This window comes from Allorhizobium sp. NPDC080224 (genome assembly GCF_050281005.1).
Lineage (GTDB): Bacteria > Pseudomonadota > Alphaproteobacteria > Rhizobiales > Rhizobiaceae > Allorhizobium.
Genome location: NZ_JBNNWJ010000001.1, coordinates 1 through 57,671, shown reverse-complemented (window position 1 = coordinate 57,671; position 57,671 = coordinate 1). Strand labels below are relative to the sequence as shown.

The 57,671-nt window shown below is 61.4% G+C and carries 48 protein-coding genes and 1 riboswitch (1 of these 49 running past the window's edge); of the genes, 26 read left to right on the top strand and 22 right to left on the bottom strand.

What is annotated here, in order from left to right:
• Positions 1-1,274, top strand: partial view of a cisplatin damage response ATP-dependent DNA ligase gene (locus ACQKP1_RS00240; RefSeq protein ID WP_427273761.1) — the 3' portion only. 340 nt of this gene lie to the left of the window's left edge; only the last 1,274 of its 1,614 coding nucleotides appear in the window; the start codon falls outside the window, past its left edge; its stop codon occupies positions 1,272-1,274.
• A gap of 18 nt (positions 1,275-1,292) precedes the next feature.
• Here ACQKP1_RS00240 and glpK read toward each other — a convergent pair whose 3' ends face one another.
• The 14 genes from glpK to ACQKP1_RS00170 form a co-directional block, all read right to left on the bottom strand.
• Positions 1,293-2,786, bottom strand: a complete 1,494-nt coding sequence (gene glpK, locus ACQKP1_RS00235; protein WP_427273760.1) for a glycerol kinase GlpK — start codon at positions 2,784-2,786, stop codon at positions 1,293-1,295.
• An 81-nt stretch (positions 2,787-2,867) separates the two neighbouring features.
• Positions 2,868-4,586 carry an ABC transporter substrate-binding protein gene (locus ACQKP1_RS00230; RefSeq protein ID WP_203018951.1) on the bottom strand — a complete coding sequence of 573 codons (1,719 nt, stop codon included), beginning with the start codon at positions 4,584-4,586 and terminating at the stop codon, positions 2,868-2,870.
• Between the two features lie 83 nt (positions 4,587-4,669).
• A complete protein-coding gene (locus ACQKP1_RS00225; protein ID WP_203018949.1) occupies positions 4,670-4,951 on the bottom strand; it encodes a DUF2160 domain-containing protein in 282 nt (93 codons plus the stop codon).
• 10 nt (positions 4,952-4,961) lie between these two features.
• Positions 4,962-5,780, bottom strand: coding sequence for a carbohydrate ABC transporter permease (locus tag ACQKP1_RS00220; RefSeq protein ID WP_203018948.1), 819 nt, complete (start codon positions 5,778-5,780; stop codon positions 4,962-4,964).
• Between the two features lie 12 nt (positions 5,781-5,792).
• A complete protein-coding gene (locus ACQKP1_RS00215) occupies positions 5,793-6,659 on the bottom strand; it encodes a carbohydrate ABC transporter permease (RefSeq protein ID WP_006725294.1) in 867 nt (288 codons plus the stop codon).
• A 3-nt stretch (positions 6,660-6,662) separates the two neighbouring features.
• Positions 6,663-7,733, bottom strand: a complete 1,071-nt coding sequence (locus ACQKP1_RS00210) for an ABC transporter ATP-binding protein (protein ID WP_427273759.1) — start codon at positions 7,731-7,733, stop codon at positions 6,663-6,665.
• A gap of 11 nt (positions 7,734-7,744) precedes the next feature.
• Positions 7,745-8,824, bottom strand: a complete 1,080-nt coding sequence (locus ACQKP1_RS00205; RefSeq protein WP_427273758.1) for an ABC transporter ATP-binding protein — start codon at positions 8,822-8,824, stop codon at positions 7,745-7,747.
• Positions 8,825-8,876: 52 nt separating this feature from the next.
• A complete protein-coding gene (glpD, locus tag ACQKP1_RS00200; RefSeq protein WP_427273757.1) occupies positions 8,877-10,388 on the bottom strand; it encodes a glycerol-3-phosphate dehydrogenase in 1,512 nt (503 codons plus the stop codon).
• A 91-nt stretch (positions 10,389-10,479) separates the two neighbouring features.
• The gene (locus ACQKP1_RS00195) at positions 10,480-11,268 is read right to left on the bottom strand and encodes a DeoR/GlpR family DNA-binding transcription regulator (RefSeq protein ID WP_006725298.1); all 789 of its coding nucleotides are present in this window, start codon (positions 11,266-11,268) and stop codon (positions 10,480-10,482) included.
• 74 nt (positions 11,269-11,342) lie between these two features.
• A complete protein-coding gene (locus ACQKP1_RS00190; RefSeq protein WP_246754040.1) occupies positions 11,343-12,338 on the bottom strand; it encodes a FecCD family ABC transporter permease in 996 nt (331 codons plus the stop codon).
• 68 nt (positions 12,339-12,406) lie between these two features.
• Positions 12,407-13,363 carry an ABC transporter substrate-binding protein gene (locus ACQKP1_RS00185; protein ID WP_427273756.1) on the bottom strand — a complete coding sequence of 319 codons (957 nt, stop codon included), beginning with the start codon at positions 13,361-13,363 and terminating at the stop codon, positions 12,407-12,409.
• Positions 13,364-13,383: 20 nt separating this feature from the next.
• Positions 13,384-14,178, bottom strand: coding sequence for an ABC transporter ATP-binding protein (locus ACQKP1_RS00180; protein ID WP_246754038.1), 795 nt, complete (start codon positions 14,176-14,178; stop codon positions 13,384-13,386).
• Between the two features lie 202 nt (positions 14,179-14,380).
• Positions 14,381-14,611, bottom strand: a riboswitch (cobalamin riboswitch).
• 123 nt (positions 14,612-14,734) lie between these two features.
• Positions 14,735-16,021, bottom strand: coding sequence for an NAD(P)/FAD-dependent oxidoreductase (locus ACQKP1_RS00175; RefSeq protein ID WP_427273755.1), 1,287 nt, complete (start codon positions 16,019-16,021; stop codon positions 14,735-14,737).
• A gap of 391 nt (positions 16,022-16,412) precedes the next feature.
• Complete coding sequence (locus ACQKP1_RS00170) at positions 16,413-16,958, bottom strand: DUF4142 domain-containing protein (protein WP_427273754.1); 546 nt, start codon at positions 16,956-16,958, stop codon at positions 16,413-16,415.
• A gap of 139 nt (positions 16,959-17,097) precedes the next feature.
• On the opposite strand from ACQKP1_RS00170, the gene ACQKP1_RS00165 reads away from it, so the two are divergent.
• The 17 genes from ACQKP1_RS00165 to hutC all read left to right on the top strand — a co-directional run bounded on the left by ACQKP1_RS00165 (position 17,098) and on the right by hutC (position 36,906).
• Positions 17,098-18,051: a sugar-binding transcriptional regulator gene (locus tag ACQKP1_RS00165; RefSeq protein WP_427273753.1), complete on the top strand. Its 954-nt coding sequence runs from the start codon at positions 17,098-17,100 to the stop codon at positions 18,049-18,051.
• Positions 18,052-18,198: 147 nt separating this feature from the next.
• Complete coding sequence (locus ACQKP1_RS00160; protein WP_427273752.1) at positions 18,199-19,512, top strand: ABC transporter substrate-binding protein; 1,314 nt, start codon at positions 18,199-18,201, stop codon at positions 19,510-19,512.
• 144 nt (positions 19,513-19,656) lie between these two features.
• A complete protein-coding gene (locus ACQKP1_RS00155; protein WP_203018939.1) occupies positions 19,657-20,529 on the top strand; it encodes a carbohydrate ABC transporter permease in 873 nt (290 codons plus the stop codon).
• 10 nt (positions 20,530-20,539) lie between these two features.
• Positions 20,540-21,364, top strand: a complete 825-nt coding sequence (locus ACQKP1_RS00150; protein WP_427273751.1) for a carbohydrate ABC transporter permease — start codon at positions 20,540-20,542, stop codon at positions 21,362-21,364.
• A gap of 12 nt (positions 21,365-21,376) precedes the next feature.
• Complete coding sequence (locus ACQKP1_RS00145; RefSeq protein ID WP_427273750.1) at positions 21,377-22,375, top strand: ABC transporter ATP-binding protein; 999 nt, start codon at positions 21,377-21,379, stop codon at positions 22,373-22,375.
• The gene (locus ACQKP1_RS00140) at positions 22,372-23,151 is read left to right on the top strand and encodes an L-iditol 2-dehydrogenase (protein WP_427273749.1); all 780 of its coding nucleotides are present in this window, start codon (positions 22,372-22,374) and stop codon (positions 23,149-23,151) included. The genes ACQKP1_RS00145 and ACQKP1_RS00140 overlap by 4 nt, the downstream gene beginning before the upstream one ends.
• Before the next feature lie 34 nt (positions 23,152-23,185).
• Entirely contained in the window at positions 23,186-24,670 is a 1,485-nt protein-coding gene (locus tag ACQKP1_RS00135; RefSeq protein WP_427273748.1) for a mannitol dehydrogenase family protein, read from the top strand.
• 6 nt (positions 24,671-24,676) lie between these two features.
• Complete coding sequence (locus ACQKP1_RS00130; RefSeq protein ID WP_427273747.1) at positions 24,677-25,384, top strand: HAD family hydrolase; 708 nt, start codon at positions 24,677-24,679, stop codon at positions 25,382-25,384.
• Positions 25,377-27,002 (top strand): FGGY family pentulose kinase, encoded by a 1,626-nt coding sequence (locus ACQKP1_RS00125; protein WP_427273746.1) that lies wholly within the window; start codon positions 25,377-25,379, stop codon positions 27,000-27,002. The genes ACQKP1_RS00130 and ACQKP1_RS00125 overlap by 8 nt, the downstream gene beginning before the upstream one ends.
• Positions 27,003-27,138: 136 nt before the next feature.
• A complete protein-coding gene (hutF, locus tag ACQKP1_RS00120; RefSeq protein WP_427273745.1) occupies positions 27,139-28,512 on the top strand; it encodes a formimidoylglutamate deiminase in 1,374 nt (457 codons plus the stop codon).
• A 43-nt stretch (positions 28,513-28,555) separates the two neighbouring features.
• Positions 28,556-30,064, top strand: coding sequence for an HAL/PAL/TAL family ammonia-lyase (locus ACQKP1_RS00115; RefSeq protein WP_427273744.1), 1,509 nt, complete (start codon positions 28,556-28,558; stop codon positions 30,062-30,064).
• Positions 30,061-31,281 (top strand): imidazolonepropionase, encoded by a 1,221-nt coding sequence (gene hutI, locus ACQKP1_RS00110; protein WP_427273743.1) that lies wholly within the window; start codon positions 30,061-30,063, stop codon positions 31,279-31,281. Before ACQKP1_RS00115 ends, hutI begins: the two co-directional genes overlap by 4 nt.
• The gene (hutH, locus tag ACQKP1_RS00105) at positions 31,278-32,813 is read left to right on the top strand and encodes a histidine ammonia-lyase (RefSeq protein WP_427273742.1); all 1,536 of its coding nucleotides are present in this window, start codon (positions 31,278-31,280) and stop codon (positions 32,811-32,813) included. Before hutI ends, hutH begins: the two co-directional genes overlap by 4 nt.
• 1 nt (position 32,814) lies before the next feature.
• A complete protein-coding gene (gene hutG / locus ACQKP1_RS00100; protein ID WP_427273741.1) occupies positions 32,815-33,654 on the top strand; it encodes an N-formylglutamate deformylase in 840 nt (279 codons plus the stop codon).
• 118 nt (positions 33,655-33,772) lie between these two features.
• A complete protein-coding gene (gene hutU, locus ACQKP1_RS00095; protein ID WP_203018923.1) occupies positions 33,773-35,446 on the top strand; it encodes a urocanate hydratase in 1,674 nt (557 codons plus the stop codon).
• 17 nt (positions 35,447-35,463) lie between these two features.
• Entirely contained in the window at positions 35,464-36,081 is a 618-nt protein-coding gene (locus ACQKP1_RS00090) for a HutD/Ves family protein (RefSeq protein ID WP_427273740.1), read from the top strand.
• An 87-nt stretch (positions 36,082-36,168) separates the two neighbouring features.
• Positions 36,169-36,906, top strand: a complete 738-nt coding sequence (hutC, locus tag ACQKP1_RS00085; RefSeq protein WP_427273739.1) for a histidine utilization repressor — start codon at positions 36,169-36,171, stop codon at positions 36,904-36,906.
• Positions 36,907-36,963: 57 nt separating this feature from the next.
• Here hutC and ACQKP1_RS00080 read toward each other — a convergent pair whose 3' ends face one another.
• Genes ACQKP1_RS00080 through ACQKP1_RS00070 form a run of 3 tightly spaced genes read right to left on the bottom strand, consistent with a single transcriptional unit; the run spans position 36,964 to position 42,223 of the window.
• Positions 36,964-40,017 (bottom strand): efflux RND transporter permease subunit, encoded by a 3,054-nt coding sequence (locus ACQKP1_RS00080; RefSeq protein ID WP_427273738.1) that lies wholly within the window; start codon positions 40,015-40,017, stop codon positions 36,964-36,966.
• Positions 40,014-41,099, bottom strand: a complete 1,086-nt coding sequence (locus tag ACQKP1_RS00075; protein WP_427273737.1) for an efflux RND transporter periplasmic adaptor subunit — start codon at positions 41,097-41,099, stop codon at positions 40,014-40,016. Before ACQKP1_RS00075 ends, ACQKP1_RS00080 begins: the two co-directional genes overlap by 4 nt.
• Positions 41,096-42,223: an efflux RND transporter periplasmic adaptor subunit gene (locus tag ACQKP1_RS00070; protein WP_427273736.1), complete on the bottom strand. Its 1,128-nt coding sequence runs from the start codon at positions 42,221-42,223 to the stop codon at positions 41,096-41,098. Before ACQKP1_RS00070 ends, ACQKP1_RS00075 begins: the two co-directional genes overlap by 4 nt.
• Before the next feature lie 57 nt (positions 42,224-42,280).
• Between ACQKP1_RS00070 and ACQKP1_RS00065 the strand changes: the two genes are divergently transcribed.
• Positions 42,281-43,021 carry a TetR/AcrR family transcriptional regulator gene (locus ACQKP1_RS00065; protein WP_281435262.1) on the top strand — a complete coding sequence of 247 codons (741 nt, stop codon included), beginning with the start codon at positions 42,281-42,283 and terminating at the stop codon, positions 43,019-43,021.
• 23 nt (positions 43,022-43,044) lie between these two features.
• Here the strand turns inward: ACQKP1_RS00065 and ACQKP1_RS00060 are convergent, their stop codons facing one another.
• From ACQKP1_RS00060 to cyoA, 5 genes are read right to left on the bottom strand one after another with little or no spacing between them, the layout of a single operon-like run.
• Positions 43,045-43,749, bottom strand: coding sequence for an SURF1 family protein (locus tag ACQKP1_RS00060; protein ID WP_427273735.1), 705 nt, complete (start codon positions 43,747-43,749; stop codon positions 43,045-43,047).
• A 14-nt stretch (positions 43,750-43,763) separates the two neighbouring features.
• The gene (cyoD, locus tag ACQKP1_RS00055) at positions 43,764-44,162 is read right to left on the bottom strand and encodes a cytochrome o ubiquinol oxidase subunit IV (RefSeq protein ID WP_203018914.1); all 399 of its coding nucleotides are present in this window, start codon (positions 44,160-44,162) and stop codon (positions 43,764-43,766) included.
• Positions 44,162-44,785, bottom strand: a complete 624-nt coding sequence (cyoC, locus tag ACQKP1_RS00050) for a cytochrome o ubiquinol oxidase subunit III (RefSeq protein ID WP_100220855.1) — start codon at positions 44,783-44,785, stop codon at positions 44,162-44,164. Before cyoC ends, cyoD begins: the two co-directional genes overlap by 1 nt.
• Before the next feature lie 2 nt (positions 44,786-44,787).
• Positions 44,788-46,791, bottom strand: a complete 2,004-nt coding sequence (gene cyoB, locus ACQKP1_RS00045) for a cytochrome o ubiquinol oxidase subunit I (protein WP_427273734.1) — start codon at positions 46,789-46,791, stop codon at positions 44,788-44,790.
• Positions 46,792-46,803: 12 nt separating this feature from the next.
• Positions 46,804-48,009 (bottom strand): ubiquinol oxidase subunit II, encoded by a 1,206-nt coding sequence (gene cyoA, locus ACQKP1_RS00040; protein WP_427273733.1) that lies wholly within the window; start codon positions 48,007-48,009, stop codon positions 46,804-46,806.
• Between the two features lie 237 nt (positions 48,010-48,246).
• Here cyoA and ACQKP1_RS00035 point away from each other — a divergent pair, with 237 nt between their 5' ends.
• The 7 genes from ACQKP1_RS00035 to nirB all read left to right on the top strand — a co-directional run bounded on the left by ACQKP1_RS00035 (position 48,247) and on the right by nirB (position 57,561).
• Positions 48,247-49,581: an MFS transporter gene (locus ACQKP1_RS00035; RefSeq protein WP_006725333.1), complete on the top strand. Its 1,335-nt coding sequence runs from the start codon at positions 48,247-48,249 to the stop codon at positions 49,579-49,581.
• A gap of 192 nt (positions 49,582-49,773) precedes the next feature.
• Complete coding sequence (locus tag ACQKP1_RS00030) at positions 49,774-50,361, top strand: ANTAR domain-containing response regulator (protein ID WP_076391149.1); 588 nt, start codon at positions 49,774-49,776, stop codon at positions 50,359-50,361.
• 33 nt (positions 50,362-50,394) lie between these two features.
• Positions 50,395-51,669: a CmpA/NrtA family ABC transporter substrate-binding protein gene (locus ACQKP1_RS00025; protein WP_427276365.1), complete on the top strand. Its 1,275-nt coding sequence runs from the start codon at positions 50,395-50,397 to the stop codon at positions 51,667-51,669.
• Between the two features lie 344 nt (positions 51,670-52,013).
• On the top strand, positions 52,014-53,312 hold the full coding sequence (locus ACQKP1_RS00020; protein WP_427273732.1) for a CmpA/NrtA family ABC transporter substrate-binding protein: 1,299 nt from the start codon (positions 52,014-52,016) through the stop codon (positions 53,310-53,312).
• 88 nt (positions 53,313-53,400) lie between these two features.
• On the top strand, positions 53,401-54,297 hold the full coding sequence (ntrB, locus tag ACQKP1_RS00015) for a nitrate ABC transporter permease (RefSeq protein ID WP_427273731.1): 897 nt from the start codon (positions 53,401-53,403) through the stop codon (positions 54,295-54,297).
• Positions 54,298-54,310: 13 nt separating this feature from the next.
• Positions 54,311-55,108 carry an ABC transporter ATP-binding protein gene (locus ACQKP1_RS00010; protein WP_427273730.1) on the top strand — a complete coding sequence of 266 codons (798 nt, stop codon included), beginning with the start codon at positions 54,311-54,313 and terminating at the stop codon, positions 55,106-55,108.
• Positions 55,109-55,113: 5 nt separating this feature from the next.
• Positions 55,114-57,561, top strand: coding sequence for a nitrite reductase large subunit NirB (gene nirB, locus ACQKP1_RS00005; RefSeq protein WP_203018903.1), 2,448 nt, complete (start codon positions 55,114-55,116; stop codon positions 57,559-57,561).
• The last annotated feature ends 110 nt before the right edge of the window (positions 57,562-57,671 follow it).

Here is a 57,671-nt window from a genome sequence, read left to right as displayed (position 1 = left end):
TGGGGCGCAACGAGACGCGCGCTGTCATGCGCGACCTCTTCGACAGGCTCGATACGTCGGAGCGGTTCGCCCTGATCAAGCTCGTCACAGGGGGTCTCCGGATCGGGGTCTCGGCGCGGCTGACGAAACAGGCGCTGGCACTCTATGGCGACAAGGACATCGTCGATATCGAGGGCCTCTGGCACGGGCTGAAGCCGCCATATACGGAACTGTTTGCGTGGCTGGAGGATCGGATCGAGAAGCCTATTCTGTCGACGCCGGCAATCTTCCATTCGGTGATGCTGTCCACGCCGATCGAGGACAGGGATCTGCCGAATCTGGATCCAAACGACTTCGCGGCCGAATGGAAATGGGATGGAATCCGGGTGCAGTTGTCCTGCTCCGGAGGCAGGAGCCGGCTCTATTCGCGCTCGGGGGACGACATCTCCGGCGCCTTCCCCGATATCGTCGAGGCGGCCCAGTTCGAGGGCGTGATCGACGGCGAACTGCTCGTCGGCGGGACGTCGCGGACCAATGCGCCGACACGCACCTTTTCGGACCTGCAGCAGAGGCTCAATCGCAAGACGGTGACCGCCAAGATGCTGGAAGATTATCCGGTCTTCATCCGCGCCTATGACATTCTCTTCGATGGCGAAGCCGATGTGCGGCCCGAGACTTTCCTCACACGCCGCGAACGTTTGAGCGCGCTGGTCGAGCGACAGCCGCCGCGGCGGTTCGATCTCTCGCCGCTTGTCCCCTTCTCCACTTGGGAGGAGCTGGAGCAGTTGCGCGCCGTGCCACCCGATCCTGTGATCGAAGGGGTGATGCTAAAGCGGCTGGACAGCAGCTATCAGGCCGGACGCGCCAAGGGGCCGTGGTTCAAGTGGAAACGCGACCCGATGAATGCTGATGCCGTCCTGATGTATGCGCAGCGCGGCCATGGCAAACGCTCCAGCTACTATTCCGACTTCACCTTCGGTGTCTGGACGGCGATCCCCGGCGAAGGGGATGTGCTGGTGCCCGTCGGAAAGGCTTATTTCGGCTTCACCGATGAGGAACTCGAAGTGCTCGACCGCTTCGTACGCAACAATACGGTGGAGCGCTTCGGCCCGGTCCGGAGTCTTCGGGCAGAACCCGAGCATGGCTTTGTCGTCGAGGTGGCCTTTGAGGGGCTGGCGCGGTCGACCCGGCATAAATCCGGGATCGCGATGCGGTTTCCCCGCATCGCGCGGCTCAGGCAGGACAAGCTGCCGAAGGATGCCGATCGCCTGGAGACGCTGGTCGCGATGCTCTGACGGCTAGCGTCTCCGGGGCTAGCGCGTGGTCAGGCAGCGGGAGACGCTATCCTGCCAGCCGGCAATCGCGGCCTCCCGTTCGCTGACATCCATGCCGGGCTCGAAGCGGCGGTCACGCTTCCAGGTCGCGGCAAAGCCCTTCTGGTCAGGCCAGAGGCCGGCGCGGGAGCCGGCAAGCCAGGCGGCTCCGAGAACCGTTGTTTCCAGCACGACAGGACGATCGACGGGGGCGGCCAGGATGTCGGCGAGGCGTTGCATCGTCCAGTCCGACGCCACCATGCCGCCATCGACGCGGAGCACCGTCTTCGACGCGCTGCCGTTCCAATCTTTCTTCATCGCCTCCAGCAGGTCGTGGGTCTGGTAGGCGACGCTTTCGAGCACGGCGCGGGCAAATTCGGCTGGACCCGTGCCACGCGTCAGTCCAAAGATCGCACCGCGGGCATCGGCATCCCAATGGGGTGCGCCGAGACCGGTGAAGGCCGGCACGAGATAGACGCGCTGATGCGGATCGGCCTGGCTGGCCAGCGCATCCGTTTCCGAAGCGACCTTCACGAAGCCCATCTGGTCGCGCAACCACTGGACGGCCGCACCGGCGATGAAGATCGAGCCTTCAAGGGCGTAAGTTGTCTCGCCATTCAGGCGATAGGCGATGGTGGTGAGCAAGCGGTTCGACGAGGCGACACGATCGCGGCCGGTGTTCAGCAGCGCAAAGCAGCCTGTGCCATAGGTGGACTTCATCATGCCGGGCTCGAAGCAGGCATTGCCGATGACGGCGGCCTGCTGGTCTCCGGCGACGCCGAGGATCGGGATTTCAGCGCCGAGCACGGCAGCATCCGTAATGCCGAAGTCATCGGCGCAGTCCTTGACCTCCGGCAGCATGGCGCGCGGGATTTCCAGAATAGAGAGGAGTTCGTCGTCAAAACGGTTTTCGCCGATGTCATAGATCAGGGTGCGCGAGGCATTCGTCGCGTCGGTCGCGTGAACCTTGCCGCCGGTCAACTTGTAGATAAGCCAGCTATCGACCGTGCCGAAGCAGATCTCGCCTTTCTCGGCGCGGGCCTTCAGACCGTCGGTATTCTTCAAGAGCCAGGAGAGCTTGGTGCCGGAGAAATAGGGATCCAGCAGCAAACCGGTCTTTTCGGTGAAGAGCGGCTCGAGGCCCTTGTGCTTGAGTTCGTCGCAGAAGCGAGCCGTGCGGCGGTCCTGCCAGACAATCGCACGGTGTACCGGCTGACCGGTCTCTCGGTCCCAGACGACGACGGTTTCGCGCTGGTTGGTGATGCCGATCGCGGTCACATCGCCGATCTTGATCTTGGCGGTGGCAACCGCCTTTTCGATGGTGGCAAGCACAGTCTGCCAGATCTCGTCCGCATCATGCTCGACCCAGCCGGAATCCGGGAAATGCTGGGTGAACTCCTGCTGGGCGACGCCGACGATATGCATCTCGTGATCGAAGATCATCGAGCGCGTCGAGGTCGTTCCTTGGTCGATGGCCAGAATGTAACCGCTCATTACGGCGAAACTCCTTAAGTGAAGAAGCCGGGGCGTAGTTGGCGCCCCGGCAATTGTCAATTCAGCGGCGATCGCCGGTTCTTACTGCCAGCTCTTGACGAGCTCGTCGTAGTTGACCGTCATCGGCTGTTCTTTTTCGTTCTCGATCTTCAGCTGCGGGGCGATATTGCCCTTGGCAACAGCATCGGCATTCCACTCTTCGAGGGTCTTTTCCTCGGCGAGCTTCGGACCGATATCGCCCTGGACGCCAGCGCGTTCGAGACGCTCGAGCACCTTTTCCTGCTCGGCGCAGAGCGAGTCCATGGCTTCCTGGGCAGTCTTGGCGCCCGAAGAAGCGTCACCGATCGCCTGCCACCAGAGCTGAGCCAGCTTCGGATAGTCAGGAACGTTGGTGCCGGTCGGCGACCACTGCAGACGAGCCGGCGAGCGGTAGAATTCGACCAGACCGCCAAGCTTCGGAGCGCGCTCTGTGAAGGAGGCGTGATCCAGGGTCGACTGACGGATGAAGGTGAGACCGACATGGCTCTTCTTCACGTCGATGGTCTTCGAGGTGACGAACTGTGCGTAGAGCCAGGCGGCCTTGGCACGATCTTCCGGGGTGGACTTCATCAGCGTCCAGGAACCGGCGTCCTGATAGCCGAGCTTCATGCCGTCCTTCCAGTAGACGCCATGCGGGCTCGGAGCGAAGCGCCACTTCGGCGTGCCGTCCTCGTTAACGACCGGCAGGCCTTCCTTGACGAAGTCGGCGGTGAAGGCGGTGTAGGTGAACATCTGCTGGGCGATTTCACCCTGAGACGGTACCGGACCGGATTCCGAGAAGGTCATGCCCTGAGCAGCCGGAGGGGCATACTTCTTCATCCATTCGAGATATTTCTCGATGGCGTAGACGGAGGCCGGACCGTTGGTGTCACCGCCGCGGGCGACGCAGGAGCCGACCGGGCGGGAGTTTTCGTCGACCTTGATGCCCCATTCGTCGACCGGAAGGCCGTTCGGGATGCCCTTGTCGCCGTTGCCGGCCATGGAGAGCCAGGCATCGGTGAAGCGCCAGCCGAGCGACGGGTCCTTCTTGCCGTAGTCCATATGGCCGAAGACCTTCTTGCCGTCGATTTCGCGACCGGTGAAGAATTCGGCGATGTCTTCATAAGCCGACCAGTTGACCGGAACCCCGAGGTCGTAGCCGTATTTTTCCTTGAAGTCGGCCTTGTTCTTCTCGTCGTTGAACCAGTCGTAGCGGAAGAAGTAGAGGTTGGCGAACTGCTGGGTCGGCAGCTGGTAGAGCTTGCCATCCGGAGCGGTCGTGAAGGACTTGCCGATGAAGTCTTCAATGTCGAGGGTCGGGCTGGTGACGTCCTTGCCTTCGTTCGCCATCCAGTCGGTCAGGTTGCGAACCTGCTGATAACGCCAGTGGGTGCCGATCAGGTCAGAGTCGTTGATGTAGGCGTCATAAATGTTTTCGCCCGACTGCATCTGCGTCTGCAGCTTTTCGACGACGTCACCTTCACCGATCAGGTCATGGGTGATCTTGATGCCGGTGATGGCGGTGAAGGCCGGAGCGAGGACCTTCGATTCATATTCATGCGTGGTGATGGTCTCAGAAACGACCTTGATCTCCATGCCGGCGAACGGCTTCGCGGCATCGATGAACCACTGCATTTCGGCTTCCTGGCCGGCACGGTCGAGTGCCGACATGTCGCCGACTTCGGCGTCCAGGAACTTCTTCGCCGCTTCCATGTCGGCGAAGGCTGCGCCCGTCATAGCCAGAAGCATGGCGGCCGTCGTCGTCAAAAGGTGCTTTCGCATTATGTCCTCCCTAAGGTTGCGATTGCATTCGGTTTGCAGTCTCGAGAATGGCGACCTCCCGCCGCCACCCCGTCTTGTCTGCTCTAGACGTAGCGGAAAACGCCGATGGCGTAGACTACGGAGAGAGCAAGAGCCCACCACAGGTTCGGTCCAACAAGACCGAGCCAAGCGAGATTGATAAAAGCCGACCCGAGCAGCGACACGAAAAGACGGTCGCCACGGGTGGTTTCGAAGCGCAGGATGCCGGTCCGCGGATTGCCGCCCGGGGACAGATACTCCCAGACCGCCATCGACAGAATCAGGCTAAAGATCACGACGAAGAAAATCGTCGTCGGCATCGTCCAGGCCATCCATGTAAAGTCCATCGGAACCTCCTCAGACGCGGCCCAGGGCAAAGCCCTTGGCGATATAGTTGCGGACGAAATAGATGACGAGCGCCCCGGGTATGATCGTCAGCACGCCGGCGGCTGCGAGCACGCCCCAGTCCATGCCCGAGGCCGAGACCGTACGCGTCATGATGGCAGCGATCGGCTTGGCATCCGTCGTGGTCAGCGTGCGGGCGATCAGCAGTTCGACCCAGGAGAACATGAAGCAGAAGAAGGCAGCGACACCGATGCCGGACGCAATCAGCGGCATGAAGATCTTCACGAAGAACTTCGGGAAGGAATAGCCGTCGATATAGGCCGTCTCGTCGATCTCCTTCGGCACGCCCGACATGAAGCCTTCGAGGATCCAGACGGCGAGCGGCACGTTGAACAGGCAGTGCGCGATCGCGACCGCGATATGCGTGTCGATCAGGCCGAAGGCGGAATAGAGCTGGAAGAAGGGTAGCGCAAAGACGGCTGGCGGTGCCATGCGGTTGGTCAGCAGCCAAAAGAACAGATGCTTGTCACCGAGGAACCTGTAGCGCGAGAAGGCGTAGGCTGCCGGCAGGGCAACGGCAACCGCGATCACGGTGTTCATGCACACATAGATGATCGAGTTGATATAGCCCTTGTACCACGAGGGATCGGTGAAGATCACCGCATAGTTGGCAAGTGTCGGGTTGACGGGCCAGAGCGAGAAGGCGCCAGTGATCTCCGCATTCGTCTTGAAGCTCATGTTGACGAGCCAGTAGATCGGCAGCAGCAGAAAGATGATGTAGATCGTTGGGACCAGAAAGCCGAGATTGGTGCGGTTGTCAGTGCTTTTCATCGGTATCTCCCCTCAGCCCTTCGCGTCACTGTTGGTCATGACGGTGTAGAAAACCCAGGACAGCGCCAGGATGATCAGGAAGTAGATGATCGACATTGCCGCCGCTGGGCCAAGGTCGAACTGGCCAACCGCCATCTTGACGAGGTCGATCGACAGAAAGGTGGTCGAGTTGCCCGGACCGCCGCCAGTCAGGACGAAAGGCTCGGTGTAAATCATGAAGCTATCCATGAAGCGCAGAAGGACTGCGATCAGAAGCACGCGCTTCATCTTCGGCAGCTGGATGAAGCGGAACACGGACCAGCGCGATGCGCCGTCAATCTTTGCGGCCTGGTAATAGGCATCCGGGATGGAGACGAGACCGGCATAGCAGAGCAGCACGACAAGGCTCGTCCAGTGCCAGACATCCATCACGATGATGGTGACCCAGGCATGCATCGGGTTCTGCGTGTAATTGTAGTCGAAGCCGAGCGCGTTGAGCGAATAGCCGAGAAGACCGATGTCGACGCGACCGAAGACCTGCCAGATGGTGCCGACGACGTTCCACGGAATGAGCAGTGGCAAGGCCATCAGAACGAGGCAGACAGGAACCCCCAATCCCGTTTTCGGCATGTTGAGCGCGATGAAGATGCCAAGTGGCACCTGGATCGCCAGAATGATCATGGAGAAGATCAGGTTGCGGCCGAGTGCGTTCCAGAAACGGTCGGACGACAGGATGTCGGCAAACCAGTCGGTGCCGGCCCAGAAGAACTGGTTGTTACCGAAGGTATCCTGGACGGAATAGTTGACGACGGTCATCAGCGGGATGACGGCCGAAAAGGCCACCAGCACCAGGACCGGGACGACCATGAACCAAGCCTTGTTGTTCCAGGTTTTTTCCATCGATCAGCCCTCCATGCCTACGCGCCAGGAATCGGCAAAGATGCCGAGACCTTCGGGGACGAATGTGATGCGGGGATCGGCGGGAATGTCTGCATCTTCGGGCACGACAACGGACAGCGACTGGTCGGCAAAGCGGGCGCGCACGATCTTCTGTCGACCGATGTCCTCGACCTTGGCGATAGAGACCGGCATGCCTTCCCGCCCGAGGCGGATGAATTCGGGGCGGACACCGAGCTCGATCTTGCTCTGGCCCGAAAGCTTCGGGGCGCCCGGCAGGTTGATCGTCTGGTCGCCGATCACGGCGGTTGCGCCGCTCACCTTGGCCGGCATGACATTCATGCCCGGGGAGCCGATGAAATAGCCGACGAAGGTGTGGCTGGGACGCTCGAAGAGTTCGGCGGGCGTCCCGATCTGCACGATCTGGCCGTCATACATGACCACGACCTTGTCGGCGAAGGTGAGCGCTTCGGTCTGGTCATGGGTGACATAGACCATGGTGAAACCGGACTGGCGGTGCAGGCGCTTGAGCTGCGAACGCAAGACCCACTTCATATGCGGATCGATCACGGTCAGCGGCTCGTCGAAGAGGATCGCATTGACGTCGGAGCGGACGAGGCCGCGACCGAGCGAGATCTTCTGCTTCTGGTCTGCCGTCAGGCCCTGCGCCTGCTTGCGGGCCATGGGCTGCAGGTCGATCATGTCGAGGATCTCGTTGACCCGCTTGTTCACCTGATCTTCCGGGACATGGCGGTTGCGCAGTGGAAAGGCCAGATTGTCGTAGACGGTCATCGTGTCGTAGACGACCGGGAACTGGAAGACCTGGGCAATGTTGCGGGCGGCCGTCGGCAGGTTGGTGACGTCGACGCCGTCGAACTCGATGCGGCCGTCGGACGGGTGCAGTAGGCCCGAGATGATGTTGAGCAGGGTGGTTTTGCCGCAGCCCGAGGGCCCAAGCAGCGCATAGGCGCCGCCATCGTCCCATTCGTGATGGACTTCTTTCAGGGCGTAATCGCCGGCCGCGCGGGCTGCGGGGGAGTAGGCGTGGCGGATATGATCGAGGTTGATGCGAGCCATGACGTTCCTCCTCACGCAGCCAGTTCGGCGGGGGCGCCGAGCGCTCCGCCATCGGCGCCGAACGCCATCAGGTGACGGGTGTCGATGAAGACATCGATGTCGCGATCGGGATCGATGTCGTGGATGCCATGGGCCAGGCACACCCAGCGGGCGGTGCCGTATTCGACGTGGATGAAGCTTTCGGAGCCTGCGATTTCGGAGACCAGCGTCCGCGAGCGCATGGGTGTGGCGCCCGGCAGTGCGGCGAGCGACAGGTGATGCGGGTGGAAGGCGACCGTGACCGGACCGTCTGCGATCGTGGCCAGATGAGCCGGCACCGTCAGAACGGGCTGACCGTTCAGCTCGAAACTTGCGCCCCGCTTGACGAGCGCGATGGTGTTGAGCGGCGGATCGGCGAAGGTTTTGGCGGTCAGGAGATCCAGCGGGCGGCGATAGACGTCGATCGTCCGACCAAACTGGGTGATCCGGCCTTCGGACAGCGTCGCGGTATTGCCGCCGAGCAGCAGAGCTTCCGAGGGTTCGGTTGTCGCGTAGACGAAAATTGCGCCGGATTCGGCGAAGATCTTCGGGAGTTCTTCGCGCAGTTCCTCGCGCAGCTTGTAGTCGAGGTTGGCAAGCGGCTCGTCGAGCAGGACAAGGGTCGCATTCTTGACGATAGCGCGAGCGAGCGCCGTGCGCTGCTGCTGTCCACCGGACAGGTTCAGCGGGGTGCGATCGAGATAGGGCGTCAGGCGCAAGAGGTCGGCCGCCTTGCGGACCTCGCGATCGATGGTGGCCGCATCCTTGCCGGCAACCCGCATCGGCGAGGCGATGTTTTCGTAGACGGTCAGTGCCGGGTAGTTGATGAACTGCTGGTAGACCATCGCGACATTGCGCTTCTGGACCGGCACGCCGGTGACGTCCTGCCCGTCGAAATGCACGGTACCGGAGGTCGGCTTGTCGAGGCCTGCCATCAGGCGCATCAGGGACGTCTTGCCCGAAAGAGTGGGCCCGAGCAGGACGTTCAGCGTACCCCGCTGCAACGTCAGGTCGGTTGGATGGATATGATATCCACCGCCCGCCATCTTCGAGACTTTACGCAGTTCCAACATATGTCCTCGGGCCTCCTCCAAACCGTCGGTCTTTTATCCGTGAGATGGGCGATCAGGCCGCCGCCAGCATTCCCAAATAGGCATCCAGCCCCTTCGCCTCCTCCGGCGTCAGGAACAGACCCTGTTTCGTTCGGCGCCACAGCACGTCTTCGGCCGTAACCGCCCATTCCATTTCGACCAGCCAGCGAACCTCCGCCTCGTATAGCGTGCCGCCAAAGTGGCGACCGAGATCTGCTGCCGACCGGGCCTTGCCCAGAATCGATTTCGTATCCGTTCCGTAGCAGCGGATCAAACGCTCGGCGTGTCCACGCTCCAGGAAGGGATAGGCCTTCATGAGATCGGCGACCGTTGGTTCAAATGCCGTCGCGGCGAAGTCGCCGCCAGGCAGGCGACTGCCCGCCGTCCAAGGCGCTCCCTTCTCACCAATCACTTCACCGATTTTTTCAAGCGCATGTTCGGCCAGACGGCGATAGGTCGTCAGCTTGCCGCCGAAGACGTTGAGCAACGGGGCCTCTTCACTCGTCCCTTCGATCTTGAGCACGTAGTCGCGGGTCGCTTCCTGGGCCTTTGATGCACCGTCGTCGAAAAGCGGCCGGACGGCGGAATAGCTCCAGACGATATCCTCGGGGCGGATCGGTTCCTGGAAATACTCGCTCGCGGCACCGCAGAGGTAGTTCACTTCCTCGGGGCTGATCCGGACGTCCTTGGGATCTTCGGTGAAGTCCCGATCCGTCGTGCCGATCAGGGTGAACTCACCCTCGTATGGGATGGCGAAAATGATCCGGTTGTCGGGGTTCTGGAAGAAGTAGGCGCGCGGGTCGGTGAACTTCTTGCGCACCACGATATGGCTGCCCTGCACAAGGCGCACATTGTGAACATTGTTGCGGCCGAAGGCTCCAGCAAGCACCTGGTCGACCCAGGGGCCGGCCGCGTTGACCAGCATGCGGGCCTTGTGGATGACTGTCGAGCCGTCGCGCTGCGACTTCGTCGTGACGACCCAATGGCCATCTTCGCGATGAGCGGAGACAACGCGGTTGCGGCTCAGGATCGTTGCGCCGCGGATCTGTGCATCGCGGGCATTGAGAACCACCATGCGCGCGTCATCGACCCAGCCATCCGAATATTCAAAGGCCTTGGAGAAGACCGGCTTCAAAGGCTTTCCGGCCGGATCACGGCGCAGATCGAGCGTCTTGGTCGGCGGAAGCAGCTTTCGGCCACCGAGATTGTCGTAAAGGAAAAGGCCGAGGCGAATGAGCCAGGCCGGACGGATGCCGCCCTTCTGGAAGGGCAGGACAAATCGCAGAGGCCAGATGACATGCGGGGCCATGGCCCAGAGGACTTCGCGCTCCATCAGCGCTTCGCGCACCAGGCGAAATTCGTAGTGCTCCAGATAACGAAGGCCGCCGTGGATGAGCTTGGTTGCGCCCGACGACGTACCGGAGGCGAAATCGTTCATTTCAGCCAAGGCGACCGAGTAACCACGGCCGGCCGCGTCGCGCGCGATCCCAGTCCCGTTGATCCCGCCGCCGATCACAAACAGATCGTAAATTGGCTGCCCCGACATCGTTCCTCCGTATGTTCGCACCTGCAGCATTTGCTGCTATTGCGAAAGTAGGATTATCTTTTTCGAAATTTAAACGAATGTCAAACGAAAGTTATTCCGCGGCTACATCGCGGTCGACCGGCGCCGTTTCGATGATCCTGACATCGCGCTCGGCGCAGATGTCGCGGATGCTGCTCGAAGGACAGTGATCGGTGATAAAGGTCTGAACCTGCGAGATATGTCCGATACGGACCGGCGCGGTGCGCTCGAATTTCGAAGCGTCGGAAACAAGGATCACATGCCGGGCATTCGCGATGATGGCCTGGGCGACTTTCACTTCGCGAAAATCGAAATCGAGCAGTGCACCATCCTCATCGATCGCGGAGACGCCGATAACAGCGAAATCCACCTTGAACTGACGGATGAAATCCACGGCTGCCTCGCCGACGATCCCGCCGTCAGAACCACGCACCACACCGCCGGCGATGACCACCTCGATCGAGGGATAGACGCGCAAGCGATTGGCAACGTTGATGTTGTTGGTGATGACCATCAATTCCCTGTGGTCAACAAGCGCTTCGCCCACAGCTTCCGTCGTGGTGCCGATGTTGATGAAGAGGGAGGAATTGTCCGGGATCAGGTTGGCTGCAGCGCGGCCGATCGCCTGCTTTTCGCCGGCCGCCATCGAACGGCGTGCTTCGTATTTGACGTTTTCGTTTCCGCTCGGAAAGACGGCACCGCCGTGGATACGGTTGAGGGCGCGTGCGTCGCACAGGTCGTTGAGGTCCTTGCGAATCGTTTGCGGTGTGACTGCGAAGCGCGCGGCGAGCTCGTCCACCAGAACGCGGCCCTGCTCCTTGGCCAGAGTCATGATCTCGGCCTGTCTCGCGGAGAACATCATGCCGCCCCCTCCCCTTATTTCGTTTTTTCTTCAGTCTAGGCAAAAACGAAACAGGGGCAATAGGCAGGCTCCAACTATCGCCGTCGCAGGAGAAGAATGAAAGCAAGCCCGCCCACAAGCCCGGTAATTACCCCGATCGGGACATCCTCAGGCGCCATGATCGTGCGCGACACGATATCGGCCAGAATGAGGATGACGGCGCCGGCCAATGCCGAAAGGGGAATGACCCTGATATTGTCGCTGCCGGCGGTCAGGCGGACGAAATGCGGAACCAGAAGGCCCACAAAGCCGATGGCACCCGAAAAGGCGACCATCACACCTGTCAGCAGCGCGGTGATCACAAAGAGCTCCGCGCGGAATCGGGCGACGGGAATACCAAGCGTTGCTGCCGTTTCGTCGCCCATGGCCATGGCGTTGATTTCCCGGGCGCGAACGACAAGGAAGACGAGGCAAACTGAAAGCACCGCCACCGGATAGAGAAGATGCGACCATTGGGCGAGGCCAAGCCCTCCCAGCATCCAGAAGACCACCGTATGAGCGGCGCGTGGATCTCCGAGGAAGATCGCGAGATTGCCAAGCGAGGTCGCCACGAAAGCGATGGCCACACCGGTCAATACGAGGCGATCGGCACCTGCGCCGGTGAAGCGCGTAACAGTGACGACCGCGAGCGTCGCCATCAGGGAACCCACGAAGGCAAAGAGCGGCACCGTGACCAGGCCGAAGATCAGACCGGTATGGAGAAGCGCGATTATCGCACCGAGGGCACCGCCGGAGGAGACGCCGAGCAGATGCGGATCGGCCAGTGGATTGCGCGTCACCGCTTGCAGGACAGCCCCCACCGTTGCGAGGCCGGCACCCACGAGGCCAGCCAGGATGACGCGCGGGAAGCGAACGTCCCACACGATGCTCTCGCGACCGGGCGACCATGTCACTTCAAATGTACCGGGTGCGAGTTTGCTGGCCACGATCGACCAGACAGTGCTGACCGGAATGGGAGCCGAACCCAGGGACACGCCAGCGGTGAGGCAGAGGGCCAGCAGCACGATAGCCAGACCCATCCAGAGAAACATGCGACCGTGCATCATTCTGCCTCGAATTTTGTGCCGGGCGGGACCGGTTCGCGGTCCCGCCTTGCGGATTACATGTTGCGCGGATGGAAGGTGTTTGCGAGCCGCTCGATTGCCTGGACATTGCGCGGCCCCGGTGTTGCCTCAACATATTCCAGCACCACGAAGCGATCCTGCTTGACGGCATCGAGATTCTTGAAGGCCGGGTTTTCCTTCATGAAAGCGATCTTCTGTTCGGCCGTGACATCGCCGTAGTTGACGATGACGACGACTTCCGGATTGCGCTCGATGACCGGCTCCCAGGACACTTCCGTCCAGCTCTTTTCGACGTCTTCCATGATGTTCACGCCGCCTGCGGCTTCGATCATTGCGGTCGGAATGCCGAAGCGACCCGAGGTGAAGGGCTTCTCGGTGCCGGAATCATAGACAAAGACGCGGACCGGCTTTTCGATGCCGCCGATGCGGGTGGTGATGTCGTCCAGTTGCTTGCGGTAGCCAGCAACCAGGGCCTCGGCGCGGTCCTCGACGCCAAAGATCTTGCCGAGGTTCAGCAGGTCGACGAACATGTCGTCCATCGTCGGCTTGTTCTTCGCCATGATATGGATGCAGGACTCCGTCAGCTCGTAGACCTTGATCTTGAAGGGCTCGAGCGTTTCGGGCGTCACCTCGCCGCCAACCTTCATGCCGTAGTTCCAGCCGGCGAAGTAGAAATCGGCATCGGCGTTCAGCAGCACTTCCTTCGTCGGGTATTTCGGCGAAAGCTCCGGCAACTCCTTCACACCTTCCCGCAGCCCCTCATCCAGCGTCTTCCAACCGGAGATCCCGGTGTAACCGACCATGCGGTCCTGCAGTTTCAGGGCCAGCATCATCTCGGTCAGGTTGACGTCATTGGAGATCGCACGTGCCGGAGGGGCATCGAACGTGACCTCGCGATCGCAGCTCTTGACCGTGACAGGATAGGCGAAGGCCGAGGAGGCGGCGAAGACCGAGGCAAAGAGCGTAGCAGACAATAGAAGACGGGAAGCCATATGGGCGGATCCTTTCAAAATCAGGTCAAGGCAAGGGAAAAGGAAAAACGATGGGATCGAGCGCCCTCCGCCTGTTGACGGGCGGCGAGGACACCGAAGGTTCCGGACAGGGCCTGTTCGGTCAAAACAGCTTCCGGTGGGCCGAACGCATTCATCCGGCCGCCATGCATCAGGGCAATATGCGTTGCAAACTCGGCGGCGAGGTTAATGTCGTGCAGGGTCGTGATGATCGTCAGGTTCAAAGCGCCGAGCAGATCGAGGATCTCGAGCTGGTGGCGGATATCCAGATGGTTGGTCGGCTCGTCGAGTATGAGGATTTCAGGCTTCTGCGCCAGCGCACGTGCCACCAGGACACGCTGCTTCTCACCTCCCGACAAGGTCGAAAACTGCCGGTTCGCCAGCCGCAGCAGATCGAGATGGTCGAGCGCGTGCTCTGCTTCGGCTCGGTCTTCTTCGCTCCAGCCCGCAAGGCCTTCGCGCCAGGGAACGCGCCCCATCATCACCACGTCGCGGACGGTGAACGGGAAGTCGCCGGGCATTTCCTGCAGAACGACCGCCACCCGACGGGCAAGCTGGCGGGCACTCATCTGCCAGATATCCTGACCGTCGACCTCGACGCGCCCCTCCAGCGGGCTAACACCGCGATAGAGGCAGCGCAGAAGCGTGGTCTTGCCAGCCCCGTTCGGCCCGACGATTGCCAGCCGGTCGCCGGCATCGAGGGAGAAGGAAACGCCTCGGACCAAAAACTGGGATGACTTCGGCCCCCAACCGATATCGGTGACCCGGATCGGGCAGCCCTTGCTGGTACAGCTCATGGGCGGACCTCATCGAACGACGAAACGCCGAGCGTTACGCCATGGCCAAGGCCGATCGCCCGTCCCTGCGCGTCATGATCTGGAAGGTAATGCATGCCGTTCCTCCGCAGGATTTCTCCGGAGGCAAAATGGCATGTGGTCGGCGCGCCAGGAGGCGCGGCGCAAAAGCCAGTTCGTATCCATCGGAACACCCCGTCCGCTTCGTTCTCTTCACTTGACGGCAGGTCTCCTGGCTCACGGATATGCGCTCTCCATTTGCCTTCCCACGGTGACCCGCAGTGGCCCGGCGCTTTCACGCCGCGAGAATGGACAGCAATCCGCTTACAGTTGCGGGGGCAGCCACGGTCTTGGTCCCTATTGGGTCGTCCTCACCGTGTTCCCTATTAATCCCCTCGGAGTCATCCGGCGGGGAACCGTCACTGCTTGCATAGGACCTGTAGCCCCTGGCGGTCAAGCCTCGATCTTTTAGGTTATGTAATATCGTAACGTCTATAGATCTCAGATTGGGTTGTCTACTGTGAAACAGCGTCTACCCTCAGCTCGTCAATGAAAGCCGCTATTTGTCAGGGGCGATGAAGTTTTCGTCGATCAGGCGCGCGCCTCTCTGTCGAGTGGTGTAGCGCCAGATCCACTGAACGCTGACAAGCAGGCGTTTCTCGAAATTGACCAGCAGATAGACATGGACGATCGCCCAGAGCAGCCAGGCAAAGCGGCCTTTGAGCTGCCAGGTGCCAAAATCGAAGATGGCTGCGTTTCTGCCGATGACCGCCGTATTGCCGCGGTTGCGGAAGCGGAAGTTCGGCACTGCCGCGCCCTTTAGGAGGCTGGCCTTGAGCGCTTTGCCGAGGAAAGTGCCCTGCTGTTTGGCCACCTGAGCGAGGGCGGGCAATGCTTCGCCATCCTCGTCCAAAGCCAGCGCGGTATCGCCGATGGCGTAGACCCCGTCTAAGCCATCCACCGACAGGTCCCGCGCCACAGGTAGGCGCCCGCCCGGGCCCGGCGAGATGCCAAGCCAGTGAGCGGCCGGTGATGCCTTCACGCCGGCTCCCCAGACGATGCAGCTCGCCGGCAGGAATCCGTCCTTCACCTGCACGCCCTCGGCGGTCACGTCTTCGACGGGTGTGTTCAGCCTGATATCCACGCCGATGTTCCGGAGATAGTCGGCCGCGTAATCCGAGAGGTTCTCGGGGAAAGTTGCCAAAATGCGCGGCCCGGCCTCGACCAGAACGACATGATGTTGCTCCGGCCGCAGACTGCGGAAATCGCGCTCGATCATAAAGCGGCCGAGTTCTGCAATGGCGCCGGCCATCTCGACCCCTGTCGGGCCGCCACCGATGACCACGCTGGTCAAGAGGCGGCGTTGCTCTGCCTCGTCCTGGCTTCGCTCGGCCTGTTCGAAGGCGAGGAGGAGGCGGTGACGGATCTGCCGGGCTTCGTGGATCGATTTCAGCCCCGGCGCATGTTTCTGCCAGTCCTCATTGCCGAAATAGTTGTATTTCGAGCCCGTCGCGAGGACGAGGCGATCGTAGGGAATTGCCGCCCCATCGGCGAGGGAGACCGTCCGGGCGGTCGGATCGATCGACACCACCTCTCCCATCAGCACATGAATGTTATCCGACCGTCCCAATGTGCGGCGAATCGGCTCCGAGATATCCGCAGGCGAAAGCGCCGCGGTTGCGACCTGATAGAGCAATGGTTGAAACAGATTGTGATTGCGCCGGTCGATCACCGTCACATCGACCTCGGTATCGGCCAGAGCCTTTGCGCAGGCGAGACCTCCGAAACCTGCGCCGACGATCACGACGCGTGGCCGGCTCCCGACATTGGATAGTTCTTCCATCATCACCTCACTGTCTGCTCGCATTGTTCCGGGACAACCGGAAGGCGTCAAGAAATGTTCCGGGGGAACGGCTCGGAGGCGGGACGGTTGGTCAAGGGCAGTCGGTCGATGGAAGGAACACTTCGTCTCCCAGTCCATGCGGCGCTCAGGCGAAACAGCTGGTCACGAGAATTGCAGGGCAAATATTTCTTTGTTCCAGCGTTGGAACAAAGCTTCGCCTTACCGGTTCATGAGAGAGATCATTGTTCCCTCCCCCGAACCTCCCCCGGCCGCCCCAAGGGCGCCTACCTGAACCCCGCTTCGGCGGGGTTCTTTTTCGTGAGTCCCGGCTTACTGTTGCATACCGTACCGAGGGATATCCTTGTTGTCTTCGTTGTTGCTGCGCCAAAGACCTTCAAGGATTGGTTTGTGATTGCGCTCTCACCTTGTGCATCCGGACGAGCGGGTAATTGGCAATCGCGTAGGTTTTCAGGCTTCCGGCCGGTCCATGATCGGCATAGGCGCCCAGCAGCCTGATCGCCTGATCATGAGCCTTCATCTGGGAGGACATATAGGCCGCGTCGAACTGGCTCTGCTGTGCCTGTTCCAGCGCGGTGAGCGTTTGCTTCTGTTCCATCGACAGTTCCATGACCATCGCGATTGAATCGGCCTCGGCGGCGTCGGTCAACTGTCCCTGCGCACGCTTGTAGTCGTCCAGCATGGTACGGGCGAAAGCCGTTACCTGCTCGTCCTCGCTACGCTTCAGAGCAAGTTCTGCAGACAGTATTTCGAACTCATTGGTCGCGGCAGCCTGCTTTACGAACTCAGCCGGACCCAATGCCTTGGTTTCGGCCGAAGCCTCTGGGGTCGGCAATTGCTGGATTGGCGCTGTCTGCTGGGCTATCGCCGTGGCGCCAAGGCAGAGGGCAGTTGCGGCTGCGAGCGAAATGGCGCGTATCATGATGGTTCTCCTTGAATAACGGGTTGTTGGTTCAACCCGTCAGCCCTCGAACCGTTCCAATAGAGGGACGAGCGCAGAACCCGGATTTGACAGGAGAGGGCAAAATTGGCAGCAGTGTTCCAGACGGAGAGGAGACTGCATGGCACGGCGTGGCGAGGGGCAGACGAGACTGGACGACGCGGCGCGGGCCGGATGGCTCTACTATGTCGCCGGCAAAACCCAGGACGAGATCGCGGCTGCCATGGGCATATCCCGGCAGAGCGCCCAGCGCCTCGTTTCCCTGTCGGTCGCGGAAAAGCTGATCAAGGTGCGGCTCGATCATCCCATCGCGGCATGTCTGGAGCTTGCCGAAGCCGTGAAGCACAAGTTCGACCTGAAGGCGGTGGAGATCGTTCCCACCGATCCGGGATCCGAGTCCGCGACAGTGGGAGTTGCGGAAGCCGGCGCAGCTCAGCTGGAGCGCTGGCTGAAGCAGTCCGAGCCGCTGGTCATTGCGATGGGAACGGGTCGAACGCTGCGCTCGATGATCGATCAGCTGTCTCCGATGGAATGTCCGCAGCACAAGATCGTCTCGCTCACGGGCAATATCAGCCCTGACGGATCGGCAGCCTATTTCAACGTCATCTTCTCCATGGCCGATGCGGTCAAGGCACCGCACTTCCCTATGCCGCTGCCGGTTATCGTCTCGTCGCCCGCCGAGCGGCAGTTGCTCCACGACCAGCCTCTGGTGGCGCCGACAATCGCGCTCGCGCAGCGGTCGGACGTCACCTTTGTCGGCATCGGCGAGATGAACATGCGTGCTCCGCTTCTCGTCGATGGCTTTTTGAACGCCGACGAGATGGAAGGTCTCCTGCAGGCCGGCGCGGTTGGAGAGATCTGCGGCTGGATCTTTGGGGACGACGGAAAGTTGCTGAGCCATCCGGTCAATGAGCGGGTCGCCAGCCTGCAAATACCTTCCCGGGAAACCTCGACCGTAATCGGTCTCGCACGGGGTCGGCGCAAGCATCCGGCCATCCTGGCTGCCGTCCGGGGCGGGCATATCAATGGCCTGATCACGGATGAAGACGCTGCGCGCCATCTTCTGGCGAGCTAGACTTCTATAAAATTTCAATTTCAGAACAGGCGTTTAGTCATTTCATGCGGCAGCGCAGCATGAAATGCGGATTGACATTTTTTGCTCTGCGATTGAGTAATTGCCCATGAGCAAAGCGAATGCTCATTTTTCTTCTGGGAGGAAGACATGACATTGAAGACGATTTTGCTGGGCGCCTGCTCAGCGCTGGCACTTGCCGGCATGGCCTCGGCTGAAACCCTCACGATCGCGACCGTCAACAACGGCGACATGATCCGCATGCAGGGCCTGACCTCGGAATTCACCACCGCTAACCCGGATATCCAGGTCGAATGGGTGACGCTCGAGGAAAACGTCCTGCGCGAACGCGTGACGACTGATATCGCCACCAAGGGCGGCCAGTACGACATCATGACGATCGGCACCTATGAAGTTCCGATCTGGTCCAAGCAGGGCTGGCTGCTGCCGCTCGAAAACCTCGGCGCGGACTATGATGTCGACGATCTGCTGCCGGCGATCCGTTCGGGTCTGACCGGCGAAGACGGCAAGCTGTATGCCGCGCCGTTCTACGGCGAGTCCTCCTTCATCATGTACCGCAAGGACCTGATGGAGAAGGCAGGGCTTACCATGCCCGACGCTCCGACCTGGGAGTTCGTCGCGGATGCCGCCCGCAAGATGACCGACCGTGCCAACGACATCAACGGCATCTGCCTGCGCGGCAAGGCCGGCTGGGGCGAAAACATGGCCTTCCTGACGGCCACCTCCAATGCCTTCGGCGCCCGCTGGTTCGACGAAAACTGGAAGCCCCAGTTCGACCAGCCGGAATGGAAGAACACGCTCGACTTCTACGTCACGCTGATGAATGACGCCGGCCCGCAGGGTGCGTCTTCCAACGGCTTCAACGAAAACCTGGCACTGTTCCAGCAGGGCAAGTGCGGCATGTGGATCGACGCCACGGTTGCTGCCTCCTTCGTCACCAATCCGACCGACTCGACGGTTGCCGACAAGGTCGGTTTCGCGCTCGCGCCTGACACCGGTCTCGGCAAGCGCGGCAACTGGCTCTGGGCCTGGAACCTCGCGATCCCGGCTGGCTCGCAGAAGGCGGAATCGGCCGAGAAGTTTATCTCCTGGGCAACCAGCAAGGCCTATGCCGAGCTCGTCGCATCCAAGGAAGGCTGGGCCAATGTTCCTCCGGGCACGCGGACCTCTCTCTATGAGAACCCGGAATACCAGAAGGCAGCGCCGTTTGCGAAAATGACGATCCACTCGATCAACGCGGCCGACCCGAAGGCCCCGACGGTCAAGCCGGTGCCCTATGTCGGCGTGCAGTTCGTGGCGATCCCCGAGTTCCAGAGCCTCGGCACCTCCGTCGGTCAGCTCTTCTCGGCAGCGCTTGCAGGCCAGATGTCGGTTGATGACGCACTGGCCCAGGCCCAGAGCCTGACCGAGCGTGAAATGACCCGCGGCGGCTACATCAAGTAATCCACCCTCCCGAACCACCTGCCCGGATTGCGATCCGGGCAGGACAGGCTTCGACCGTTTGCGGCCAATGCCGGTCGTCGTCACCCAGCCTCCAACGGGCCTGCGGACCTCGTTTCCGACATGGCCATCAGGGCGAGCTTCATCATGGCTACTCAAAACACACGCACCCTGGCCCGTCTGATGATGGCGCCGTCTGTCGGGCTCCTGCTGATCTGGATGATCGTGCCACTGTCGATGACTCTGTGGTTCTCGTTCCAGAACTACAATCTGCTCAATCCTGCCAATGTCAGCTTCGCCGGCCTGTTCAACTACCGCTATTTCTACACGGATCCGGCCTTCTTCCAGTCGATCTGGAACACGATGCTGATCGTCGGTGGCGTGCTGTTCATCACAATTTTCGGCGGCACGCTGCTGGCGCTGCTGCTCGACCAGCCGATCTTCGGCCAGGGAATTGTACGCATACTCATTATCTCGCCCTTCTTCGTCATGCCGCCGGTCGCTGCATTGATCTGGAAAAACATGATCATGCACCCGGGCTATGGCGTTTTGGCCGACATCAACCGGGCGCTCGGCTTGAGGCCCGTCGACTGGTTTGCGCAATATCCGCTTTTGTCGATCATCATCATCGTCGCCTGGCAGTGGCTGCCGTTTGCGACGCTCATCCTGCTCACCGCGTTGCAGTCACTGGATGTCGAGCAGAAGGAAGCCGCCGAGATGGACGGGGCGAACTTCATCAACCAGTTCATCTATCTGACGCTTCCGCATCTTTCCCGTGCAATTACCGTGGTCATCCTGATCCAGACCATCTTCCTGCTCGGGGTCTATGCGGAGATCCTGGTCACCACCAATGGCGGCCCGGGCTATGCCTCGACCAATCTCGTCTTCCTGATCTACCGAACAGCCCTCCTCGGCTACGACGTCGGCGGCGCTTCGGCAGGCGGCATCATCGCAATCATTCTCGCCAATATCGTCGCCATCTTCCTGATGCGCGCCGTTGGCAAGAACCTCGACCGGTAAGGACAAGGCCATGGCTCGCAACGTCACAACCCGGCGCAAGATCATCTTTACGGCGCTTGCCTGGACTATTGCCTTCGTGATCTTCTTCCCGATCCTCTACACGCTGATCACCAGCGTGAAGACGGAAACGGAAGCGATTCAGGGCTTCGACCTGATCCCGACCTTCACCCTCGAGAACTACGTGACGGTCCAGACGCAGCGCGACTACATGAAACCGTTCATGAACTCGGTCATCCTGTCTGTGGGCTCGACGATCCTGGCACTTTTCGTCGGCATCCCGGCCGCCTGGGCCATGGCGTTCTCGCCGACCAAACGGACCAAGGACATCCTGATGTGGATGCTCTCCACCAAGATGATGCCTGCCGTCGCCGTGCTCGTTCCGATCTACCTGCTGTTCCGCGACTTCGGTCTGCTCGATACCCGGATTGGCCTCACGATCATGCTGACGCTGATCAACCTGCCGATCGTCATCTGGATGCTCTACACCTATTTCCGCGAGATCCCGGGCGAGATCCTTGAAGCTGCGCGGATGGACGGCGCGTCGCTGTTCAACGAGATCGTCTATGTGCTCACGCCCATGGCCCTGCCGGGCATCGCCTCGACGCTTCTCCTCAATATCATTCTCGCCTGGAACGAAGCCTTCTGGACGATCCGCCTCACTACCACCAATGCAGCGCCGCTGACCGCTTTCATCGCCTCCTTCTCCAGTCCGCAGGGGTTGTTCTGGGCGAAGCTTTCGGCGGCCTCGACGATGGCGATCGCGCCGATCGTGATCCTCGGCTGGTTCAGCCAGAAACAACTCGTGCGCGGCCTCACCTTCGGCGCCGTCAAGTAAGGAAACCCGACCATGGGCAGCATCAAACTCGAACAGCTCTCCAAATCCTTCGGCGAGCATGCGGTCATCCCGGGGATCGACCTTGAAATCAATGACGGCGAATTTGTCGTCTTCGTCGGGCCGTCCGGCTGCGGCAAGTCCACGTTGCTGCGCCTGATCGCCGGCCTCGAAGACGCGACCGGCGGGCGCATCGTGATCGACGGCAAGGATCAAACGAATACTGCGCCGGCACAGCGCGGGCTGGCGATGGTGTTCCAGTCCTACGCGCTTTATCCGCATATGAGCGTGCGTTCGAATATCGGCTTTCCGCTGAAGATGGCGAAGGTCGATCCGGCCGAGATCAACCGCAAGGTCGAGGAGGCCGCACGCATCCTGAACCTCACCGACTATCTGGAACGCCGGCCCGGACAACTTTCCGGCGGCCAGCGTCAGCGCGTCGCGATCGGCCGCGCCATCGTTCGCAATCCGCGTTGCTTCCTCTTCGACGAGCCGCTCTCGAACCTTGATGCGGCGCTTCGCGTCGCCATGCGTCTCGAGATCACCGAACTGCATCAGAAGCTCAAGGCAACCTCGATCTATGTGACCCACGACCAGGTGGAAGCCATGACCATGGCCGACAAGATCGTGGTCCTCAACAAGGGCCGTATCGAGCAGGTCGGATCGCCGCTCGACCTCTATCGCAGCCCGGCCAATCTCTTCGTTGCCGGCTTCATCGGCTCGCCGAAGATGAACCTGATTTCCGGCCAGGCTGCTTCTGCCCACGGCGCCCATACGATCGGCATTCGGCCGGAGCATATCACGCTCTCGCTCGACAGCGGCATGTGGCGCGGTCTGGTGACGGTCGCCGAACATCTCGGCTCCGACACGTTCCTGCATGTCGAGGTAGACGGTGTCGGCACGATCACCACGCGCACCGGCGGGGAGTTCCCGGTCCGTCACGGCGACACGGTCTATGTGACACCGGATCTCAATCGACTGCACAAATTCAATGACAAGGGACTGGCAGCATGACCGGCAGATTGAGCGGCAAGTCGGCAATGATCACGGGCTCGGCCCGCGGCATCGGTCGCGCCTTTGCGGAAGCCTATATTCGCGAGGGTGCGACAGCAGTCGCGATCGCCGATATCGATTTCGACCGCGCATCGGCAACGGCAGCAGAGATCGGTCCTGCGGCCTATGCCGTCCGGATCGACATCTCCGATCAGGCCTCGATCGACGCAGCGATTGCTGCCTGTGTCGAACGCGCCGGCGGCATCGACATCCTGGTCAACAATGCCGCGATCTTCGATCTCGCCCCGATCATCGAGATTTCCCGCAGGAGCTATCAGCGCGTTTTCGACATCAATGTCGGTGGAACGCTGTTTACGATGCAGGCTGTGGCCAAGCAGATGATCGCGCAACGGCGTGGTGGCAAGATCATCAACATGGCGAGCCAGGCCGGACGACGCGGGGAACCGCTGGTCGGCGTCTACTGCGCCTCGAAGGCTGCCGTCATTTCGCTCACCCAATCGGCTGGTCTCGACCTCATCAAGCACGGGATCAACGTCAACGGGATCGCGCCTGGCGTGGTCGGCAGCGAGATGTGGGACGAGGTCGACGCGCTCTTTGCAAAATACGAAAACCGTCCGCTCGGCGAAAAGAAGAAACTGGTCGGCGAGGCGGTCCCCTTCGGCCGTATGGGCCGGGCTGAAGATCTGACCGGTATGGCAGTCTTCCTGGCCTCGGCGGAAGCCGACTACATCGTCGCCCAGACCTACAATGTCGACGGCGGAAACTGGATGAGCTGACGGCTCGCTCGGCCCCCAGCCAAGGAATGCACCCATGACGATCAAACTCTCGCTTGCAACTCTGGCAGATATCGGTGACCGGGCGTCCCTGCCCTCCTATCGCCGCGAGGATATCCGTCCCGGGATCCTGCATTTCGGCGTCGGCAATTTCCACCGTGCCCATATGGCGATCTACCTGCACGAACTCTTCAACAGCGGTCGCGATCTCGATTGGGGCATCATCGGCGCTGGTGTCATGGCCTCCGACCAGCGGATGCGTGACACGCTGAAAGCCCAGGATTTCCTGACGACCGTTGTCGAACAGGACATTGACCGGTCGGCCGCGACCATCACCGGTCCGATGCTGGACGTGATCACCGCACCGGATTTCGATCGGATCATTGCGACTCTCGCCTCGCCCGATATCCGGATCGTTTCGATGACGATCACGGAGGGTGGATATTTTATCGATGCGGCGACCGGCAAGTTCGATCCTACGCACCCGGCAATCGTTGCCGACGCGAAGAACCCGACCGCGCCGAAGACCGTCTTCGGACTGATCATCGCCGGCCTCAAGGCGCGCCGCGCTGCGGGCATTCCACCCTTCACCGTCATGTGCTGCGACAATATCCCCGGCAATGGCGAGGTGACGGAAGCGACGATCTGCGGTCTCGCCCGGCTGTCCGATCCTGAAATCGCCGACTGGATCCATCACAACGTCGCCTTTCCGAATTCCATGGTGGACCGCATCACGCCTGCAACCGGTCAGCGCGAAATCGACATCACGCGCGAGAATTACGGGATCGAAGACGGCTGGCCCGTATTCTGCGAGGGCTTCAAGCAGTGGGTGCTCGAAGACAAGTTCCCGCTGGGACGCCCTGCCCTGGAAGAGGTGGGCGTGACCTTTGTGCCCGATGTGGCACCCTACGAACTGATGAAGCTCAGGATCCTGAATGGCGGCCATGCGGCAATCGCTTATCCGGCGGCGCTGATGGACATTCATTTCGTGCATGAATCCATGGAGAACCCGCTGATCCGGGCCTTCCTGGCGAAACTCGAGAACGACGAAATCATCCCGGTCGTGCCGCCTGTGCCGAATACCAGCTTGCAGGACTATTTCGCGCTCATCGAGAACCGCTTCGCCAATCCGAAGATCGGCGACACCATTCCGCGCCTGGCGCAGGACGGCTCGAACCGTCAGCCCAAGTTCATTCTGCCCTCGACGGCCGATCGGTTGGCCCAGGATCTGGACGTGCAAGGCCTCGCACTCGTCTCGGCCCTGTGGTGCCGCTACTTCGAAGGCACGAGCGATGGCGGGAAGCCGATCGCTTTCAACGATCCAAGCGCGGATCGGCTGCACGCGGCAGCGCTTGCCTCCCGGAATGATCCCATGGCTTTCATCGGGATCACCGACATCTTCGGTTCCGTCGGTGCCAATCCGCAGTTCCAGAAGCGATTCGGTGAAGCGATCGCCAGCTTGCGGAGCCAAGGTGCTGCCGCTACGCTCCAGCGCTATCTCGACGGAACCCTTTCAAGCTGAGTGACCATGGACCCGCAGCCGATCCGCCTGGTGATCTTCGACTGTGACGGGGTCCTCGTCGACAGCGAAGGCATCGCGCTCGAGGTTCTGGTCGAAGCGCTGGCCGAGAAGGGCGTTCTGCTGACGACGGACGAGGCGGCGGAGCGCTTTCTCGGGCGAAGTCTTAGTTCGCTGACAGAGGTGGTTCGATCCGAATTCGGTGTTGAAATCGATCCGGCTTTTCTGGCCGGCATGCGGGACGGGCTCTACGCTCGGTTTTGTGCGGAATTGGACCCCCTGCCCGGGGTCGCGGCTGCCATCGAATCGCTGAAGGCCATGCAGGTCTCCTGCTGTGTGGCCTCGTCCAGCCAGCGGGAACGCATCGAGCTGTCCCTGTCCGTGACCGGACTTCTTCCCCGTCTTAGCCCACATATCTTCAGCGCCACGATGGTCGAACGCGGCAAACCCGCGCCGGACCTTTTTCTGCACGCAGCCGCCGAAATGGGGGTCTCGCCGTCACAGTGTCTCGTGATCGAGGACAGCCCTGCGGGGATCCGTGCGGCGCAAGCAGCCGGCATGAAGGTCATCGCCTTTACAGGCGGATCCCACACCGGCCATGCCAGTTATCAAAAAGCGCTCACGCATCTGGCACCAGACGGGCAGTTTGACGCGATGGAGAATTTGCTCCACTTTGTCCTCGGAGCGAGGAGACCGGAAGATCTGACTGATGCGTGAGCACCTTTTGGCCGTGGATGTTGGCACTGGCAGTGCACGGGCCGGGGTGTTTGATCTCAGCGGTCGGCAACTTGCCCGCTGCGTCGTGCCGATCAGCGTTCACCAGCCGCTGCCTAAACACATGGAGCAGGACAGTGAGGAGATCTGGACTGCGGTCTGCGGCGCTGTGAAGGCAGCCCTTGCCGACAGCGGAATTTCAGCTGCCCAAATCCTTGCCATCGGCTTCGACGCGACGTGTTCGCTCGTCGTGCGCGATCGAAACGGACGCCCGCTTTCCGTCTCCGAAACACGCTCTCCGACCCTCGACACCATCTTGTGGATGGACCATCGGGCGCTCGAGGAAACCGAATACTGCAACGCGATTGCCGATCCGTTGCTTGAACGCTTTGGCGGACGGCTATCGGTCGAGATGCAGATACCGAAACTTCTCTGGCTCAAAAGGCACAGACCGGATCTCTGGGCTGAAAGCGCACACATCTTCGATCTCTGCGATTTCCTGACCTGGCGCGCGACCGGCTCCGAGAAACGCAGCCATTCGGCGCTCGCCTCGAAATGGGGCTATACGCCGGAAGCGCCCGGCGCGCCCCCGATCGACTATTATCGAAAAGTCGGACTCGGCGACGTCATGGATCGAGCAGGGCTGCCGGCGCTTTCGCAGCAGCCAGATCAAGCGATCGGCCGCCTCTGCCGAACCAGTGCCCAGGAACTCGGTCTCGACGAGCAATGTCTTGTCGCTCCCGGGCTGATCGATGCCTATGCGGGCACCACCGGACTGTTTGCAGCCGGACAACGGCCAAGTGTCTCTTTCGACGCCGAAGCCGTTCTGATCGCGGGCACCTCAAGCTGCATCGTGCGGCTTTCGAGCGAGCCTGTGTCCGGGCCCGGCTGCTGGGGCGCTTTCCGTGATGCTGCGATTCCCGGCCTCTGGCTGACGGAGGCAGGGCAGTCCGCATCGGGTGCCTTCCTCGACTATATCGTGACGCAGCATCCGGCCGGCGGGATTCCGATGAAGGCGCGCCATCGCGCTATTCTCGACGGGATTGCTGAGTGTCTGGCGAGCGAAGGACCAGACTTCGGTCTCCCGATCAGCGTCCTGCCGGACCTGCATGGTACACGCTCACCTATGTCCGATCCGATGCTCACCGGGACAATCGCGGGGCTCGATCTCGATCGGAGCGAGCGCTCCCTCCTCAGGCTCTACTGGCGAAGCTGTGTGGCACTCGCCTGCAGTATCCGCCACATCATCGAGCATCAGCCGCGGCGTTCGGGAGCGCCGAAGCAGCTCCTGTTGGCGGGCGGTCTCGCCGACCATCCGCTTCTGGCACAGCTCTATGCCGATGCGACCGGCTGCGATGTCTTTGTGCCGATCGACTGCGACGCCGTTCTTCTCGGCTGCGCACTGCATGCCGCTGTTGCCGCCGGCGCCTTTTCGACGTCTGCCGAAGCGGGAAGCCGGATGCGGTATGCCATGAAGCATTTTCCGCCATCGCCGAAGCGGCAACAGGCTCTCGCGCGAGATCACGCACTGCTCAAAGCCATGATGCGGCATCGCGAGGAGCTTGCCGCTCTGGCGAGCCCTCAGGCCAGAGTGCCTGACGCCATCTCCTTGGCCATCTGATTCCACGCGCCTGTGGGGGCGAGGTCTCGGCCGCGTGCAGTCACCAGAATACCGGATCTGAAAGGCGCATCGGTGCCCTCTTGCGCCAGAGCTTGGAACCTGCCATGTTGCCTATACAACTTGCGAAGGTTTCGAGATGAAAGCTCCTCAAACTCTGTTCTGTGAGCGTGCGCTTCTGCCCGAGGGCTGGGCTAACGATGTGACAATCGGGGTCGATCAGAGCGGCTCGATTGCCTCGATCGAATGCGGCAAGGTGCATGGTCCTGATCCAACCACGCTGGCTGGACCCGTCGTTCCGGCGCTGCAAAACCTGCATTCTCACGGCTTCCAGCGTGCAATGGCTGGCTTGGCCGAGATTGCCGGGTCAACTAACGACAGCTTCTGGACATGGCGTGACACCATGTATCGGCTGGTCGGGCAGATGTCGCCTGACGATGTCGAGGCTGTTACAACGAAGTTGTATAGTGAACTTCTGAAGGGCGGCTTCGGCCAGGTCGTGGAATTCCACTATTTCCACCATGCCTTGGCTGAGGTCGGCAGGTCCGATGGCTTCGAAATGTCTAGCCGTATCCTGCGGTCGGCAGAGACGGCCGGGATCGGTCTGACGCACCTGCCCGTCTTCTACGCTCATGCCGGCTTCGGTGGGCTCGCGCCCAATGAAGGACAGCGCCCTTTCATTCATAGCGTCGACAGTTTCATGGCTCTCCTCGATCGACTGGCGCCGGCTTGTGCTGCTGCCGAGGTGCGCCTTGGTCTGGCAATCCATTCGCTGCGGGCGGCGACGCCAGACGAGATGCGCGCGGTGCTGTCATCTGAGCAGACCGGCGGACCGATCCACATCCACGTGGCCGAGCAGGAACGCGAGGTGGAGGACTGCCTTGCCTGGAGCGGCCGCCGACCGGTCAGCTATCTGCTCGATGAGTTCGCGGTCGACGAGCGCTGGTGCGCCATCCATGCGACGCATATGACGGCGGAGGAGACAGTCCGGCTGGCGAAATCCGGCGCGGTCGCGGGTCTCTGTCCGGCCACCGAAGCCAATCTCGGGGATGGTATCTTCCCGGCGACGGAATTCATGGCTCAGGGCGGGCGCTTCGGAATCGGCACGGATAGCCATGTCGCAACTTCCGTGGCGGAGGAACTGCGCGTGCTGGAATATGGCCAGCGGCTTCGTGACCGCCGCCGCAACCGGCTTGTGTCCGGTCCCGGAGGCTCTGTCGGCTGCACTCTGATCGACGCCAGCCTTGCCGGTGGCTCTCAGGCTGCGGGTCTCAGGACGAGCGGCATTCGCGTCGGCGCACGGGCCGATCTCGTCGTCCTCGACGGTGCCAACCCTTTCATCGCCGCTGCCAAGGACGACCAGGTTCTTGACCGCTGGATCTTTGCACTTGGCAGTGAGGCCGTGCGGGACGTGATGGTTCGCGGAGACTTCGTGGTTCAGGAGGGTCGCCACCGGGCCGAAGAGCGCATCGACAGAGACTTCACCCTCGCGCTGAAGAGGATCCTGAAATGAGTTTAATTAGCCGGCAAATTGTTTTCATCAGATGGGATGCTTGATGGCGCAGACGATCACGCTCGATACGGTGCTGACATCCGATGAAATCGCTACCGTTGCCGAGGGAGCAAGGCTGGGTTTGAGCGAAACAGCGCGGCAGCGGATTCTCGATGCCCGCGCGATCGTCGAGGCCCTGGTCGACCAAGGCATCCGTGGTTATGGGATCAATACCGGTGTCGGTGCACTCTGCGACGTGGTCATCGATCGCGAGGAGCAGGCGTCGCTTTCCCGCAATCTGCTGTTCAGCCATTCCTGCGGTGTCGGTGAGCCGCTCGGGCGGATCGAAACACGCGCGATCATGGCGGCTCAGATCGCCAATTTTGCCCATGGCTATTCGGGCATCCGGCTTGAGGTCGTCGAGACGCTCATCGCCCTCCTGAACAAGGATATGCTTCCGGTGATCCCGTCCAGGGGCTCGGTCGGTTACCTGACGCATGGCGCGGCCATCGGTCTCGTCCTCATCGGCGCTGGCGAATGCCGACACGGCGGCAAGCTGTTGTCGGGCGCAGACGCGCTGGCAGCGCTCGGTCGGAAGCCGCTTGTGCTCCAGGCGAAGGAAGGTCTGAGCCTGATCAATGGCACACCTTGTGCCACAGGTCTGGCATCTCTTGCCGTCTCCCGGCTAGCGCATCTCGTCGAATGGGCAGATGCCTCCGCCGCGATGAGTTATGAGAACCTCGGCGCGCAGACAGACCCATTTGCGGAAATGCCGCTTTCCCTGCGGAAGTCCGATGGCCTGCAGCAGGTCGGAAAGAACTTGCGGACATTGCTGGCAGGGAGCGCGCTTCTGGCGGAATCTGCGGGCAAGCGGACGCAGGATCCGCTCAGCCTCCGGGCCGTGCCGCATGTGCATGGCGCGGTGCGCGATGCGCTCGTGGAGGCGCGCGCCGTGGTGGATCGGGAGCTTGCGAGCGTCACCGACAATCCCGCCGTCAGCGGATCTCCTGATGATCCGAAAGTGCATTCGCAGGCGCATGCGGTTGGGGCAGCCCTTGGCCTTGCCATGGATCATCTGGCGACGGCGGCGGCCGAGCTTGCTGCCATTTCCGAGCGGCGGATCGACCGACTGGTCAACCCGCTGGTGAGCGGCCTGCCGGCCTTCCTCGCCTCCGGTAGCGGCGTCGAATCCGGCTTCATGATCATCCAGTACACTGCGGCAGCGCTGGTGGCGGAAAACCGCCGGCTCGCGATGCCCGCGAGCCTCGACGGTGGAATCACCTCAGGCCTGCAGGAAGACATCCTGACCCATGCGACGCCGGCTGCGGCCAAGGCGCTCGCCATCCTCGACAATCTCGAGACGGTGCTTGCCATCGAGCTGACTGCGGCCGCGCAAGCCCATGACCTGCAGTTTTCCAAGGCGGCCAAGGCTGGGATGACACAACGGATCTATGACCGGGTTCGTCACGCGGTGCCCTTCTACCGGGACGATCGACCCTTGAACGGCGATATCCAGCAGATCCGGACACTCCTGAAGACGACGGCCGCCTGGGTCGCCAGCGAGGGCGCATGACGACTGTACTCAGCAACGCACGACTGGCGACCATGTCGCCCGACCGGCCCGGTCTCGGCGTGATCGAGAATGGCAGCGTGGTGATCGAAGGGGGGCGGATTGTCGCTGTCGGCGAGGCGGACGAGATCGCGATCCCCGGTAGCGCCGAGGTGATCGACTGCGAGGGTCGCTGGGTGACGCCGGGCCTCATCGATTGCCACACCCATCTGGTGCATGCCGGCAATCGCGCCCGGGAATTCGAGATGCGCCTCGCAGGCGCTTCCTACGAGGAAATCGCACGTGCCGGCGGTGGCATCGTCTCGTCGGTGCGCCAGGTGCGCGAGGCGAGCGAGGCGGAGCTTGTCTCGCAAACGCTTCCGCGGCTAGATGCGCTGATCGCCGAGGGTGTTACGACCGTCGAGGTCAAGTCAGGCTATGGGCTGACCGTCGAAGACGAGGTGAAGATGCTGCGTGCTGCGCGTCAGCTCGGAGACGAGCGTCGGGTCGCCATTACCACGACCTATCTCGGAGCCCACGCAACGCCTGCCGACTACAAGGGACGCAATCGCGCCTTCATCGAGGAGGTCGTGCTGCCGGGTCTGAAGGCGGCTCACGCGGAGGGACTGGTCGATGCAGTGGACGGTTTCTGCGAAGGCATCGCCTTTTCGCCCAATGAGATGCGGATTGTCTTCGATGCGGCACGCTCGCTTGGTCTTCCAGTGAAACTGCATGCGGATCAGCTGTCGAACCTGCACGGGGCAGCGCTGGCGGCCGAGTATCAGGCGCTTTCGGCAGATCATCTGGAATACACCGATGAGGACGGCGCAGTAGCAATGACCCGGGCCGGAACCGTCGCCGTGCTGTTGCCCGGCGCCTATTATTTCATTCGCGAAACGAAACAGCCGCCAGTCGATCTCCTCCGCAAACACGGGACTGCCATGGCGCTCGCGACGGACTGCAATCCGGGCACCTCGCCCCTCACCTCCCTGCTGCTGACCATGAACATGGCCGCCACGCTGTTTCACATGACGGTCGAGGAATGCCTTCTCGGCGTCACCCGCAATGCCGCCCGCGCGCTCGGACGTCTCGACACAGTTGGAACCATCGAGGTCGGAAAGCAGGCTGACCTTGCCATCTGGTCGGTCGAGAGCCCGGCGGAGCTTGTCTACCGCATCGGTTTCAACCCGCTCTACCTACGCCTCTGGAACGGCCACATCACCAAAGGAATTCTGTCGTGACCATTACGCTTCACCCCGGCCGCGTCTCTCTCGCCGAACTCGCGCAGATCTACTGGAGCGGCGAAAGTGCTGCGCTCGACCGAAGCTTCGATGCCGGCATCGAGAAGGCTGCCGCGCGGATCGCCGAGATCGCCGCCGGCAACGCGCCGGTTTACGGCATTAATACCGGCTTCGGCAAACTCGCCTCAATCAAGATCGATGCGGCCGACACCGAGACCCTGCAGCGCAATCTGATCCTGTCGCATTGCTGCGGCGTGGGCCAGCCTCTTGGCGCCAACATCGTGCGGCTGATCATGGCGCTCAAGCTGATCTCGCTCGGTCGCGGCGCATCCGGTGTCCGCCTCGAACTGGTGCGCCTGATCGAGGGCATGCTGGAGAAAGGCGTTACCCCGCTCATTCCTGAGAAAGGCTCCGTCGGCGCCTCCGGTGATCTGGCACCGCTTGCGCATATGGCAGCGGTGATGATGGGCGAGGCGGAAGCCTTCTTTGAGGGCGAACGGCTTTCCGGCGCCGAGGCGCTGAAGCGCGCGGGGCTGACGCCCGTCGTGCTCGCGGCCAAGGAAGGTCTGGCGCTGATCAACGGCACGCAGGCCTCGACGGCACTGGCGCTGGCCGGCCTGTTCCGCGCCCATCGGGCCGCACAGGCCGCGCTGATTACCGGCGCGCTCTCGACTGACGCTGCGATGGGCTCGTCGGCGCCCTTCACCGCTGACATTCATACACTGCGTGGCCACAAGGGGCAGATCGATACGGCAGCGGCCCTGCGTGGCCTGCTTTCCGGCTCCGTCATCCGGGAAAGCCATCTGGAAGGCGACGAGCGGGTGCAGGACCCCTATTGCATCCGCTGCCAGCCGCAGGTCGATGGCGCCTGTCTCGATCTCCTGCGCATGACCGGCCGCACACTCGAAATCGAGGCGAATGCTGTTACCGATAATCCGCTCGTGCTTTCCGACATGAGCGTCGTCTCGGGCGGCAACTTCCATGCAGAGCCCGTCGCTTTTGCCGCCGACCAGATCGCGATCGCTGTCTGCGAGATCGGCGCGATCGCACAACGGCGGATCGCGCTCTTGGTCGATCCGGCCCTGTCCTACGGGCTGCCGGCCTTCCTCGCCAAGAAGCCCGGCCTCAACTCCGGCCTGATGATTGCCGAGGTGACCTCTGCTGCCTTGATGAGCGAAAACAAGCAGATGGCGCATCCGGCCTCGGTCGATTCCACACCTACCTCAGCCAATCAGGAAGACCATGTTTCCATGGCCTGCCATGGCGCACGGCGCCTGCTGCAGATGACCGATAACCTCTTCTCGATCATCGGCATCGAGGCGCTGACGGCTGCCCAGGGCGTCGAATTCCGCAGTCCGCTGACGACGAGCCCGGAACTGCGACGTGTGATCTCCACCTTGCGTGCCCATGTCGCCACACTGGAAGAGGACCGCTACATGGCGCCAGATCTCGAGGCTGCCGGTCGCCTGGTGGCGGATGGGACGCTGGTTTCGGCCGTGTCTGCCGGGTTGTTGCCGGGTCTGGAGGGTTGAGATGGCGGTCTTCGAAGTTAAGCAAGGCAGCTCGCCCGTCATTCTCGCCTTTCCGCATACGGGGACGGATGTACCGCCTGCGATCTGGGATCGCCTCAATGACAACGGCAAGCTGCTTGCCGATACCGACTGGCATATCCATGAGCTCTATGCCGGGCTGTTGCCGGATGCGACGACGGTCAGGGCTACCTTCCATCGCTACGTGATCGATGCGAACCGCGACCCTGATGGCGTGAGCCTCTATCCCGGCCAGAACACGACCGGCCTTGTGCCGGAAACGGATTTCGACGGCGTCGCCATCTGGAAAAGCGGCGAGGAGCCGACCGAGGATGATATTGCCGATCGGCTGGCAGGCTTCCACGCGCCCTATCATGCGGCGCTGAAAGCAGAAATCGAACGCGTGAAGGCGATCCATGGCGTGGCGGTGCTTTACGACTGCCATTCGATCCGCTCGCTGATCCCCTTCCTGTTCGAAGGCCCCCTGCCGGACTTCAACATCGGCACGGACATGGGCCGCACCTGCGATGCCAGGATCGAGAAAGCCGCCGCCGAGATCACCGGTCGGGCTGAGGGCTATACGTCTGTGGTCAACGGGCGCTTCAAGGGCGGCTGGACGACGCGGCATTACGGGCAGCCGGATACCGGCGTGCACGCCATTCAGATGGAACTGGCGCAGATCACGCATCTGGCCACCGAAGCACCACCCTTCGCCTATGACGCCGGGAAGGCCGAGGCGCTGAGACATCATCTCAAGATCATTCTGACATCAATCGAAGCCATCGCGCTCGAGTTAGCAAAGCATGCAACCCCTCATCCGCCTGCCGGCACCTTCTCCCCGTAAACGGGGAGAAGGCAGCGCGCCGCAGCCTCGCTTTTCCCTCTCCCCGCCTCCGGGGAGAGGGTCAGGGTGAGGGGCCATTCTGAAAAATCGATGAGACGTTCCACAAGGAAACAGGACCATGAGCAATCCTAGACACAATATCCGCGACGTCCGCGCCGCCATCGGAACCGAACTATCGGCCAAGAGCTGGATGACGGAAGCGCCGCTGCGCATGTTGATGAACAATCTCGACCCTGATGTCGCCGAGCGACCGCACGAGCTGGTCGTTTATGGCGGCATCGGCCGGGCGGCGCGCACTTGGGACGATTTCGATCGGATCGTCGAGACGTTGAAGACGCTCACCGAGGAGGAGACGCTGATCGTACAGTCGGGCAAGCCCGTCGGCGTGTTCCGCACCCACAAGGATGCGCCGCGTGTGCTGATCGCCAATTCCAACCTCGTGCCGCACTGGGCGACCTGGGACCATTTCAACGAGCTGGATAAGAAGGGGCTGGCCATGTACGGCCAGATGACCGCCGGTTCGTGGATCTATATCGGCACCCAGGGCATCGTGCAGGGCACCTATGAGACCTTCGTGGAAGCCGGGCGCCAGCACTATAACGGCAATCTCAAGGGCAAGTGGATCCTGACCGGTGGCCTCGGCGGCATGGGTGGCGCCCAGCCGCTGGCGGCCGTCATGGCCGGCGCCTGCTGCCTTGCTGTCGAATGCGATGAGACCCGCATCGATTTCCGCCTGCGCACCCGTTACGTCGATGCCAAGGCGCATAGGCTGGACGAGGCGCTCGCGCTGATCGACCAGTGGACCAAGGCAGGTGAAGCGAAATCCGTCGGCCTCGTCGGCAATGCCGCCGAGATCTTCCCGGAACTGGTGCGTCGTGGCGTACGCCCCGACATCGTCACCGACCAGACCTCGGCCCATGATCCCATCCACGGCTATCTGCCACTCGGCTGGACGGTTGCCGAATGGCGGGCGAAACAGGAGAGCGATCCGAAGGCGGTAGAAGTCGCTGCCCGGGCCTCGATGAAGACCCATGTGCAGGCGATGGTCGACTTCTGGAACAGGGGTATTCCGACGCTCGACTATGGCAACAACATCCGCCAGGTCGCCAAGGAGGAAGGCTTCGAGAATGCCTTCGCCTTCCCGGGCTTCGTGCCGGCCTATATCCGTCCACTGTTCTGCCGTGGCATCGGCCCGTTCCGCTGGGCTGCACTGTCCGGCGATCCGGAGGATATCTACAAGACCGATGCCAAGGTGAAGGAGCTGCTGCCCGACAACAAACATCTGCACAACTGGCTGGACATGGCGCGTGAACGCATCTCCTTCCAGGGCCTGCCGGCGCGCATCTGCTGGGTCGGTCTCGGCGATCGCCACAAGCTGGGCCTTGCCTTCAACGAGATGGTGCGCAGTGGCGAGCTCAAGGCTCCCGTCGTCATCGGTCGCGATCATCTCGATTCGGGTTCGGTCTCTTCGCCGAACCGCGAGACGGAAGCGATGAAGGACGGTTCCGACGCCGTGTCCGACTGGCCGCTTCTGAACGCGCTGCTCAACTGCGCCTCGGGTGCGACCTGGGTCTCGCTGCATCACGGCGGTGGCGTGGGCATGGGCTTTTCCCAGCATTCCGGCATGGTCATCTGCGCCGACGGAACCGACGATGCTGCACGCCGACTGGAGCGGGTTCTGTGGAACGATCCGGCGACCGGCGTCATGCGCCACGCCGATGCGGGCTATGACATCGCGCTCGATTGCGCCAAGGAAAAGGGCCTTCGTCTGCCCGGCATCCTCGGCAACTGAGGGGACACGACACGCCCATGTCCCTCCGCATCCAGCGCTTTGACGAGCACCTGAAGATGCCCTGGAAAAACGGGCTGGGGATCACCCGCGAGGTGATCTCCAAGCCCGCGTCGGATGGATCCGGCGGGTTCGACTGGCGAATCAGTCTCGCAACAGTCGGGGCCTCCGGTCCGTTCTCGGTCTTTGCCGGGATCGACAGGACGATAGCCGTACTTCAGGGCGCCGGCATGCAGTTGACGGTAGACGGGAGACAAGAGCCGCCGCTTCTTACGGCATCGCTTCCCTTCGCCTTTTCCGGCGATGCTGAAGTGCAGGCCGATTGTCTTGGAGGCGAGACGCTCGACCTCAATGTCATGAGCCGCCGTGGGCGTTTCGTCCATCGCATGACGAAGATTGACGTCGCAGTCAAACAGCTGCTTTCGGTGTCCAAGGACACAGTCGCGATCGTGTTTCGGGATGATGCTCTGGTGACGTTCGATAGCAAGCGATCGGAAGTCATGCTCGGCGATATCTTGATCTCGGAGCAGGTACCGGTTGAATTCACCGTAGAGCCTCGCACGGCAGATTGTGCACTCTACTGCATCGAAATGACTGCCGTTCTGGATCGGGCCTCTGATTCCGAACCGGTTGCCTAGACAAGGCCTGTGCCGATAAGGGAATGCCCGATGCGCTGCGGCGAAAAACCCGCAAGATCGCTTCGCCACCATCAGGATCGACCCAACATGTCCGACGATCAGCCAGGCTTTGCACTTCCCGATGAACGGCAGGATACGCCGCTCTACGAGCAGATGAAGGCCGAGATCAAGGCACGGATCGAGCGCGGTGATTGGCCGATCAATTTTCGCATTCCCTCTGAAAACGAGTTGGTGGAGATGCTGGGGGTGAGCCGGATGACCGCGCATCGGGCGCTTCGCGAACTCGCCAGCGAAGGCGTCATCGTGCGGGTCCAGGGGCGAGGCTCCTTCGTTGCACCGAAGAAGCGCCGAGCCAATGTCAGCGACGTGCGCAACATCGCCGAGGAAATTGCCGAGCGCGGCGGCCAGCATTCCGTCGAGATCGTGCTGATGCAGACGGAAGTCTGCGATCATGATCTGGCCGATAGGCTGGAAGTGGCCGCCGGCACATCCGCTTTTCACTCGGTTATCGTTCACAAGGAAGACGACCTGCCGATCCAGCTCGAGGATCGCTTCGTCCATGCAGAGCTGGCGCCCGCCTATCTTGACCAGGATTTCCGGGCGATCACGCCCAATGCCTATCTGAGCGGTATTGCGCCCATCTCGCGCGCCGAGCAGTTCGTCGAGGCGGTCTTGCCGCTGCCGTGGGAATGCCGGCTGCTGGCCATCGCACGGTCCGAACCCTGTCTACTCGTGCGACGTCGGACCTGGTCCGGCGACCGGCTGGTGACATCCGTTCGGCTTCTTTATCCGGGCAGCCGCTACAGTCTCGAAAGTTCTTATTGAGCCGAGAAGAAAACCGGCCGCAAACTTTGTCGCGGCCGGTCAGATTCGTCCAGTCGGTCAGGCTGTGACAGAAGGCTCCTTGATCCGGAACCAGATCAGATAGAGCGCCGGCAGGAAAAGCAGCGTCAGCACCGTACCGACGATGATGCCGCCCATCATCGCGAAAGCCATTGGCCCCCAGAAGATCTCAGAGGCGATGGGGATGAGCGCGAGACTGGCTGCGGCCGCCGTCAGCATGATTGGCCGCATGCGGTGCTCGGTGGCCTCGCGGACCGCATCCCAGGCATGGCGGCCGTTCCGTTGCAGCGTATCGATCTCGACCACGAGGATGACCGAGTTTCGGATGAGGATACCGATCAGGGCCAAGACGCCGAGAATGGCAACGAAGCCGAGAGGCGCCCCGCTGGGCAGAAGGGCTGCGACAACACCGATCAGTCCAAGCGGAGCCACGATCACAACCATGAACAGCCGCTGGAAGCTTTGCAGCTGGAACATCAGGATCGTGGTCATGGTCAGAAGCATCAGCGGAACGACGGCCGCAATCGGTGCCTGGCTCTTGGCGCTGCTTTCGACCGAACCGCCGACTGCGACATGATAACCTGCAGGAAGATCGGCGGCGTAGGTTTCGACCTTGTCCTTCAAGGCCGCATCGATAGTGGCCGGCTGCGTGGCATCGGTAATGGCAGCTTTCAGCGTGATCGTCGGACTGCGATCACGACGCCAGATCACGGGCTGCTCCATGCCATAGGAGAAGGTGGCGATGGAAGCGAGCGGCACAGACTGACCGTCACCGCCGGGTAGCTGGAGATTGCGAAGCGTTTCGACGGACTGGCGTTCGTCGCCCGGTGCACGGCCAACAACATTGATCAGATAGATGCTGTCGCGCAGTTGGGTCATGGTGGAGCCGCCGGCCATATTGTTGAGCGCCGTCGCGATATCGCTCGAGCTCACGCCGAGAAGACGGGCCTTGTCCTGAAGCACGTCGACCTTGACGGTCCGAGCCGGCTCCATCCAGTCGAAGACGATGCGACCGAGACGTGGCTCCGTGCCGATGACGGCCGCAAGTCCAGTTGCGTATTCGCGCACCTTTTCCGGATCCGGGCCGCTGACCCGGTACTGGATCGGCCGACCGACCGGCGGTCCGAGTTCCATTTCCTTGACCAGAATGTCCGTGCCCGGATAGCCATCTGCGGCAACCGCCATCAGCTTTTCCTTCAGAGCCTCACGGGCCTCGATACCCTTGGTGACGATGACCATCTGGCCGAAATACGGGGCCGACGGCTGCACGTCGAATGAGAGAACGAAGCGCTTGGCGCCTTGCCCGACATAGGATGTCCAATGTTCGATGCTGTCGTCATTGGCGAGGTAGGTGGCCTCGAATTCATCCATGTCGGCCTTGGTCTGGGCCAGCGTGGAGTTCTGCCGCCCGGTCCAATCGACGATCAGTTCTGGACGGTCCGATGCCGGGAAGAACTGCTGCTGGACGAAGCCCATGCCATAGACGGAGAGGAGGAAGACGCCGAATGTGGCGGCGACCGTCATCTTCGGCCAATGCATGCAAGCCGCCAGAATGCGCGAGAACATCTGGGCGACCCTGCCCTTCTGCTCGTGATGCCGCTCCATCTTTGCCGGAAGGATCAGCACCCCGAGAACCGGCGCGAAGAGAACGGCGACAATCCAGGAAACGATCAGGGCAACGGCAATGACGACGAAGAGCGAGAAGGTGAATTCGCCAGCGGCGCTATCGTTCAGACCGACGGGAATGAAACTCGCGACAGTGACCAGGGTGCCCGTGAGCATCGGAAATGCCGTCGAGGTCCAAACCGCTATCGCTGCCTTGGACAGGGGTTCGCCCTGTTCGAGCTTGGACACCATCATCTCGATGGCGATCATGGCGTCGTCGACCAGGAGGCCGAGCGCGATGATCAATGCACCCAGCGAAATGCGCTGGAGGGAGATGCCCAGATACTCCATGGCGACGAAGGTGATGGCGAGGACCAGCGGGATCGACAGAGCGACCACGAGCCCGGCTCTGGCGCCGAGACTTATGAAGCTAACGACGAGAACGATGGCGATTGCCTCGAAGAGGGCCTTGGTGAAACCGCCGACGGCCTCGTCGACGACAACGGCCTGATCAGCCACATGATGAATGCCAATACCGATGGGCAGGCTGGCGGTCACCTTTTCCATCTTCTCGGACAAGGCTTCGCCGAATTCGAGCAGGTTGGAGCCCGGCTTCATGCCGATCGCAAGACCGATCGCCGGCTCGCCATTGACCCGGAACAGCGCCTGCTGCGGGTCGACATAGCCGCGCGTGATGGTCGCGACATCGCTCAGTCGGAAGAAGCGGTCGTTGACGCGAAGGTTGACCTTTCTAAGGTCGTCTTCCGTGGAGAACTGACCTGAAACGCGCATGCTGATGCTCTCGGACGCGGTGCGCAGAGTGCCTGATGCGACGACGGCGTTCTGGTTCTGCAGTGTCTCGACGATCTGTTGCTGGGTGATGCCAAGCGCGGCCATACGCCGGGTGGAGAACTCCAGATAGATCGCCTCGTCCTGAGCGCCAATGAGATCGACCTTTCCGACATTGGGAACGGCAAGGATCTCGGTTCGTGCCGCTTCCAGATAGTCCCGGAGCTGTCGCTGTGTCAGTCCGTCTGCCGTAAAGGCATAGATATTGCCATAGACATCCCCGAAGCTGTCGATGAAGAAGGGACCGACCACACCCTGAGGAAGGTTTGGAACGATGTCGTTGATCATGTTCCGGACCTTGACCCAGGTCGGGTTGACGTCGGCTGCCTTCGTGTTCTCGAGAAGGTTGACGTAGATCGTCGCCTGTCCCGGGGCATTGATGCTCTTGGTGTAGTCGAGGGATTCGAGTTCCTGCAGTTTCTTCTCGATCCGATCGGTGACCTGGCTGGTCATTTCATCGACCGATGCCCCCGGCCATTGGGCCTGGATCAGCATCGTCTTGATCGTGAATTCCGGATCTTCTTCCCGCCCGAGATTGAAATAGGCCATGACCCCCGCGACCGTGGCGAGGATCATGAAATACCAGACGAGCGACTTGTGACGCAGTGCCCATTCGGAAAGATTGAATTTGCTGTTCATCGGGCGATCTCGTCGGTGAAGGAAACGATCTGGTTTTCGGTGAGGGAGTTCACGCCGGCGCTGACCACGCGCTCTCCGGCCTGTAATCCCGAGACAATGTCATAGCCGCCGCCCTGGGCCTTTTCGGCTTCGACAGGCCTGCGCGACACGGCACCGCTGGCGGGGTCGATGACCCAGACAAATGCGCCGCCTGACTGATCGGCACCCATGGCCGTTTCAGGCAGCCAAATGGCGGTGGCGACGGCTGCGATTGGTCTCGCAACCACGGTGCTACCCAAGCGAAAGGCCTTGTCCGGGGCGGAAAGCGCAAGCTTGGTTCGCCGCGTCCGGGTTGCGCCATCAGCCTCGGGTGCGACTTCCCGCACGCGACCTTGTGCCTTGATTTGCGGGTTCGACAGGAGGGTGACCTCGTATTCCGTATCGGGCTGTTGAAGCGCCTTCAGCGTGTCGGGGACATCGATGACAGCATCGAGGGCCTCCAGCCGGGCAATCGTTACGGCCGATTGACCGGCTGCAACGACCTGTCCGACTTCCGCGCTCACGGCCGAAACGACACCGTCGGTTTGTGCGACGACAGTGGCATAGGTCGTCTGCTCGCGCGCCTTCGTCAGATCGGCTTCCTTTTGCTTGACGGTTGCCTCTGCGGCTTCCGCGGTTTGCTCGGCTTCTTCCAGTCGCTCCCGCGTGGTTGCCTGGGTTCTCAGAAGCGTCGCCTGACGGCTAGCATTGACCTGCGCCAGATCGAATTTGGCCTTTGCGGATGCGAGATCTGCTTCGGCCTGGCGGACTGCGAGTTGGAGGCTCGTCGTGTCGAGCGTCATCAGAACATCGCCGGCACGAACGACATCGCCGACATCCACCATGCGCGCAGTGACCCGACCGAGCAGACGAAAGCCGATGTCGACATTCAGCTTGGCCTCGACGGTCCCGGTGAAGGTCGATCCAGGCTCACTCGCGCTCGGCCCGGCGATGACCGAAAGAGCCGGACGCACCTGCGGCGCGGCCTGTTCTTCGACCTCGCTGCAGGCACTCAGCGCAACGATCGCAAGGCACAGAAATGCGATTGCTTTCACCTGCTTCATTGCGCATCTCCCTGAACCGTACGAACCTTTTGTTTCGGGTAGAGAAACTGCGCTCCCTCGACGACGAACTGATCACCGGGTTCAAGCCCGTTGGCGACGATGATCCGGTCGGCGTCGTAGCGCAGCACCTCGATTTGACGGGTCTCGACGGCTTCTGTCGCCGGATCGACGACGAAGACTGCGGGCTTTCCATTGTCACTGGTCAAAGACTCGGACGGAATGGATATCCGCCCCACTTCGGAGAGCTTCGCATAGGCCACAATTGCTGAACCCAGCGTGATCTCCGGCGGCGGATCGGTGATCGACAGCTTCAGGCGCACGGTGCCGAGCTTGCGATCCACCGAGGGGCTGATCTCCTGAATGCGCGCGACTGCGCGAATATCCGGCCGATCGACAAGTGCGACTTCCACCGATTCAGGCTGGGCATCCCTGGTCAAGGCGCTTTCATCCACATTGAAAACCGCATCGAGTTCACCATCATGGGCGAGCTCGAATGCGGCCGAGGAAGGCTGAACGACTTCGCCCGGCTCGATGCTCACGGCCGTGATAAGGCCATCGGCATCGGCTTTCAGCTCTGTCTGAGCCAGGCTCTCCTGAACGCTGGCGAGATTGGCCTGGGCCGCATCGAGATCATTGACGGCGGAATCATATTGCTGGATCGCCTCGTCCAGCTGCTGCTGCGGCAGAGCACCTGTCTGGGTCAGGGTACGGCGGCGGTTGAGATAGGATTCGGCGGTGCGCAAGGTGGCTTGGCGGGCCCGTATGGCCGCTTCTGCCGCCGTCAGATCCGCCTTCTGTTCCGTCGGATCGAGGCGGGCAAGCACCTGGCCGACCTTTACCCGATCGCCGACCTCGACATCACGGGCAATGACGCGGCCGCTGACCTTGAAGGACAGGACGCTTTCGACCCTCGGCTTCACCTCCCCGGTACCGGAGACGGTGACGACATCGGACACGGTGGCCGCGGTTGCGACCCTGACCGTCGGTACATAGCCGGTCTTCTCCGACGCATCGTCGCTGCAGGAGGCGAGCAGGAGGGGCAGAACTGCCGCCAGCAGCCATGGGAATTTTGTTGACGTCGGGGGCAACCGACCCATCTGGCGCGTTACCAACGGGGTGGGCATCGCAGGCTCCTGAAAACGAGGGAAGAATTATTCATCGTCTGTTGAATATATGCCGGAATGCGGCTAGGCTTGTCAAGCGAACGAATTGAGGGTGGTGTGAAACAGATTAAGAACGTGACCGAACGGAAACGAGGGAGGCCTCGCCGGGGCGCAGAACAGAATGCCGAAGGCCTTCTGGATGCTGCCATGGAGACCTTTGCGGCAAATGGTTTCGAGCAGACATCACTGCGTGCGATCGCAACGACCGCAGGCGTGGACGTTGCGCTGATCTCCTATCGCTACGGATCGAAGATGGGCCTTTGGCAGGCGATCGTGACCGAAGTGGCGCGCGAAACCGTCGAGTTGCTCGAGTCCGCGATTGATCGGGCCCGTGAACGCCCGCAGGCAGAGCGTGTCGATTTCATCAGTTCCGAAGTCGTGGAAGTGATTTGGCGGCGCACGCATTTTTCGAGAATTCTGTTTTCGGAAATCATTCACAGCCGCGACGAGGAACGAAAGGACTTCATCGAAGAGGCTCTGGCGAAGCCATTTCTCGAAGTCCTCTATCCTTTCGTGCAGTCAAGCCTCGATGCATCGGGGCAGCAGCGCCCGTTCGACACCAAGCTGGGCATGATGGCGTCGATCGCGCTTGCAGGTCTCTTGAGCTCCACGCGCGAGTTCACCGGCCGCTTCGTGGAAGTGGCAAGACAGGACGATATTCTGCAAAACCAGGTGAAACAGCTCATCAAGAGCATGTGGACCGCACCCGCTGACACCGCGGTGCCAACGCCCCGGGCCGCCGGATCGAAAAGATCCTGACCAACCCGTCGCAAAGCGCGCTATTAGCGGTCTGGTGCGCCGGGTCTCGTGGCGCGGTAAAGCAGGTAGGCAAAGACGGCAGCCAGACCGAACCAGGTCATCGCATAGCCGAAGTGTTTGTTCGGGAAGGAGACGACGGTCAGTCCGCCGATCGGGAGGGCGTCGACACGTGCGTCGGCATCGATGAAATAGGGCGCGACGTCACCGAGGCCGAGCGTACCGCCCATCGCAACAGTGTCGCGCGAGAACCAGCGGCCATTGGCGGGATCATTGTCTCGCAAGAAGGCGCCGCCGGGCTGGGTGAGCCGCAAAAGCCCCGTCACCTCCTGCTCGTCGTCTGGTCGCGGACGGTCCGCCGGTGACCGGCGATCATCAGGAACGAAGCCTCTGTTGACGAAGAGCCGCCATCCTTCCCGCGTTTCAAATGGCGACATGACCCAGAAGCCCGACCCGCGGGCCGTCACGGCCTTGACGAGGATATCGTCGCCCGGAAGATAGCGGCCTTGCACCTCGACGCGGCGATATTCCGCGGTGTCGAAGGAGACGGCAGCCCAGTCAGCCGGACCGGGCGCAGCGACCGGTGGAGCAAGAAGCCCCGCCTCGACGCGCTCGATGAGGGCCGTCTTCCACTGCAGACGCTGCAATTGCCAGACGCCCAGACCGAGGAGCAGGGCGACGGCGAGCGTGCCGAGCCCGATAATCCACCATGGTCGGCCCGCTCGCGTCATGTCGCCTCGCTGTTTCAGGAGCCGAAGCCCTGGAAGCTCTCGTGGTCCATGGACGGCATCATGTTGGTGTTCAGATTAAACATGACCCAGACGGAGCCAGCGATCATGATCACCACCACGATGATGGTGAAAATCATCGACAGCATGGTCCAGCCCTCGTCCGAACGCGTGTTCATGTGCAGGAAGTAGACCATGTGAACGAGGACCTGGACGACAGCGAAGCCGATCACCGTCACCGCCGTCAGAACGCGGCTGTCGAATCCGCCGCTCATCACGACCGCAAAGGGTATGATCGTCAGAATGGCGGCAAGAACGAAGCCCGTCAGGTAGGAACGATAGCTGCCATGGTCATGGCCAGTGCTGTCGTGGCTCTGTTCATTGTGGCCATGGGGCTTGATGGAGTGTTGTGACATCAGATCATCCCCAAAAGATAAACGAAGGTGAAGACGCCGATCCAGATGACGTCGAGGAAGTGCCAGAACATGCTCAAGCATTCCATGCGTCGGGTGTTCGCCGGGATCAGGCCCTTTTGATTGATCTGCACCATCAGCGTGACGAGCCAGATGCAGCCGAACAGCACGTGCAGGCCGTGGGTGCCGACCAGCGCGAAGAAGGCCGAGAGGAAGGCCGAACGCTGGGGACCGGCGCCGAGCTCGATCAGGTGATGGAACTCGTAGATCTCGAGCGCCAGGAAGGCGAGGCCAAGCAGCAGGGTGACGGCAAGCCAGATCTGCATGCGAGCCTGCCTGCCCTCGTACATGGCGAGCATGGCGAAGCCGAAGGTGATCGAGGAGACCAGCAGGAAGCCGGTGTTGATCGCAATCAGGTTCAGATCGAAGAGCGCCTTGGGCCCGGGACCGGCCGCATAGCTCTGGCCGACCACGGCAAAGACCGCAAAGAGGACTGCGAACATCAGGCAGTCGCTCATCAGGTAGATCCAGAAGCCGAGCCGGGTGGACCCGCCTTCCGGATGGTGATGCGGCTCGGTTTCCCAATAGACGGCGGGCGTATCGGTGTGGGTGACGGTACTCACGATCTTTACGCTCCTACGCTTGCCAGTTCGCGGTCACGCGCCTTTTCGACGCGCTCGACCTCGTCGACGGGGACGTAATAGTCCCGGTCGTAGTTGAAGGTATGGGCGATCGAGACGGCGATGATCGCGAGGAAGGCCAGGGCCGCCAGCCACCAGATGTACCAGACCAGCGCAAAGCCGCAGACCGTGGCGAGGCCTGAGATGATCACACCCGTGCCGGTGTAACGCGGCATGTGGATCGGCAGATAGGGTGCTTTCGGACGCTTCTGACCGACCTGCTTCATGTCATGCCAGGCGTCGAGATCGTGGACCACAGGCGTGAAGGCGAAGTTGTAGGCCGGCGGCGGGGAGGATGTCGCCCATTCCAGCGTGCGACCATCCCAGGGGTCGCCGGTGACGTCCATGTTGTCCTTCCGGTTCCAGATCGACACTGCGATCTGGATGAAGAAGGCGGCGATGCCGACGGCGATCAGGAGCGCGCCGAGGGCAGCCAGAATGAACCAGATCCTGAGATCCGGATCATCGAAGACGCGCATGCGGCGGGTGACACCCATCAGGCCGAGCACATAGAGCGGCATGAAGGCGAGCCAGAAGCCGCTGACCCAGCTCCAGAAGGAGACCTTGCCCCAGAAGACATTGAGCTGGAAGCCAAAGGCCTTTGGCCACCAGTAGGCGATCGCGGCAAAGCAGCCGAAGAGCACGCCACCGATGATGACGTTGTGGAAGTGCGCCACCAGGAAGAGCGAGTTGTGCAGGACGAAGTCTGCCGGCGGGACGGCCAGGAGAACGCCGGTCATGCCACCAATGGTGAAGGTCAGCATGAAGGCGACCGTCCACATCATCGGCAATTCGAAGCGCACCCTCCCCTTGTACATGGTGAAGAGCCAGTTGAAGATCTTGGCTCCCGTGGGCACCGAGATGATCATGGTTGTGATGCCGAAGAAGGCGTTCACCGAGGCGCCGGAACCCATTGTGAAGAAGTGGTGCAGCCAGACGATGTAGCTCAGGATCGTGATGCAGACGGTCGCATAGACCATCGAGCTGTAGCCGAAGAGGCGCTTGCCCGAGAAGGTTGAGGTGATCTCCGAGAAGACACCGAAGAGCGGCAGGATCAGGATGTAGACTTCGGGGTGGCCCCAGATCCAGATGAGGTTGATGTACATCATCGGGTTGCCGCCGAGATCATTCGTGAAGAAGTTCGTTCCCACGTAGCGATCGAGCGTCAGCAGGATCAGCGTCATCGTCAGCACCGGGAAGGAGGCAACGATGAGCACATTGGTGCAGAGCGCGGTCCAGGTGAAAATCGGCATGCGCATCAGGGTCATGCCCGGCGCACGCATCTTGACGATAGTGACGAGCAGGTTGATGCCTGAGAGGGTCGTCCCGACGCCGGCGATCTGCAGGCCCCAGATATAATAATCGACCCCGACCCATGGACTGTAACCGATGCCCGACAGCGGCGGGAAGGCAAGCCAGCCGGTCTGCGCGAACTCACCGACGAAGAGCGAGGCCATGACAAGCACGGCGCCGCCGACGGTCATCCAGAAGGAGAAATTGTTGAGGAAGGGGAAGGAAACGTCACGTGCGCCGATCTGCAGCGGCACGACGTAGTTCATCAGGCCGGTTACGAAGGGCATCGCCACGAAGAAGATCATGATCACGCCGTGGGCTGTGAAGATCTGGTCGTAGTGATGGGCGTTGAGATAGCCCTCGGAGCCATTGAAGGCGAGTACCTGCTGCAGTCGCATCATGATGGCGTCGGCGAAGCCACGCACCAGCATCACCAAGGCCAGTATTATGTACATGATGCCGATCTTCTTGTGATCGACAGAGGTCAGCCATTCCCGCCAGAGGTAACCCCATAGGCGGTAATAGGTCAACGCGCCCACCGTTGCGGCGCCGCCGATGGCCACGACGACGAAGGTCGCGAGCACGATCGGGTCCGTCGGGATCGCACTCCAGTTGAGGCGACCGAGAAGAAGCGTGGTGGAATGGTCTATCGTAGCCATGCCAAATTCCTGTCAGAGTTGCGGCGCATTGCCGGATGCCTGCCGGACGAGCGTGAGAAAACGTTCGGCCTCACCGCCGAAAGGCGATACCGGCTGCGGCATGTTGTGTCCCATCAGGGGACCCGAAACGACGGGCTGGTCGTTGTAGGAAGCGGGCTTTGCGGCCAGCATCTGCTCCAGTTCTTCCGCCGAGCAGAAGCCCAGAACCTTGAAGGGTTCCCAGCCGAAGACCGGCTCGCGCGTGCCGCGACGTTCATGCTTGTCGTAGATCAGCGCGCTCATATTGACCGTTCCGGCGAGACCCGTTCCGCCCTGGGCATCGAGCGCCATCATTTCGGCCATGCAGATCTTACCGTCTTCGACGCACATGTTGACCACGCGCGGAAAGAGCTGCGGATCGACACTGGCGAACGTGATCGGCGTGACGTTCTCGGTGGGACGCTCGAGTTCAAGGTACTTCGCCCGGTCCAGCTTTTCGGCGCCCGCACGGGCCTCTTCAACCCAAGCCTCGAAGGCTGCGGCATCAGTTGCCCTCGCCTTGAAACGCATACCGGAGAAGCCGGCGCCCGAATAATGCGAGGCGAGACCCTGGAAGGTGCCCTCCTGATTGAAGACGCCATGCAGCGTCGTCTGCATGCCGGGCATTGCGTAGATCATGCCGGCCATGTGCGGGATGTAGAAGGCATTCATGACCGAAGAGGAGGTCAGCGAGAACCGGATCGGCCGATCGGTTGGAACCGGGAGCTCATTGACGGCCGCGACGCCATATTGCGGGTAGATGAAGAGCCATTTCCAATCGAGGGCCACGACCTGAACGTCGAGCGGCTCCTGCTGCGGATCAAGCGGCTGCTCTGCAGACACGCGCGCCAGTGGCCGATAGGGATCGAGAAGGTGGGTGCCGACCCAGGTCAGCGCTCCCAGGCAGATGATGATCATCAGGGGGATTGCCCAGATGATCAGCTCGAGCTTGGTCGAGTGGGACCAGTTCGGCCTGTAGATCGCCTGACTGTTGGATGCACGGTAGTGCCAAGCGAACCAGCAGGTGAGCGCCATCACCGGAATGATGATGACCAGCATCAGAAGCGTGGAGATGACGAGAAGGTCACGCTGCTGGGCGGCGACGTCGCCGGTCGGAGCAAGGACTTCGGCCTTGCAGGCGGACAGGAAAAGGACCGCCACCACGGCGGCCAGTATTTTCGGGAGGCGAAGCTCTTGCATCTCTTACCCTGATACACTGACGGGTCACAGAGCAGGGGTCCCCCCGAACACCACTCGACGACCATTGACATTCATCAAGGTAGTTAGTTGGGTTTTGCGGTGCAGCACATACGACAATTTGTCACCTGTCAATTTGGCCGCACCTGCGGCATTTCATTTCAGCATGTTAGACTAAGGCGAAGGCTGTATCTCCCGATGTGCGCCCGCCCAGTACAATCGAGAAAGTGATCCCGCGACATGGCGAGCATGACCGGTTCTGCACCTCCGGCCGCACAGAACGGCCGCACAACTTCAGAAGATGACCATCACGTTTCCCCGTCCGATATCGCTGTCGGCGTCATCATCGGGCGCACGTCGGAGTTCTTCGACTTCTTCGTGTTCGCGATCGCGTCGGTCATCGTCTTTCCGGCGCGCATCTTTCCGTTCCTCGATCCGCTGACCGGGACACTCTGGTCCTTCGTGCTTGTGGCTCTCGCTTTCGTGGCACGACCGCTCGGCACGGTCATCTTCACGGCCCTCGACCGCCGGCATGGCCGCGTGACCAAGCTTACGGTGGCGCTTTTCCTGCTGGGAACCTCGACCGTCGCCATGGGTCTTGTGCCCTCCTATGAAACCGCCGGGTGGTGGGCGATCGCCATGCTGGCGCTCCTGCGCATCGGCCAGGGTCTGGCGCTTGGCGGCACCTGGGATGGCCTTGCACCGCTGCTGGCCATCACTGCGTCGAAGGACAAGCGTGGTTTCTATGCCATGATCCCTCAGCTCGGCGCTGTGGTTGGCCTTGCCGTCGCCGCCGTGCTGTTCGCCTACCTCGTCATGACGCTTTCGGCCGCCGACTTCCTCGACTGGGGCTGGCGCTATCCGTTCTTCGTCGCCTTCGCGATCAATGTCGTGGCACTCTTTGCGCGTCTGCGCATCGTCGACACGCCGGAGTTCAAGGAGCTCTTCGAGACGAACGAACTGACACCGACGAGGTTGCGCTCCACCTTGTCGCAAGACGGACGCACGGTTCTGCTCGGCGTCTTCGTGCCGCTTGCAACCTTTGCCATGTTCCACATGGTCACGGTTTTCCCGCTTTCATGGATCTTCCTCTACACGGACGAAGCACCGGGCACCTTCCTCCTGATCGAAGCGGCCGGTGCTGCTGTCGGTATCCTTGCCATGCTATTCTCAGGCTGGCTTTCGGATCGGATCGGCCGCGACAGGATCCTCGTCTGGGGGGCCTGGGCCATCGGCGCCTTCGCGCTGACGGCGCCTCTGCTGCTGAACGGCGGCCAAGCCGGTGTCGTCGCCTACATGATGGTTGGTTTCGTCATTCTCGGCTTCAATTTCGCCCAGTCCTCCGGAACCATCGCTTCGCTGTTCGACCGCCGAAACCGCTACACGGCCTCCGCGATTGTCTCGGCACTGTCCTGGATGTTTGGGGCAGGGTTTGCGCCGCTCGCGGCACTGCTGCTGTCCACCTGGTTCGGTCTGTTTGCAGCCGGCCTCTACCTTCTATCGGGTGCCGTCTGCACGCTGATCGCGCTTGCGCTCGCACGGCAGATATCGCTCCAGCCCAAGGGCCAGGACTGAGCACCAACGAATACAGACGAAGCCCGCACTTTTCCGACAGCCCCTGGAGTTGACCACTCCGGGGGCTTCGTTTTTCTGCGTCACTGTTCATGCCGGCGGGCCAATCTGCTCAAAAAATAGTTTCCATTGCAGCAAGCTCAAAATTTAGGCCATAAGCTTGCCAACTTTGTTGCATTGCGTCATCAATCGCACATGAACCATCTCGACCTCACCATCCTTGTGATCGATGAAAACGCTGTTCGCGCAGCGATCATCGAGGACGGTTTGCGCGAGGCAGGTCACCGGCACGTGACCGTCGCTCTCGGGGTACAGGGAATTGCCAAGACGGTGGAGACGCTGGCGCCTGACGTCATCATCATCGATATCGAGAACCCGAACCGTGACATGATGGAGCATCTCTTCCAGCTCACCCGCTCGGTCAGCAGGCCGATCGCCATGTTCGTCGATCGCTCAGACAGCGCCTCCATCGAGGCCGCCGTGGATGCCGGCGTCTCGGCCTATATCGTCGATGGGTTGCGCAAGGAACGGGTGAAGCCGATCCTCGATATGGCGGTCAGCCGCTTCAACGCGTTCAGCCGTCTGCAACGCGAACTGGCCGAAGCGAAGAACGCGCTCGAGGAGCGCAAGGTCATTGAGCGCGCCAAGGGCATCCTGATGAAGATGCGCGGCATGAGCGAGGAGGAAGCCTTCGCGCTCATGCGTCAAACCGCCATGAACGAGAAAAAGAAACTGGTCGACATAGCCCAGAGCGTAGTGACCGCTGCGGGATTGCTGCTGTGATGACCGGCGCGCGGGGACAGTGAAGTGAGCGATATGATGAGCAGGCAGCGAAACATCGATCCAGGCGCTCCGGCGGTTCATGTGTCCGGGCGGGAGCAGCGTATCCTGCGTGCCGGCTTCATTCCGCTGATGGATGCCTCGATCCTGGTCGCGGCTGCGGAGATGGGATTTGCCGACAAGGAAGGACTGACACTCGACCTCGTGCGCGATGTCTCCTGGGCCAATGTCCGTGATCGCCTGGCTTTCCGGCAGTTCGACATCGCCCATATGCTGTCGCCCATGCCGGTCGCCTCGATGCTGGAGCTCGGCTCCAATCCCTCCCCGACGATCACCCCTTTTTCTCTGGGTCGCGGCGGCAATGCGATCACGCTGTCGCTGCGCCTCTTCGAACGGATGAAGTTGCGCGCCGATCTGGCAGAGGATGCGAGCGCGCTTCAACTGGCAAGAGCGTTGGCGAGTGTGCTGCATGACATGCGGCAGAACGGCGAACAGCCCCCGACCCTCGGCATGACCTATCCTTTCTCGTCACACAATTACGAGTTCCGCTACTGGCTGGCCGCTGGCGGCGTCGATCCGGATCGTGATGTGAAGCTCGTTGTCGTGCCGCCACCCCTCACCTCCGATGCGCTGGCTGCCGGAGCGATCGACGGCTTTTGTGTCGGTGCGCCCTGGAACATGGTTGCTTCCGAACGAGGTGTCGGTCGGATCGTCGCGGCCAAGCAGGATATCTGGCCCTCTGCGCCGGAGAAGGTGGTCGGCATGCGGCCGGATTGGGCGGAAGCCAACGCCGACACGGTCGGCCGGCTGATCGTGGCTCTCGACAAGGCCGCCCGCTGGTGCGACCAGCCTGACAATCATGATCATCTTTCCGAGATGCTGGCCTCCCCTCGCTACATCACTGCATCACGGGACATCATTCGCCGCGTCCTGGCCGGCGAGTTCAGCCTGGATGCCCAGGGCAATCGTCGACTGATCCGTGACTACTTCGTGTTTCACCGGCAGGCAGCGAACTTTCCGCAGGTCAATCAGGCGCTCTGGATCTATAGCCAGATGATCCGCTGGGGGCAGGTCGATCACAGCGCCGACAATCTGAAGCAGGCGAAGAGCGCCTACCGCGCCGACCTCTATCGCGCAGCACTCGGATCCGGAGCCCAAATGCCAGACGATGCATCCCCTCTGCCAGGCAGTTTGGAAGATGACCGTTTCATGGATGGACGGATTTTCGACCCCAATCGAATGACCGACTATGTCTCTGGTTTCGAGGTCCGTTCCGGGGCGAAGCGGCCGTCAATGGCCACGGACGACTGATCGAATGCACGAAAGGGCGGCCTCAATTCTGGACACCCTTGTGCAGTTGCACAAATTTTGAACCCCGGTCATCCATTGTCTTGTACAGGCGTAGTCGTGGCCGCAGAGATTTTTCCAATTTGAATTCAGCAACTTGGGCCTTCCCATTGAAATTGGCACGGCCTTTGCTTCCTTGAAAAACATCCGGTCAACGGCGACCGGACGAAAGAGCGCCTGAAGCGCGCTCACCAGAGACACCGACGTCGCTTGGTTTGCACACGGGATCCTTCGATCCCGCAGATGCAGTCACCGAGCGGCGTTTTTTTGTTTTTCCGGATCTCCGTCACACCAGAGGGGCACAAAAAATGACGAAGACTACAGGAATGAGCACCACCCGCCGCCAGCTTCTGAAGCTTACATCGGCAGCTGCCGTCGTCAGTGCCGCGAAGCTGGCCTTTCCATTCGGTGCCTTTGCGGCTGGCTCCGGGCCGGAGGTGAAGGGGGCGAAGCTCGGCTTCATCGCGCTGACCGATGCCGCACCGTTGGTGATCGCCCAGGAAAAGGGGCTGTTCGCTAAGTTCGGCCTGCCCGAGGTCGAAGTGCTGAAGCAGGCGTCCTGGGGTGCCACCCGCGACAATCTGGTGCTCGGCGGCGCTTCGAACGGGATCGACGGTGCGCATATTCTCACCCCGATGCCCTACCTGATCTCGGCCGGCAAGGTGACGCAGAACAATGTGCCGGTGCCGATGTCTATCCTCGCGCGCCTCAACCTCGACAGCCAGGGCATTTCGGTCGCCAAGGAATATGCCGAGACTGGCGTCGGCCTCGACGCATCCAAGCTGCGGGATGTCTTTGCCGCCAAGAAGGCGGCCGGCGGCGAGGTGAAGGTGGCCATGACCTTCCCGGGCGGCACACACGACCTCTGGATTCGCTACTGGCTGGCCGCCGGCGGCATCGACCCGGACAAGGACGTGTCGACGATCGTCGTTCCCCCGCCGCAGATGGTCGCCAACATGAAGGTCGGCAACATGGATGCCTTCTGTGTGGGCGAGCCCTGGAACGAGCAGCTGGTCAACCAGGATATCGGCTTCACCGCCTGTACGACCGGCGAACTCTGGAAGGGGCATCCGGAAAAGGCGCTCGGCCTCCGCTCCGACTGGGTCGAACAGAACCCCATTGCCGCGAAGGCACTTCTCATGGCCGTGATGGAAGCCCAGATGTGGGCCGACAGCATGGATAACAAGGACGAGATGTCCGACATCCTCGGCAAGCGGCAATGGTTCAACGTTCCGCCGAAGGACGTTGTGGGTCGCCTGAGAGGCACGATCAACTACGGCAACGGCCGGGTGGTCGAGAACTCCGGGCTCGAAATGAAGTTCTGGAAAGACCATGCCTCCTACCCGTTCAAGAGCCATGACGCCTGGTTCCTTACCGAGAATGTCCGCTGGGGCAAGTTCGCGCCCGACACCGACATCAAGGCCCTCGTCGACCAGGTGAACCGCGAGGACATCTGGCGCGAGGCCGCCAAGGAACTCGGCGTCGCAGCTGCCGACATTCCGTCCTCCGCCTCGCGTGGTCCGGAAACCTTCTTCGACGGCAAGGTCTTCGACCCCGACAATCCGCAGGCTTATCTCGACAGCCTCGCCATCAAGGCGAGCGCCTGACGCGCGCCATTTCCGAAGGCCCTGCGGTACTCGCAGGGCCTTCGGAGGCAAGAACAACTCCCTTTCGACACGCGCAGAGGAAAAACACATGCCCGCAACCGCCCGAAAAGCAGAGACAGAGGCGATCGCCGTCTCCCCGGACCGGACCGGAACCGTCGTTCACCTGGCCAGGCGCGCGACGCCGAAAATCGATCTGAAGCGGGCCGGCGCCGATGTCTTGCGCAATATACTGCCCCCGCTCGTGGTCACGCTGGTGCTTCTCGCCATCTGGCAGATCGCCTGTTCGCAGCCCGGCGCGACATTGCCGTCGCCTTCCCAGGTCTGGTCCGACAGTTACGATCTGATCGCCTACCCGTTCTTCGAATACGGCTCGCAGGATATCGGGCTTGCCTGGCGGGTTCTGACATCGCTGGAACGCGTCGCCATAGGCTTCGGCCTTGCCGCCATCGTCGGCGTCTTCCTCGGTGCCGTCGTCGGGCAGTCCATCTGGGCCATGCGGGGCCTTGATCCGATCTTCCAGATCCTACGCACCGTACCACCGCTCGCCTGGCTGCCGCTCTCGCTTGCGGCCTTTCAGGACAGCAATCCCTCGGCGATTTTCGTCATCTTCATCACGTCGATCTGGCCTGTCATCATCAACACCGCGGTCGGCGTGCGCAACATTCCCGATGACTATCGCAACATCGCCCGCGTCTTGCGCCTCAATCCGCTGGAATTCTTCGTGCGGATCATGGTGCCGGCTGCAGCGCCATACATCTTCACCGGCCTCAGGATCGGCGTCGGCCTCTCTTGGCTCGCCATCGTTGCAGCCGAAATGCTCACCGGCGGCGTCGGTATCGGCTTCTTCATCTGGGATGCGTGGAATTCCTCGCGCCTCTCCGACATCATCGTGGCGCTCGTCTATATCGGCGTGACCGGCTTTGTTCTCGACAAGCTCGTCGCCCTGCTCGGCAGCGTCGTCACCCGTGGCACAGCCAAGAACTGAGGGGGACGCCATCATGTCCAGCTATCTCAAGATCGACCACATCGACAAAAGCTTCGAGCGCGGCGGGGTCCGCACCGAGGTTCTTCAAGACATCACGCTCACCATCGACAAGGGCGAGTTCGTCTCGATCATCGGTCATTCCGGCTGCGGAAAGTCGACGCTGCTCAATCTCATTGCCGGGCTGACGCGGGTAAGCGCAGGTGCAGTTCTCCTTGAAAACCTGGAGGTCAACGCCCCGGGTCCGGACCGTGCCGTGGTCTTCCAGAACCATTCGCTGCTGCCCTGGCTCACCGTTTACGAGAACGTCAATTTGGCTGTTTCCAAGGTGTTTTCCGGTCGCAAGACGAAGGCCGAAAAGCACGACTGGGTCATGCACAATCTCGATCTGGTGCAGATGGCACATGCCAAGGACAAGCGGCCGGCCGAAATCTCCGGGGGCATGAAACAGCGTGTGGGTATCGCTCGTGCCCTGTCGATGGAGCCCAAGGTGCTGCTGCTCGATGAGCCCTTCGGTGCGCTGGATGCCCTCACACGCGCACATCTGCAAGACGCTGTCATGGAGATCCATAGCCGGCTGGGCAATACGATGATCATGATCACGCATGATGTCGACGAGGCGGTGCTGCTCTCCGACCGGATCGTGATGATGACCAACGGACCGGCTGCCCGGATCGGCGAGATCCTGGAGGTGCCGATCGCACGTCCCCGGAATCGGATCGAGCTTGCCTCCGACCGGACCTATCTCAAGTGCCGCGAGGCCGTATTGAAATTCCTCTACGAGCGCCATCGCTTCGTGGAAGCTGCGGAGTGATGTCAATGGCAGAGAAACTGGTCATTATCGGCAATGGCATGGCGCCCGGCCGCATGCTGGAAGAACTGTTCGAAAGAGCGCCCGGCCTCTACGACGTGACGATCTTCAATGCCGAGCCACGGGTCAATTACGACCGTATCATGCTCTCACCGGTGCTCTCGGGCGAGAAGGCCTATGAGGATATCGTCATCCACGATGACGCCTGGTATGCGGCGCATGGCGTGACGCTGCACAAGGGCGCCAAGGTCACCGAGATCGACCGGCAGACAAAGACGGTGACATCGGCAAACGGGATTACGGTCTCCTATGACAAGCTGGTCATAGCGACGGGATCTTTGCCTTTCATCATCCCGGTACCCGGCCATCAATTACCCGGCGTTCTTGCCTATCGCGATCTCGACGATGTCGAGAAGATGCTGGAAATCGCCAAGGCCAAGGGACGGGCAATCGTCATCGGCGGAGGTCTTCTCGGGCTCGAAGCGGCCTATGGCCTGAAGCGTCAGGGGATGGAGGTGACCGTCATCCACCTGATGCCGACGATCATGGAACGCCAGCTCGATCCGGCTGCCGCCTACCTCCTCGAAAAGGCGCTCGCGGAGCGCGGCATCGAGATCATCACCAAGGCGAATACGAAACAGATCCTCGGCAGCGACAGGGTAGAAGGGGTTGAACTCGAAGACGGCAGGGTGATTTCCGGCGACATGGTGATCATGGCAGTCGGCATCCGTCCGGCATCCCAGCTTGCCAAGGATGCGGGGCTCGCGGTCAACAGGGGCATTGTGGTCGATGACGGCATGATGACCTCGGATGCCTCGATTTACTCACTCGGGGAATGCGCCGAACATCGCGGGGTCTGCTATGGCCTCGTTGCGCCGCTTTACGAAAGCGCCCGCGTTCTCGCGGATCGTCTGACCGGCGGGAATGCCGAGTATCAGGGTTCGGTGGTCAATACGAAGCTCAAGGTCACCGGCATCAACCTGTTCTCGGCCGGCGACTTCGCCGAGGCGCCCGATCGAGAGGAAATCGTGCTGCGCGATGCAAGTGCAGGCGTCTACAAGCGTCTGGTGCTGAAGGACAACCGGATCATCGGCGCGGTTCTCTACGGCGAAACAGCCGACGGCTCGTGGTTCTTCGATCTCCTGAAGAAGCAGACCGATATCTCCGCCATGCGGGAGACACTGATTTTTGGCCAGTCCTACCAGGGAGGGTCTCCGCTGGACCCTATGGCGGCCGTTGCAGCCTTGCCGGATGATGCGGAAATCTGCGGCTGCAACGGCGTCTGCAAGGGCAAGATCACGGGCGCCATTACGGGCAAGGGGTTGACGACGCTGGACGGCGTCAGGGCGCATACCAAGGCATCCGCCTCCTGCGGCAACTGCACGGGTCTCGTCGAGCAGCTGATGTCCCTGACCCTTGGGGATGCCTACAACCCAGCCGCTGTCACGCCCATGTGCAGTTGCACCGAGCTTGGCCATGACGATGTCCGTCGTCTGATCAAGGCCAAGGGATTAAAAACGATCCCGGCCGTGATGCAGGAACTGGAATGGAAGACCTCCTGCGGCTGCGCCAAATGCCGACCAGCACTCAATTATTATCTCGTCTCAGACTGGCCGGATGAATATGCCGATGACTACCAGTCGCGGTTCATCAATGAGCGTGTGCACGCCAACATCCAGAAGGACGGCACCTATTCCGTTGTGCCGCGCATGTGGGGCGGCGTGACCAATTCTGCCGAACTGCGCGCGATTGCCGATGTCGTCGACAAGTTCGAGATCCCGATGGTGAAGGTGACCGGCGGCCAGCGCATCGATCTACTCGGTATCGAGAAGGAAGACCTGCCCGCCGTCTGGGCCGATCTCGGCAAGGCCGGCTTTGTCTCCGGCCAGGCCTATGCCAAGGGCCTCAGAACCGTGAAGACCTGCGTCGGCTCGGACTGGTGTCGCTTCGGCACGCAGGATTCGACCGGGCTTGGCATTCGTCTCGAGAAGTTCATGTGGGGCTCCTGGACGCCCGCCAAACTCAAGCTCGCCGTCTCTGGCTGTCCGCGCAACTGCGCGGAGGCGACCTGCAAGGATATCGGCGTGATCTGCGTCGACTCTGGTTTCGAGATCCACTTCGCGGGCGCCGCCGGCCTCGACATCAAGGGCACCGATGTCCTGGGTCAGGTGAAGACCGAGGACGAGGCGCTGGAGCATATCGTGGCGCTCACCCAGATGTATCGCGAGCAGGGCCGCTATCTCGAGCGGATCTACAAATGGGCGAAACGCATCGGCCATGACGAGATCCGCCGCCAGATCATGGAGGACCATGACAAGCGGCGCGCCTATTACGAGCGCTTCGTGTTCTCTCAGAAGTTCGCCCAGGTCGACCCGTGGTCGGAGCGTGTCTCCGGCAAGGACAAACACGAGTTCAAGCCCATGGCTACCGTCGGATTTTCAGCGGCAGCGGAGTGAACACCTCCCCTTGAGGGGGAGGTCGCGCGGAACGCGCGGGTGGGGTGATCGATCATTGCAGCTTATCACCCCACCCCGGACCTTCGGTCCGACCCTCCCCTCAAGGGGAG

Coding starts and splice junctions, on each gene's coding strand:
- glpK (WP_427273760.1), bottom strand. CDS start 2,786: ATGAGCGGTTACATTCTGGCCATCGACCAAGGAACGACCTCGACGCGC.
- ACQKP1_RS00230 (WP_203018951.1), bottom strand. CDS start 4,586: ATGCGAAAGCACCTTTTGACGACGACGGCCGCCATGCTTCTGGCTATG.
- ACQKP1_RS00225 (WP_203018949.1), bottom strand. CDS start 4,951: ATGGACTTTACATGGATGGCCTGGACGATGCCGACGACGATTTTCTTC.
- ACQKP1_RS00220 (WP_203018948.1), bottom strand. CDS start 5,780: ATGAAAAGCACTGACAACCGCACCAATCTCGGCTTTCTGGTCCCAACG.
- ACQKP1_RS00215 (WP_006725294.1), bottom strand. CDS start 6,659: ATGGAAAAAACCTGGAACAACAAGGCTTGGTTCATGGTCGTCCCGGTC.
- ACQKP1_RS00210 (WP_427273759.1), bottom strand. CDS start 7,733: ATGGCTCGCATCAACCTCGATCATATCCGCCACGCCTACTCCCCCGCA.
- ACQKP1_RS00205 (WP_427273758.1), bottom strand. CDS start 8,824: ATGTTGGAACTGCGTAAAGTCTCGAAGATGGCGGGCGGTGGATATCAT.
- glpD (WP_427273757.1), bottom strand. CDS start 10,388: ATGTCGGGGCAGCCAATTTACGATCTGTTTGTGATCGGCGGCGGGATC.
- ACQKP1_RS00195 (WP_006725298.1), bottom strand. CDS start 11,268: ATGATGTTCTCCGCGAGACAGGCCGAGATCATGACTCTGGCCAAGGAG.
- ACQKP1_RS00190 (WP_246754040.1), bottom strand. CDS start 12,338: ATGTTTCTCTGGATGGGTCTGGCTATCGTGCTGCTGGCCCTCTGCCTC.
- ACQKP1_RS00185 (WP_427273756.1), bottom strand. CDS start 13,363: ATGGCTTCCCGTCTTCTATTGTCTGCTACGCTCTTTGCCTCGGTCTTC.
- ACQKP1_RS00180 (WP_246754038.1), bottom strand. CDS start 14,178: ATGAGCTGTACCAGCAAGGGCTGCCCGATCCGGGTCACCGATATCGGT.
- ACQKP1_RS00175 (WP_427273755.1), bottom strand. CDS start 16,021: ATGATGGAAGAACTATCCAATGTCGGGAGCCGGCCACGCGTCGTGATC.
- ACQKP1_RS00170 (WP_427273754.1), bottom strand. CDS start 16,958: ATGATACGCGCCATTTCGCTCGCAGCCGCAACTGCCCTCTGCCTTGGC.
- ACQKP1_RS00165 (WP_427273753.1), top strand. CDS start 17,098: ATGGCACGGCGTGGCGAGGGGCAGACGAGACTGGACGACGCGGCGCGG.
- ACQKP1_RS00160 (WP_427273752.1), top strand. CDS start 18,199: ATGACATTGAAGACGATTTTGCTGGGCGCCTGCTCAGCGCTGGCACTT.
- ACQKP1_RS00155 (WP_203018939.1), top strand. CDS start 19,657: ATGGCTACTCAAAACACACGCACCCTGGCCCGTCTGATGATGGCGCCG.
- ACQKP1_RS00150 (WP_427273751.1), top strand. CDS start 20,540: ATGGCTCGCAACGTCACAACCCGGCGCAAGATCATCTTTACGGCGCTT.
- ACQKP1_RS00145 (WP_427273750.1), top strand. CDS start 21,377: ATGGGCAGCATCAAACTCGAACAGCTCTCCAAATCCTTCGGCGAGCAT.
- ACQKP1_RS00140 (WP_427273749.1), top strand. CDS start 22,372: ATGACCGGCAGATTGAGCGGCAAGTCGGCAATGATCACGGGCTCGGCC.
- ACQKP1_RS00135 (WP_427273748.1), top strand. CDS start 23,186: ATGACGATCAAACTCTCGCTTGCAACTCTGGCAGATATCGGTGACCGG.
- ACQKP1_RS00130 (WP_427273747.1), top strand. CDS start 24,677: ATGGACCCGCAGCCGATCCGCCTGGTGATCTTCGACTGTGACGGGGTC.
- ACQKP1_RS00125 (WP_427273746.1), top strand. CDS start 25,377: ATGCGTGAGCACCTTTTGGCCGTGGATGTTGGCACTGGCAGTGCACGG.
- hutF (WP_427273745.1), top strand. CDS start 27,139: ATGAAAGCTCCTCAAACTCTGTTCTGTGAGCGTGCGCTTCTGCCCGAG.
- ACQKP1_RS00115 (WP_427273744.1), top strand. CDS start 28,556: ATGGCGCAGACGATCACGCTCGATACGGTGCTGACATCCGATGAAATC.
- hutI (WP_427273743.1), top strand. CDS start 30,061: ATGACGACTGTACTCAGCAACGCACGACTGGCGACCATGTCGCCCGAC.
- hutG (WP_427273741.1), top strand. CDS start 32,815: ATGGCGGTCTTCGAAGTTAAGCAAGGCAGCTCGCCCGTCATTCTCGCC.
- hutU (WP_203018923.1), top strand. CDS start 33,773: ATGAGCAATCCTAGACACAATATCCGCGACGTCCGCGCCGCCATCGGA.
- ACQKP1_RS00090 (WP_427273740.1), top strand. CDS start 35,464: ATGTCCCTCCGCATCCAGCGCTTTGACGAGCACCTGAAGATGCCCTGG.
- hutC (WP_427273739.1), top strand. CDS start 36,169: ATGTCCGACGATCAGCCAGGCTTTGCACTTCCCGATGAACGGCAGGAT.
- ACQKP1_RS00080 (WP_427273738.1), bottom strand. CDS start 40,017: ATGAACAGCAAATTCAATCTTTCCGAATGGGCACTGCGTCACAAGTCG.
- ACQKP1_RS00075 (WP_427273737.1), bottom strand. CDS start 41,099: ATGAAGCAGGTGAAAGCAATCGCATTTCTGTGCCTTGCGATCGTTGCG.
- ACQKP1_RS00070 (WP_427273736.1), bottom strand. CDS start 42,223: ATGCCCACCCCGTTGGTAACGCGCCAGATGGGTCGGTTGCCCCCGACG.
- ACQKP1_RS00065 (WP_281435262.1), top strand. CDS start 42,281: ATGCGGCTAGGCTTGTCAAGCGAACGAATTGAGGGTGGTGTGAAACAG.
- ACQKP1_RS00060 (WP_427273735.1), bottom strand. CDS start 43,749: ATGACGCGAGCGGGCCGACCATGGTGGATTATCGGGCTCGGCACGCTC.
- cyoD (WP_203018914.1), bottom strand. CDS start 44,162: ATGTCACAACACTCCATCAAGCCCCATGGCCACAATGAACAGAGCCAC.
- cyoB (WP_427273734.1), bottom strand. CDS start 46,791: ATGGCTACGATAGACCATTCCACCACGCTTCTTCTCGGTCGCCTCAAC.
- cyoA (WP_427273733.1), bottom strand. CDS start 48,009: ATGCAAGAGCTTCGCCTCCCGAAAATACTGGCCGCCGTGGTGGCGGTC.
- ACQKP1_RS00035 (WP_006725333.1), top strand. CDS start 48,247: ATGGCGAGCATGACCGGTTCTGCACCTCCGGCCGCACAGAACGGCCGC.
- ACQKP1_RS00030 (WP_076391149.1), top strand. CDS start 49,774: ATGAACCATCTCGACCTCACCATCCTTGTGATCGATGAAAACGCTGTT.
- ACQKP1_RS00025 (WP_427276365.1), top strand. CDS start 50,395: ATGATGAGCAGGCAGCGAAACATCGATCCAGGCGCTCCGGCGGTTCAT.
- ACQKP1_RS00020 (WP_427273732.1), top strand. CDS start 52,014: ATGACGAAGACTACAGGAATGAGCACCACCCGCCGCCAGCTTCTGAAG.
- ntrB (WP_427273731.1), top strand. CDS start 53,401: ATGCCCGCAACCGCCCGAAAAGCAGAGACAGAGGCGATCGCCGTCTCC.
- ACQKP1_RS00010 (WP_427273730.1), top strand. CDS start 54,311: ATGTCCAGCTATCTCAAGATCGACCACATCGACAAAAGCTTCGAGCGC.
- nirB (WP_203018903.1), top strand. CDS start 55,114: ATGGCAGAGAAACTGGTCATTATCGGCAATGGCATGGCGCCCGGCCGC.